General features: G+C 64.7%; 49 protein-coding genes and 1 pseudogene (2 of these 50 running past the window's edge). 22 read left to right on the top strand and 28 right to left on the bottom strand.

The genetic code is table 11. The features are described from left to right. The 5 genes from ACEWFR_RS10870 to ACEWFR_RS10850 all read right to left on the bottom strand — a co-directional run. Positions 1-1042, bottom strand: the 5' portion of a protein-coding gene (locus ACEWFR_RS10870) for an ABC transporter ATP-binding protein (protein WP_374061043.1). Its footprint begins 293 nt before the window's first position; the window shows 1042 of its 1335 coding nt (coding positions 1-1042); its start codon is at positions 1040-1042; its stop codon lies beyond the left edge, outside the window. Continuing rightward, a complete protein-coding gene (locus ACEWFR_RS10865) occupies positions 1035-2204 on the bottom strand; it encodes an ABC transporter ATP-binding protein (RefSeq protein WP_374061042.1) in 1170 nt (389 codons plus the stop codon). The genes ACEWFR_RS10870 and ACEWFR_RS10865 overlap by 8 nt, the downstream gene beginning before the upstream one ends. A gap of 2 nt (positions 2205-2206) precedes the next feature. Then, complete coding sequence (locus ACEWFR_RS10860) at positions 2207-3241, bottom strand: ABC transporter permease (RefSeq protein ID WP_374061041.1); 1035 nt, start codon at positions 3239-3241, stop codon at positions 2207-2209. A 2-nt stretch (positions 3242-3243) separates the two neighbouring features. Beyond that, complete coding sequence (locus ACEWFR_RS10855; protein WP_374061040.1) at positions 3244-4245, bottom strand: ABC transporter permease; 1002 nt, start codon at positions 4243-4245, stop codon at positions 3244-3246. 110 nt (positions 4246-4355) lie between these two features. Further along, a complete protein-coding gene (locus ACEWFR_RS10850) occupies positions 4356-5939 on the bottom strand; it encodes an ABC transporter substrate-binding protein (protein ID WP_374061039.1) in 1584 nt (527 codons plus the stop codon). 300 nt (positions 5940-6239) lie between these two features. On the opposite strand from ACEWFR_RS10850, the gene ACEWFR_RS10845 reads away from it, so the two are divergent. Both ACEWFR_RS10845 and polC read left to right on the top strand, forming a co-directional pair. Next, the gene (locus tag ACEWFR_RS10845; RefSeq protein WP_374061038.1) at positions 6240-6704 is read left to right on the top strand and encodes a PPC domain-containing DNA-binding protein; all 465 of its coding nucleotides are present in this window, start codon (positions 6240-6242) and stop codon (positions 6702-6704) included. Position 6705: 1 nt separating this feature from the next. Then, positions 6706-11850, top strand: a complete 5145-nt coding sequence (gene polC / locus ACEWFR_RS10840) for a DNA polymerase II large subunit (RefSeq protein WP_374061037.1) — start codon at positions 6706-6708, stop codon at positions 11848-11850. 354 nt (positions 11851-12204) lie between these two features. Here polC and ACEWFR_RS10835 read toward each other — a convergent pair whose 3' ends face one another. Further along, positions 12205-13116 (bottom strand): alpha/beta fold hydrolase, encoded by a 912-nt coding sequence (locus ACEWFR_RS10835; RefSeq protein WP_374061036.1) that lies wholly within the window; start codon positions 13114-13116, stop codon positions 12205-12207. A gap of 398 nt (positions 13117-13514) precedes the next feature. Between ACEWFR_RS10835 and ACEWFR_RS10830 the strand changes: the two genes are divergently transcribed. The 3 genes and pseudogenes from ACEWFR_RS10830 to ACEWFR_RS10820 all read left to right on the top strand — a co-directional run bounded on the left by ACEWFR_RS10830 (position 13515) and on the right by ACEWFR_RS10820 (position 15238). Then, a complete protein-coding gene (locus tag ACEWFR_RS10830; protein ID WP_374061035.1) occupies positions 13515-13853 on the top strand; it encodes a hypothetical protein in 339 nt (112 codons plus the stop codon). 105 nt (positions 13854-13958) lie between these two features. Further along, positions 13959-14251: pseudogene (locus ACEWFR_RS10825) on the top strand (hypothetical protein). Positions 14252-14329: 78 nt separating this feature from the next. After that, entirely contained in the window at positions 14330-15238 is a 909-nt protein-coding gene (locus ACEWFR_RS10820) for a ketopantoate reductase family protein (protein WP_374061034.1), read from the top strand. Positions 15239-15386: 148 nt separating this feature from the next. On the opposite strand, the gene ACEWFR_RS10815 is transcribed toward ACEWFR_RS10820, so the two are convergent. Both ACEWFR_RS10815 and ACEWFR_RS10810 read right to left on the bottom strand, forming a co-directional pair. Then, positions 15387-15749 carry a NifU family protein gene (locus tag ACEWFR_RS10815; RefSeq protein WP_273741752.1) on the bottom strand — a complete coding sequence of 121 codons (363 nt, stop codon included), beginning with the start codon at positions 15747-15749 and terminating at the stop codon, positions 15387-15389. Between the two features lie 81 nt (positions 15750-15830). Next, positions 15831-16148 (bottom strand): DUF5783 family protein, encoded by a 318-nt coding sequence (locus tag ACEWFR_RS10810; protein ID WP_374061033.1) that lies wholly within the window; start codon positions 16146-16148, stop codon positions 15831-15833. A gap of 258 nt (positions 16149-16406) precedes the next feature. On the opposite strand from ACEWFR_RS10810, the gene ACEWFR_RS10805 reads away from it, so the two are divergent. After that, positions 16407-16805: a hypothetical protein gene (locus ACEWFR_RS10805; protein WP_374061032.1), complete on the top strand. Its 399-nt coding sequence runs from the start codon at positions 16407-16409 to the stop codon at positions 16803-16805. A 19-nt stretch (positions 16806-16824) separates the two neighbouring features. Here ACEWFR_RS10805 and ACEWFR_RS10800 read toward each other — a convergent pair whose 3' ends face one another. From ACEWFR_RS10800 to ACEWFR_RS10790, 3 genes are all read right to left on the bottom strand, one after another. Then, positions 16825-17634: a hypothetical protein gene (locus ACEWFR_RS10800; protein ID WP_374061031.1), complete on the bottom strand. Its 810-nt coding sequence runs from the start codon at positions 17632-17634 to the stop codon at positions 16825-16827. Continuing rightward, entirely contained in the window at positions 17631-18557 is a 927-nt protein-coding gene (locus ACEWFR_RS10795) for a hypothetical protein (RefSeq protein WP_374061030.1), read from the bottom strand. Before ACEWFR_RS10795 ends, ACEWFR_RS10800 begins: the two co-directional genes overlap by 4 nt. 1383 nt (positions 18558-19940) lie before the next feature. Continuing rightward, positions 19941-21794 carry a histidine kinase N-terminal 7TM domain-containing protein gene (locus ACEWFR_RS10790; RefSeq protein ID WP_374061029.1) on the bottom strand — a complete coding sequence of 618 codons (1854 nt, stop codon included), beginning with the start codon at positions 21792-21794 and terminating at the stop codon, positions 19941-19943. Between the two features lie 394 nt (positions 21795-22188). Between ACEWFR_RS10790 and ACEWFR_RS10785 the strand changes: the two genes are divergently transcribed. Continuing rightward, a complete protein-coding gene (locus ACEWFR_RS10785; RefSeq protein WP_374061028.1) occupies positions 22189-22944 on the top strand; it encodes a PHP-associated domain-containing protein in 756 nt (251 codons plus the stop codon). A gap of 181 nt (positions 22945-23125) precedes the next feature. Here the strand turns inward: ACEWFR_RS10785 and ACEWFR_RS10780 are convergent, their stop codons facing one another. Together ACEWFR_RS10780 and ACEWFR_RS10775 are read right to left on the bottom strand one after the other, a co-directional pair. Beyond that, on the bottom strand, positions 23126-24001 hold the full coding sequence (locus tag ACEWFR_RS10780; protein ID WP_374061027.1) for an ABC transporter permease subunit: 876 nt from the start codon (positions 23999-24001) through the stop codon (positions 23126-23128). Further along, positions 23998-24981, bottom strand: a complete 984-nt coding sequence (locus ACEWFR_RS10775) for an ABC transporter ATP-binding protein (protein WP_374061142.1) — start codon at positions 24979-24981, stop codon at positions 23998-24000. The genes ACEWFR_RS10780 and ACEWFR_RS10775 overlap by 4 nt, the downstream gene beginning before the upstream one ends. A gap of 102 nt (positions 24982-25083) precedes the next feature. Between ACEWFR_RS10775 and ACEWFR_RS10770 the strand changes: the two genes are divergently transcribed. The 8 genes from ACEWFR_RS10770 (at position 25084) to sufU (ending at position 30590) form a co-directional block, all read left to right on the top strand. Beyond that, positions 25084-25425, top strand: a complete 342-nt coding sequence (locus tag ACEWFR_RS10770; RefSeq protein WP_374061026.1) for an ArsR/SmtB family transcription factor — start codon at positions 25084-25086, stop codon at positions 25423-25425. Between the two features lie 5 nt (positions 25426-25430). Beyond that, positions 25431-25754 (top strand): hypothetical protein, encoded by a 324-nt coding sequence (locus ACEWFR_RS10765; protein WP_098724965.1) that lies wholly within the window; start codon positions 25431-25433, stop codon positions 25752-25754. A gap of 171 nt (positions 25755-25925) precedes the next feature. Continuing rightward, complete coding sequence (locus ACEWFR_RS10760; RefSeq protein ID WP_374061025.1) at positions 25926-26285, top strand: hypothetical protein; 360 nt, start codon at positions 25926-25928, stop codon at positions 26283-26285. Positions 26286-26296: 11 nt separating this feature from the next. Continuing rightward, a complete protein-coding gene (locus tag ACEWFR_RS10755) occupies positions 26297-27157 on the top strand; it encodes a sensor domain-containing protein (RefSeq protein WP_374061024.1) in 861 nt (286 codons plus the stop codon). A 355-nt stretch (positions 27158-27512) separates the two neighbouring features. Further along, positions 27513-28760, top strand: a complete 1248-nt coding sequence (locus ACEWFR_RS10750; protein ID WP_374061023.1) for an aminotransferase class V-fold PLP-dependent enzyme — start codon at positions 27513-27515, stop codon at positions 28758-28760. Between the two features lie 106 nt (positions 28761-28866). Next, positions 28867-29319, top strand: coding sequence for a response regulator (locus ACEWFR_RS10745; RefSeq protein WP_374061022.1), 453 nt, complete (start codon positions 28867-28869; stop codon positions 29317-29319). Positions 29320-29402: 83 nt separating this feature from the next. Then, positions 29403-30035, top strand: a complete 633-nt coding sequence (locus ACEWFR_RS10740) for an HD domain-containing protein (protein ID WP_374061021.1) — start codon at positions 29403-29405, stop codon at positions 30033-30035. Between the two features lie 135 nt (positions 30036-30170). Further along, a complete protein-coding gene (sufU, locus tag ACEWFR_RS10735) occupies positions 30171-30590 on the top strand; it encodes a Fe-S cluster assembly sulfur transfer protein SufU (protein ID WP_374061020.1) in 420 nt (139 codons plus the stop codon). 149 nt (positions 30591-30739) lie between these two features. Here the strand turns inward: sufU and ACEWFR_RS10730 are convergent, their stop codons facing one another. Continuing rightward, entirely contained in the window at positions 30740-31510 is a 771-nt protein-coding gene (locus ACEWFR_RS10730; protein WP_374061019.1) for a sugar phosphate isomerase/epimerase family protein, read from the bottom strand. 229 nt (positions 31511-31739) lie between these two features. Between ACEWFR_RS10730 and ACEWFR_RS10725 the strand changes: the two genes are divergently transcribed. The 5 genes from ACEWFR_RS10725 to ACEWFR_RS10705 all read left to right on the top strand — a co-directional run bounded on the left by ACEWFR_RS10725 (position 31740) and on the right by ACEWFR_RS10705 (position 36213). Further along, positions 31740-32600 carry a hypothetical protein gene (locus ACEWFR_RS10725; protein WP_374061018.1) on the top strand — a complete coding sequence of 287 codons (861 nt, stop codon included), beginning with the start codon at positions 31740-31742 and terminating at the stop codon, positions 32598-32600. Next, positions 32597-34339 carry an ABC transporter ATP-binding protein gene (locus tag ACEWFR_RS10720; RefSeq protein WP_374061017.1) on the top strand — a complete coding sequence of 581 codons (1743 nt, stop codon included), beginning with the start codon at positions 32597-32599 and terminating at the stop codon, positions 34337-34339. The genes ACEWFR_RS10725 and ACEWFR_RS10720 overlap by 4 nt, the downstream gene beginning before the upstream one ends. Further along, entirely contained in the window at positions 34336-35145 is an 810-nt protein-coding gene (locus ACEWFR_RS10715; protein WP_374061016.1) for an energy-coupling factor transporter transmembrane protein EcfT, read from the top strand. Before ACEWFR_RS10720 ends, ACEWFR_RS10715 begins: the two co-directional genes overlap by 4 nt. A 173-nt stretch (positions 35146-35318) precedes the next feature. Next, complete coding sequence (locus ACEWFR_RS10710) at positions 35319-36074, top strand: 2-phosphosulfolactate phosphatase (protein ID WP_374061015.1); 756 nt, start codon at positions 35319-35321, stop codon at positions 36072-36074. After that, complete coding sequence (locus ACEWFR_RS10705; RefSeq protein ID WP_374061014.1) at positions 36067-36213, top strand: hypothetical protein; 147 nt, start codon at positions 36067-36069, stop codon at positions 36211-36213. Before ACEWFR_RS10710 ends, ACEWFR_RS10705 begins: the two co-directional genes overlap by 8 nt. 131 nt (positions 36214-36344) lie before the next feature. Here the strand turns inward: ACEWFR_RS10705 and ACEWFR_RS10700 are convergent, their stop codons facing one another. The 13 genes from ACEWFR_RS10700 to htpX all read right to left on the bottom strand — a co-directional run bounded on the left by ACEWFR_RS10700 (position 36345) and on the right by htpX (position 53479). Then, a complete protein-coding gene (locus ACEWFR_RS10700; RefSeq protein WP_374061013.1) occupies positions 36345-38195 on the bottom strand; it encodes an IucA/IucC family siderophore biosynthesis protein in 1851 nt (616 codons plus the stop codon). Positions 38196-38198: 3 nt separating this feature from the next. Beyond that, a complete protein-coding gene (locus ACEWFR_RS10695; RefSeq protein ID WP_374061012.1) occupies positions 38199-39701 on the bottom strand; it encodes a lysine N(6)-hydroxylase/L-ornithine N(5)-oxygenase family protein in 1503 nt (500 codons plus the stop codon). Beyond that, entirely contained in the window at positions 39698-40363 is a 666-nt protein-coding gene (locus ACEWFR_RS10690) for a GNAT family N-acetyltransferase (protein WP_374061011.1), read from the bottom strand. Before ACEWFR_RS10690 ends, ACEWFR_RS10695 begins: the two co-directional genes overlap by 4 nt. Beyond that, a complete protein-coding gene (locus ACEWFR_RS10685) occupies positions 40360-42270 on the bottom strand; it encodes an IucA/IucC family siderophore biosynthesis protein (RefSeq protein WP_374061010.1) in 1911 nt (636 codons plus the stop codon). The genes ACEWFR_RS10690 and ACEWFR_RS10685 overlap by 4 nt, the downstream gene beginning before the upstream one ends. Continuing rightward, positions 42267-43868, bottom strand: coding sequence for an aspartate aminotransferase family protein (locus tag ACEWFR_RS10680; RefSeq protein ID WP_374061009.1), 1602 nt, complete (start codon positions 43866-43868; stop codon positions 42267-42269). Before ACEWFR_RS10680 ends, ACEWFR_RS10685 begins: the two co-directional genes overlap by 4 nt. Beyond that, positions 43865-45238, bottom strand: coding sequence for a diaminobutyrate--2-oxoglutarate transaminase (locus tag ACEWFR_RS10675; RefSeq protein ID WP_374061008.1), 1374 nt, complete (start codon positions 45236-45238; stop codon positions 43865-43867). The genes ACEWFR_RS10680 and ACEWFR_RS10675 overlap by 4 nt, the downstream gene beginning before the upstream one ends. A gap of 505 nt (positions 45239-45743) precedes the next feature. Next, positions 45744-46775 carry a DNA repair and recombination protein RadA gene (gene radA, locus ACEWFR_RS10670; RefSeq protein WP_374061007.1) on the bottom strand — a complete coding sequence of 344 codons (1032 nt, stop codon included), beginning with the start codon at positions 46773-46775 and terminating at the stop codon, positions 45744-45746. Positions 46776-46930: 155 nt separating this feature from the next. After that, a complete protein-coding gene (locus tag ACEWFR_RS10665; protein ID WP_374061006.1) occupies positions 46931-48118 on the bottom strand; it encodes a PQQ-binding-like beta-propeller repeat protein in 1188 nt (395 codons plus the stop codon). A gap of 617 nt (positions 48119-48735) precedes the next feature. Further along, on the bottom strand, positions 48736-49341 hold the full coding sequence (locus tag ACEWFR_RS10660) for a hypothetical protein (RefSeq protein WP_374061005.1): 606 nt from the start codon (positions 49339-49341) through the stop codon (positions 48736-48738). A 97-nt stretch (positions 49342-49438) separates the two neighbouring features. Then, entirely contained in the window at positions 49439-50227 is a 789-nt protein-coding gene (locus tag ACEWFR_RS10655) for a hypothetical protein (protein ID WP_374061004.1), read from the bottom strand. A gap of 389 nt (positions 50228-50616) precedes the next feature. Continuing rightward, positions 50617-51639, bottom strand: a complete 1023-nt coding sequence (locus ACEWFR_RS10650) for a hypothetical protein (protein WP_374061003.1) — start codon at positions 51637-51639, stop codon at positions 50617-50619. Positions 51640-51977: 338 nt separating this feature from the next. Beyond that, on the bottom strand, positions 51978-52535 hold the full coding sequence (locus ACEWFR_RS10645) for a metal-dependent hydrolase (RefSeq protein WP_374061002.1): 558 nt from the start codon (positions 52533-52535) through the stop codon (positions 51978-51980). A 53-nt stretch (positions 52536-52588) separates the two neighbouring features. Continuing rightward, positions 52589-53479 carry a zinc metalloprotease HtpX gene (gene htpX / locus ACEWFR_RS10640; RefSeq protein WP_374061001.1) on the bottom strand — a complete coding sequence of 297 codons (891 nt, stop codon included), beginning with the start codon at positions 53477-53479 and terminating at the stop codon, positions 52589-52591. Positions 53480-53877: 398 nt separating this feature from the next. On the opposite strand from htpX, the gene ACEWFR_RS10635 reads away from it, so the two are divergent. Both ACEWFR_RS10635 and ACEWFR_RS10630 read left to right on the top strand, forming a co-directional pair. Continuing rightward, positions 53878-55002 carry a 60S ribosomal export protein NMD3 gene (locus tag ACEWFR_RS10635; RefSeq protein WP_374061000.1) on the top strand — a complete coding sequence of 375 codons (1125 nt, stop codon included), beginning with the start codon at positions 53878-53880 and terminating at the stop codon, positions 55000-55002. Then, entirely contained in the window at positions 54995-56185 is a 1191-nt protein-coding gene (locus ACEWFR_RS10630) for a class I SAM-dependent methyltransferase family protein (protein ID WP_374060999.1), read from the top strand. Before ACEWFR_RS10635 ends, ACEWFR_RS10630 begins: the two co-directional genes overlap by 8 nt. A 344-nt stretch (positions 56186-56529) precedes the next feature. Here the strand turns inward: ACEWFR_RS10630 and ACEWFR_RS10625 are convergent, their stop codons facing one another. Then, positions 56530-57102: the 3' end of a helicase C-terminal domain-containing protein gene (locus tag ACEWFR_RS10625; protein WP_374060998.1), read on the bottom strand. Its footprint extends 1293 nt past the window's final position; only the last 573 of its 1866 coding nucleotides appear in the window; its start codon lies beyond the right edge, outside the window; the stop codon is at positions 56530-56532.

The following is a 57102-nucleotide window of genomic DNA, read 5'->3' as shown; positions in this document are numbered from 1 at the left end:
GTTTGACCGCCCGCATGAACGCCCGCGTCCGTTCCCACTCCTCGCCGGTCCAGTCGTACTCGTCGGGCGCGATCAGGCGCGGACAGCGCGTGCGGAACCGGCAGCCCGAGGGCGGATCGACCGGACTCGGGACTTCACCCTCGAGCACGCCGCGCGCACCGTTTTCCCGCGGGTCAGGGACGGGAATCGACTCGAGCAACGCGCGGGTGTAGGGATGCTGGGGGTTCTCGAACAGTTCTTCTTTCTCCGCTAACTCGACGATGTGTCCGAGATACATCACCGCCACCCGGTCGGAGATGTGACGGATCACCGAGAGATCGTGGGCGATGAAGAGGTAGGTAAGGCCGAACTCCTCCTGGAGTTCTTCCATCGTGTTCAGCACCTGCGCCTGGATCGAAACGTCCAGCGACGAGACGGGTTCGTCGCAGACGACGAAATCGGGATCGACCGACAGCGCTCGCGCGAGATTGATGCGCTGGCGCTGCCCGCCGGAGAACGCGTGGGGAAACCGGTTGTAGTGGCGCGGATCGAGCCCCACCTTCTCGAGGAGGTCCTTCGCCCGCGCTTCTCGCCCCTCGTCGTCCAACATGTCGTGGGCCCTCATCGGCTCCTCGATGATCTGGCCGACCTTCATCCGCGGATCGAGCGAGGACTGGGGATCCTGGAAGATCATCTGCATATCCGAACGCGTCCGCCGGAGGTCCTCGCCGCCGAGGTCGGCCAGGTTCTCCCCCTTGAAGTAGATGTCTCCCTCCGTGGGCTCGAGCAGGCGCAGGACCGTCCGCCCGAGCGTGCTCTTGCCGCAGCCGGACTCACCGACGAGCCCGAGCGTCTCGCCGGGCTGGATCTCGAGGGAAACGTCGTCGACCGCCTCGACGGTCTCCCGGTCGACGCTGATCGGCGGAAACTGGCTCGGATCGAACTGCACGCCCGCGAGCAGCCCCGACTCCTGTGCGAAGTACTTCGAGACGCCCTCAAGTTCGAGCAGCGTCTCCTCTCCTTCGTAGCCGCTCTCCTCGTCCATTCGAATGCCGCTACTCATGGCCCTCACCTCCGCTCTCGTCGCTGGCCGGATTCGGTGCGATCGATTCCGGCTCGTCGACGTTTTCGGCCGCCGCCCGATCGGTCCCCGCCGCCCCCTCGAGCGGCGGGCTCTCGTCGTAGCCGACGTCGAAGACGTCGTGTTTCACGCAGGCCGCCCGATGCGGTTCGCCGTCGGCGTCGGCGACTCGCTTCGCGTCGGGATGAACTCGCTTGCACACCGCCCGCGCGTCGGGACAGCGCGGATGGAACCGACAGCCCGACGGCGGGTCGATCGCTTCCGGCATCACTCCCTCGATCGCCTCGAGCTCGTCGACGGTTCGATCGGGCCGGGGAATCGAGTTCAACAGGGCATCGGTGTATGGGTGTTTCGTGTCGTAGAATAGCTCGTCAACCGGCGCTTGCTCGACGATCTCGCCGAGGTACATGACGTTTACCCGGTCGCAGATCTCGGCGACGACGCCGAGATCGTGGGTGACCCAGAGGAAGCTCGTCCCGTACTTCGTCTGAAGCTCGTCGACGAGGTCGATGATCTGTCCCTCGACGGTGACATCTAGGGCCGTCGTCGGCTCGTCGGCGATGATGAGGCTCGGTTCGCAGGCCAACGCCATCGCGATCAGCACGCGCTGGCGCATCCCCCCGGAGAACTGGTGGGGGTACTCCTCGTACCGCTGCTCGGGATCGGGGATGCCGACCTCCCGGAGCATGTCGATCGCCACCGTTTTCGCCTCGCCTTCGGAGAGCCCGCGGTTGAGTTCGATGAACTCCCGCAGTTGGCCGCCGACGGTGAAGACGGGGTTGAGCGACTCCATCGGATCCTGGAAGATCACCGCGATCTCGTTGCCCCGGATTCGGGTCCGGATCTCCTCGTTCGAGAGCATGTCGTCGCGCTCTCGACGCTCCCCATCGGGCCCCTCTTCGAAGCCCACGATGGTCTCGCCCTTGTAGGTGATTTCGCCGCCGACGATCTCGCCGGGGTTTTCGACGAGCCGCAAGAGGCTCATCGAGGCGACCGATTTGCCGGCGCCGCTTTCTCCGACGAGGCCGACGATTTCGCCCTCGCGGATCTCGAAGGAGATACCGTCGACGGCGCGTACTGTACCGGTTTCCGTAAAGAACTGCGTCGTGAGATTCTCGACGCGAAGGAGTGGTTCCGTGCTCATTGTTAGTCTTCGATTCTGGGGTCGAGGGCGTCCTGCAGGCCGTCACCGAACAAGTTGAAGCCCATGATGGTGATCATGATCGCGATGCCGGGCCAGATCGAGAGCCAGACGTTCGAGTGCATGTAGCCGTGCGAGATGTTGAGCATCTGCCCCCAGTCGGGGGTCGGCGGCTGTGCGCCGTACCCCAGAAAGGAGAGGCCGGCGACGATGAGTATCGTCACGCCGATCTGGAGCGTCGCGTACACTAACACCGGCGCGAAGCTGTTCGGGACGACGTGTCGCATGATGATGTTGCGATCCTTCACGCCCGCCGCTCGAGCCGCTTCGATGTAGTCCATTTCGCGGATGCTCAACACCCGGCTCCGGATGATTCGGGCGAAGACGGGAATGAACGCGATTCCGACGCCGAGTACGGCATACCAGATGTTCGCACCGCCGACGAAGACGGTGAAGACGATGATGAGGATCAGCGGCGGGATCGCGTACACCGTCTCGACCAGCCGCATCAGGATGTCGTCGACCCGGCCGCCGTAGTAGCCGGCGACGGCACCGATGATCGTCCCGCCAGTCAGCCCGATGAACGTCGAGACGAGCCCGACGAACACCGACACCTGCGTCCCGTAGACGATTCTGGTGAAGTAGTCCCGGCCGGTGTGGTCGGTCCCCAGCGGGTGCTCGATGGTGCCGCCCGCCGGAAGCGGGTTCCACGACTGCTCGGCCAGCGGGAAGTACGGCGGCATGTGCTGTGTCCCCTCGCCCGGCGGCGGGATGTGCGTGGGGTGGTCGAAGATGGGCAGCAGCTGTGCGAACGTGTAATCCGACGCGACCCCGAAGGTGAGCCGCGAGAGGTTGCTGTCCACCACGGCGTACACCGCGACGAACAGCACGACCGTCACGATGTACAGTCCCCAGCGGGCCGTCGTGTCCCGTTTGATTCGCGCCACGGTATAGCGCCAGCCGACGCGGGCCTCGACCGACTCCTCGTCTTCCGACGCCGGTTCCCGGCCGCTCTCGTACTGTGATTCACTGACTGCCATGGTTACTCTCTCTCACCGTAGGTAACTCGCGGATCGACGTACGCGTACGAGATGTCGGTGATGATGACGCCGAGCACGAACAGGAAGCCGAGCAGCATCGTAATTCCCATCACGAGCTGGTAGTCGTTCGTCGAGATCGCGTTGATGAACAGTCGTCCCATGCCGTTGATGTTGAACACCGTCTCGACCAGTACCGCGCCGCCGAGTGCCGTCGACAGATTGAGGCCGACGATCGTGATGATCGGGAGCTGGGCGACCTGGAAAGCGTGCTTTCGCAGGATCGTCCGCTTGGGCACGCCGTACGCGCGAGCCAGTTTGACGTACTCGCCCTGCAGCGACTCGATCATCTGCGTGCGTTCGACGCGCATGATCGTCGCCATCTGCAACGTTCCCAGCGCGATCATCGGCAACAGCAGGTGTCTCGCCGACTCGTAGTACAGCTCGAGGTGACCGTCGATCCCCGGATAGGCACTGGGCGGTCGCCAGGGGTAGTAGAGCCCGCTCGAGGGGAGCCACCCCAGCTGGACCGCGAAGACGAGGATCAGGACGATCCCGATCCAGAACGAGGGGGTGCTGACGCCGACGAGCGCGGCGATCCGCGAGGCGTGATCGCTGGGTTCGTTGCGTCGGTTGGCGGCCACGATGCCGAGCGGAATCGCCGTCACCAGCGCGAACGCGTACGCCGAGAGGACCAACAGGAGCGTCGGTCCGACTCGTTCCATCATCAGCGCGGCGACCGGTCGCTGGTAGTGGATGCTCTGGCCGAGATCGCCCCGCAGGAGGCCGGCCATGTACGTCACGTACCGTTCGTGTAGCGGTCTGTCGAGCCCGTATCGCCGTTCGATCGTTCTGATCAGTTCCTCGCTGTGTTCTTGCCCCTGTAGCATGAGGCTGACCGGATCGCCCGGGCCGAGATTCGCGAGCAGGAACGTGATGACGGAGATCCCGATCAGGACGGGAATCGCCTGCAAGAGCCTGTGTATGGTGTACTTGAGTAGCTTCATTGGTCAGCGAGCCAGTCCGTTCGCTCGTCGATCTGTCCCGATTCGATGCCGCTGCCACTGAACCGGCGGGGATTCGTTCCCCGCCGACCCAGCTATCGCCGTCCGCCGGCTCACTCCATCGACACGTTCGTGTAGTCCGCGACGAGGGTCGGGTTTCTCGTCACCTCCGGGTGGGCCTGAAGGTCCTGAACGTAGTCGCGAGAGGCCATCGTGTTGTCCTGCGTGAACGCGGGCAGCGCGGGAAGCTGTTCGACGATTTCCCGGATGACGGGCTCGTAGAGGTCGTAGCGCGCCTCCTGATCGGCCGAGTTGCGCCCCTCGGCGATCGCGTCGTGGAAACCGTCGCTGCCCCCGTAGTAGTGGCCCTGATTCGTCCCCGCCTGACTCTCGTGGAAGAGCGGGTAGAGGTAGTAATCGGGGTCGGGGCCGCCGGTCCAGCCCAGCAGGTACATCTGGTAGTCGTCTGCGTTCCCGCTGGTGTACGTGTCGACGAGCGTCGCGAAGTCAAGCACCTGCACGTCGGCCCCGTAGCCGATCTCGTCCAGCCGAGTAGCGATTCGCTCGGCGAGTTGGGCCCGGATCCCCTCCGGCGTGATGATCGTCGGCGTGAAGTCATCGGGCGCGTGCTCGTCGAGCAGCGACTGGGCCTGATCGGGATCGTACGACGGCAACAGCTCCTGATACTCGTCTTCAGGGAACTCCCAGATTTCGTTGACGACCGGCGGAATCGGGCTGTACATCGGGGAGGTCACGTTCGCGCCGTTGGACTCGATGAAGTCCTGCATCGAGAACGAGTGGGCGATGGCCCGTCGCACCTCGGGGGTGGTTGTCGGCCCCTCGTTGCAGTTAAAGGCCATATACATGAACGTCGGACTCTCCGCCGAGTGCAGATTCACGCCGTCCTCGTTCTCGAGGACATCCCAGTCGTCGTTGGGGATGCCCGCGATGACGTCCGTGTTCGCCGACCGAATGTCGGAGACGCGACCCGCCGGGTCCTCGTGGGCCTCGAAGCGGATCTGCTCGAGGTTCGGCTCGAGGTCGTCCCAGTAGTCGTCCCACCGCTCGATCTCGACGTACTCGTTCTCCTGCAGTTCCGCGAAGGTGAACGGTCCGGAGCCGACCGGATCGCTGTTGAACGCGTCGCGGTCGTCGGTCCGGACGCTCTCGGGCACCACCGTCACGCCCATCGTCGCAAGTTCGAACGGCCCGTAGGGGTCCTCCCCGAGGTCGACCTGCAGCTGGTAGTCGTCGATGACCTCGGTGCTCTCGATCATGTCGTACTCCGAGGCGTTCTCCGTCTCCTCTTCGACCGGGGCGCTAAAGGAGTGGGCGACGTCCGACGCCGTCACGTCGTCGCCGTTGTGGAACTCGGCCGCCTCCTCGATCTCGAAGATGTATCGCGTCCCGTCGCGCTCGACGGTCGGTTCGCCCGTTGCGAGTTTCGGCTGCAACTCGAGGCCCTCGTTGTACTCGTAGAGCCCGTCGAAGACGAGCTGAATCACCTGAAAGCTGTACGCGTCGTTCGAGACGACGGGATCGAACTGCTCTTCGCGCGATTGCTCTTGCGTGAAGTGGAACTGGTCCCCACCACCGCTACCACCACCACCGATGCACCCTGCGATCGTTGCCGCGGAGACGGCGGCACCCGAAGCGAGGAGCCGCCGTCGCGTGAGGCCGGTCTGGTCTTGCACCATCTTGCTGAATGGTACCAACCCACCCATTTTAGTATCATCAGTCTAATGCGTCCAAATCGGTTGTTACTGGAAATAATACATACGATACCAGTTCTATAGACTACGATACCTGTACATTATTGCTCTGTAGTGTCCATCACTGCCGATTCTTTCCAGACACATAATCTATATAATTCTCCATTCTATACGGCTCCCCACCACTCGATTAATTTATACTATCCCGTACCTGTGAGTAACGGCCTCGGGTGTGGCCGGGCGCGACCGGTGCGTTTTTTCTCCCGGCCGTCACAGTAGTTGCGTATGAACTATCGCGCCGTCGAGACCACGGACGAGTACGTCGCCCGCCTCGAGACGGGTGCCGACTGGCGGGCCGAGATCGAGTCGCTCGCGGACGCGGTCGACGCCGACGCTGCCTGGTTTACCGCGCTCGGCGCGGTCCAGGACGCCGAGCTCTGGTTTTACGATCAGTCGGAGTGCGAGTACGACCCGATCGCGTTCGACGAGCCGCTCGAGGTCGCCAGCTGCGTCGGGAACGTCTCCCGGCTCGAGGTTTCCGAGTCACACTCGGAGGACAGCGAGACGGAGTCTCGCCAGTGGGAACGCTTCGCGCACACCCACGCGGTCCTCTCGGACGACGAGGGAACCGCCTACGCCGGCCACCTGAACGAGGCGACCGTCTGGGCCGGCGAGGTCCACATGCGCGTCTTCGCAGAGCCCCTCGAGCGCGAGTACGACGACACCACCGAACTCGACCTCTGGCTCTAAGATGCGCACCGAAGACGAACAGTACTTCCAGGGGCTCGAGGACCAGCTCGAGGATGCCATCGATGTCGCCGAGCGAGCCAAGGAACGGGGCGGTGATCCGAAACCCGAAGTCGAGATACCGGTTGCCAAGGACATGGCCGACCGCGTCGAGAACATCCTCGGGATCGACGGCGTCGCCGAGCGGGTCCGCGAACTCGAGGGCCAGATGAGCCGCGAGGAGGCCGCCCTCGAACTCGCAGAGGACTTCGCCGAGGGACGTGTCGGCGACTACGAGACGAACGCCGGCAAGATCGAGGGGGCGGTCCGCACCGCGGTCGCGCTCCTGACGGAGGGTGTCGTCGCCGCACCCATCGAGGGGATCGACAGGGTCGAGATTCTCACCAACGACGACGGGACGGAGTTCGTCAACGTCTACTACGCCGGTCCGATTCGCTCCGCGGGCGGAACGGCACAGGCCCTCTCGGTGCTCGTCGCCGACTACACGCGCGCACTCGTGGGCATCGAACAGTACGACGCCCGCCAGGAGGAGGTCGAACGCTACGCCGAGGAGCTGGGCCTCTACGACAAGGAGACGGGACTGCAGTACACCCCGAAGGACTCGGAGGCCAAATTCATCGCGAAGAACCTCCCGATCATGCTCGACGGGGAGGCCACCGGCGACGAGGAGGTCTCGGGCTTTCGCGACTTAGAGCGGGTCGACACCAACAGCGCCCGCGGCGGGATGTGTCTCGTCCTCGCCGAGGGAATCGCGCTGAAGGCGCCGAAGATCCAGCGCTACACCCGCAATCTCGAGGAGGTCGACTGGCCGTGGCTGCAGGACCTCATCGACGGCAATTACTACGAGGATGACGGTGAGGAATCCGACGCCGCGGACGACGAATCGGGCGAGGCCGACGAGGGCGCCGACGAGGAGTCGGCCGAGACCGACGCGAACGAACCGGACGACGGCGGCGACGCTCCCGGCGACGATGCCGAGGGGCCGCCGCGCGTCGAGACCTCCGAGAAGTTCCTCCGGGACCTGATCGCCGGTCGGCCCGTCTTCTCCCATCCGTGTGCGAAGGGCGGTTTTCGCCTCCGATACGGCCGGGCGCGCAACCACGGCTTCGCAACCGCTGGTGTCCACCCCGCCGCGATGCACCTCGTCGACGACTTCCTCGCGACGGGAACCCAGATCAAGACCGAACGTCCCGGGAAGGCCGCCGGCGTCGTCCCCGTCGACTCGCTGGAGGGGCCGACGGTCAAACTCGCCAACGGCGACGTCCGGCGGATCGACGACCCCGAGGACGCACTCGAGATCAGAAACGGCGTCGAGGCGATCCTCGATCTCGGCGAGTATCTGGTCAACTACGGCGAGTTCGTCGAGAACAACCACCCGCTCGCCCCCGCTTCCTACACCTACGAGTGGTGGATCCAGGACCTCGCAGCCGCCGGCGCGGACGTACAGGCCCTCGAGGACGACCCCCGAATCGACCTCGAGTTCCCCGACGCCGAGGAAGCGCTGGAGTGGGCCGTCGAGTACGACGCGCCGCTTCATCCCGAGTACACCCTCCTCTGGCACGACATCTCGGTCGACGCCTTCCGGACGCTCGCCGCGGCCGTCGCGGACGGACGGATCGAGGGCGACGCCGACGGTGACGACAGCGTGCTCGTTCTCGAGTACACGGAGTCCGTCCGGGAAGCGCTCGAGACGATCGTCATCGAGCACCGCCAGCGCCCGGACGAGGACCGCCTCGAGATCGACGGCTGGCGGCCGTTCGTCCGCACGCTGGGCTGTGAGCCGCGACGGGCGGTCGCCGACGGATCCGCACTCGAGTCCGAATCCGGGACCGACGCGCAGGAGCCGACCGTCGACCTCGAGCGAACGTGGTCCGACGACGACCTCTCGGAGCGGGCGCGAACGTGGGGCCACGAGACCGAGGGTGACAACGCCATCGAGGCGGTCAACGAAGTCGCTCCCTTCCGTGTCCGCGAGCGGGCCCCGACCCGGATCGGCAACCGGATGGGTCGGCCGGAGAAATCCGAGAGCCGCGATCTGAGTCCGGCGGTCCACACCCTGTTCCCGATCGGCGAGGCCGGCGGCACGCAGCGCAACGTCGCCGACGCCGCCAAACACGCCGAGACGATGTCGGACACCCCCGGCGTCGTCGACGTCCAGATCGGTCGCCAGCGCTGTGAGTCCTGTGGGACGGAGACGTTCAAGAACCGCTGTCCGGACTGTAACACCCGCACGACGCCGGACTACCGCTGTTACGACTGCGACGTTCAGGTCGACCCCGACGAGGCTGGCCGTGTCGAGTGTCCCCGCTGCGAGCGCCAGGCGACCTGTGTGGATACCCGCGAGATAGACATCCACGAGGAGTACCGCGACGCCCTCGAGTCGGTTGGCGAGCGCGAGAACGCCTTCGAGATCCTCAAAGGCGTCAAGGGGCTCTCCTCGCAGACCAAGGTCCCCGAACCGATCGAGAAGGGGATTTTGCGCGCGAAACACGACGTCTCCACGTTCAAGGACGGCACCGTCCGCTACGACATGACCGACCTGCCGGTGACGTCTGTCCGCGCGAGCGAACTCGACGTCGACGTCGGCCAGCTACAGGCGCTGGACTACGAGGAGGACATCCACGGCGAACCGCTTACCCACGAGGACCAGCTGGTCGAACTCCGCGTACAGGACATCGTCCTCTCGGACGGCGCAGCCGAGCATATGTTGCAGACCGCCGACTTCATCGACGACCTGCTCGAGCAGTACTACGGCCTCGAGCCCTACTACGAGTTCGAGGACCGCCAGGACCTCGTGGGGGAACTCGTCTTCGGGATGGCACCCCACACCTCCGCGGCAACTGTCGGGAGGGTGATAGGATTCACGAGCGCTGCCGTCGGATACGCTCATCCGTACTTTCACGCCGCGAAACGGCGGAATTGTTTCCATCCAGAGACGAAGCTCTGGTATCAGGACGAATCAGACGAGTGGCATCATGACTCGATCGATACGCTCGTCGAACAGCGACTGACGGATCCCGACGAAGACGATATCGGAACACTCGTCCAAGATGTTGAAGGGCTCACTGTTCCCTCAGTCACTGCCGATGGAACGCCCACTGAACGGCCTGTAGAGGCACTGTCGAAGCACCCTGCACCTGACCATCTCGTCCGGGTCGAAACACGAAGCGGTCGAACGCTACAGGTAACTCCTGATCATACGTTCCGCCGATGGACTCCATCGGGGTTAGAGTCAGTAGATGCCCGTACGGTTTCAGTTGGCGATGAGCTCCCTGCCCCGAAATCGATCGAATTCGACGGCACGACGAAATCGATCGACCTGTTGGAAGCGTTCATCGATGCAGACGCAGTCCCGAACGAATCACTCGCCATTCGAGGACTCGGCCCCGACCAGATTAAGGAACTACTCGACGATGCAACCCCAGAGCAAGCGTACCTCAAACCAGTCGCGGAGCGACTGGACCTCTCTCAATCGACAGTCTATAACTGGGTACATCGTGACAGTGTCCCGGTCGGCCCACTCCGTTCGCTATTCAACGATGCGGAACTCCTCGAACGCATTCCGGACGATGTGACACTCGGTATGAAACGGGATACCGCGACCGTCCAACGACACTTCGAAATCGACGAATCCGTCGCGACAGTGCTCGGATACTACACTGCTGAAGGATTCACTCGTCGGGAAGATGGCTCGTTCTATCAGATGACGATCTGTATTCCCGATGAGGCACCTCGGGACGAGATTATCCAGACGTTCAGTGACCGTTTGTCGATCGACGCATTCGAAGAAAACGAGTGGAAAGTGACAGTCTCGAGTCGCCTCGTTTCGACGCTGTTCGCGGACGTGCTCGAACTCGGGTCAATCGCAGAGGAGAAACGGATCCCCAATTGTATTCTCGATAGTCCTCGTTCACACCTGCGAGCGTTTCTGGCAGCGTATTTCAGTGGTGACGGAAGCACATCTAGCGAGCGAATCAATATCCGTGCACACACAGTAAGCGATGACCTCGCAACTGACCTCGTCGCGGCGCTGAAACGATTCGGGATCGCTACGAAAACGTATCGCGAAACACGCCGCCCGTCCACTGGAGCAGTCGCTGAGTTTTATAGTGACAAGGAAGACGTTCCTGAATTCGAGTCGCAGGTCCTGAAGATATCTTCCGAGAACGCTGTGCGGTTCGCCGAGCGGATCGGGTTCCATCTGGATCGGAAACAACAGACGTTAGATAGCGTGCTCGAGACGACGGAACACCGTTCACAGCGTCTCTTTGCTGACGGCGGTGAGATATGGCTCGATGAAGTCGTTTCCGTCGAAATCGTTGAGAGTGATATCGAGCACACGTATTGTCTCACTGTTGAAGGGACGAATACGCTCGTCGCAAACGACATCTTTGTCGGTCAGTGCGATGGCGACGAAGATTGCGTAATGCTGCTACTTGACGGTCTGCTTAACTTTAGCAAATCCTTCCTCCCCGACCAGCGCGGCGGGAAGATGGACGCACCTCTCGTCATGTCCTCGAGGATCGATCCTTCCGAGATCGACGACGAGGCCCACAACATGGACGTCGTCAGGCAGTACCCTCGAGACTTCTATCTCGCCACACTCGAGCAGGCAGACCCGGAGGACGTCGACGTCGAGATCGCCGAGGACACGCTGGGTACTGACACGGAGTACACCGGCTTCGACCACACTCACGACACCACCAACATCGCGATGGGTCCCGACCTCTCGGCGTACAAGACGCTGGGCTCGATGATGGACAAGATGGACGCCCAACTCGAGCTCTCGCGCAAGCTCGCGGCCGTCGACGAAACCGACGTCGCCGAGCGGGTCATCGAGTACCACTTCCTGCCGGACCTCATCGGCAACCTGCGCGCGTTCTCCCGGCAGGAAACTCGCTGTCTCGACTGCGGCGAGAAGTTCCGCCGGATGCCCCTGACCGGCGACTGCCGGGAGTGTGGCGGCCGCGTCAACCTCACCGTCCACAAGGGCTCGGTGAACAAGTACATGCAGACGGCCATCCAGGTCGCCGACGAGTACGACTGCCGGCCCTACACGAAACAGCGCCTCGAGGTGCTCGAGAAGGCCCTCGAGAGCGTCTTCGAGAATGACAAAAATAAGCAGAGCGGGATCGAGGATTTCATGTAGGACCTTTTGCCCTGCGGTCTGCCGCGACGGCGAACGCCGTCGCGGCGTCCCTCGGCAAAAGCTCCATCAAAAGCACTCCTCCTTCCCCTTCACTTCGTTTCGGGTCAGTCGTCGGCCCGCTCGCTCGGCCGATCTCACGGCCTCCGGCCGTTCGACTTCTCGCGGCGCTACGCGCCGCGCACGGCTTCGCTCGCGGTCGGTGTCTGGGCGACGGCCTGCCCTCCCCCGTTGAGCGGAAGCTTCGCTTCCGCGATGCTCGGAAGAGCTTGCTCTTCCGTAGGGTCGTACGGCTCTCGCGTTGCTCGAGCCGTACTCCCGGCCAGATAGTGAATGAAAAGTGGAGAAGAGACGGCCTTAATCGCTGCTGACACGAGTGACGCCGGGCATTCCCGCCTTGGTGTACTGCGGGGTCGACACCCGCTGTGGGTCCGGCAGCCAGTCTCGAAGGCGCTCGTTGAACCGATCGGGTCGCTCTCGCGGCGTCCAGTGACCGCAGTCCTCGATCACGTCGAGTTCGGCGTCCGGAATCAGCTTCGCCGCTCGTTCCGACCACTCGAGGGGGACCAGCGGATCATCCTCACCGTGGACGAGCAGCGTTGGCACTGACAGCGACTCGAGGTCATCGACGAAGTTCGTCGCGACGCGGCCGCTGAAGGAGAGTTCGTTGTTCTGGAACGCAGTAAACGCCTGTATCGAGCCTGGTTCCATCAGTTTCTGCCTGACGTCGTCGACGAAGGGCTCGGGTAGTGCGTCGGCGTCCGCGACGAGCGAAGCGAGAACTCTGCGAACGCTTCGCGTACTCGTACTGGCGGCGATTTTCCCGAACTCGGTCATCCCAGGGATCTGCGAGAGGAACTTCCACTGGAGGGCGCTGGAGAGTCGGCCACCGAGCCCGTAGCTATCGACGAGCGCGAGGCGCTCGACGCGGTCGGGGTTGTCGAGCGCGTAGCCGAGCGCGACGCCGCCGCCCATCGAGATCCCGGCGAGCGAGACGCGCTCGAAGGGGAGCGTCTCGAGGAAGCCCTCGAGGATATCGACGTACGTTTCGACGGTGTGCTCGACGTCCCCGGAACTGTTCCCGTACTCCGGCCAGTCGAGCGCGTAGACGCGGTAATCGTCCGCGAGGGCGTCGATCGCGTGTCGCCACGAGACGGTTGCATCGTCGATCCCTGCGCCGTGGCAGAGGACGACGGGCGGGCCGCTCGTCCCCGCGCGCCGGTAGGCGATCCGACAGTCACCGATCGTCGCGACGCCGGTCCCGCTCATGTTCGGATCACGGTATCCGTTTCAGGGCCTGCGACCGTATGAGGGACCGGATTGCACCTGATGGGTGCGTCCGCCGACCGCAGCGGATTCGGAGCGACTGGCCGTCCGGGGCTTCCGTCGTCGAGTAATGCGATCGTGCCCGACGTTTTCCTCGATCTGCGCGACTCGAGGTCGTGTGAGCCGACGGCAACGCCACCGTCACGAGAATCAGATGTGAGACAAACTATCATACTCCGTGTCTCTATTCGCACAGTGTATATTGTTTTCTATTACCGTGGATACAACTCACATGATCAGCTGTGATCTCGGCGTCCCGATATCGTCCGTTTCACTTCCTCGAGCGGCCGCTCGCACAATGCGCGCTGTGACTTTATCGCCGTCGCCGGCAAGCATCGTTTATGGTCGAAACTGGCGAGACACCAACGAAGGAAGGCGACGAGGAGGCCCTCGAGGAGGTACGGGAACTCGACTTCGGGCAGACGGTCTACGACGAGGACGGCAACGAAATCGGCCACATTCGGGGCTTCGAACGGAGCGGCTTCTTCGTCACCACCCGCGAGGGTGCCGAGGCAATGAGCGTCGGACACGCCCGGTCGGGACAGTCGTTCGGCGAGGCGGAACTCATGTGGCGCTGCATGGAGTGTGGTGAGATGGGCGATATCGAGGGCGGGCTCCCCGACGAGTGTCCGAACTGCGGCACCGAACGCGAGGACCTGATGTACTGGACCGAGGACTGAATCGTCGGGAGCGTCGATGAGGCGATTGTAGTCGCCCCATCTCATTCTATATTGCATATAGAGATTTATCACTGCTCACAGTGCATGTCCGTGTGGGTATTTAGCATGGCGGAAGACCGAGCACGACTGGGGTTCGGAACGACGGTCTACGCCGATGATGGGACGGAAATCGGTCGAATTCGCGGGCTCGACGAGAACGGAGTCTCCATCACGCTTCGAGAGGGAATCGAGGGACTGAGCGTCGAACACGTTCACTCGGGCCAGACATTCAGTGAGGCCGAACTCAGTGGCGCTGCTGGGAGTGTGGCGAACTGGGACGGCTCGACCGCGACGTGCCCGACGAGTGTCCGAACTGCGGTGCCGACCGCAAGGACCTGTCCTACTGGACGGAGGACTGAGCGCGGCTTCTGGAACTGCGAGCCCAGACCGACCATCGGACGATAACCGTTTTCACCCCGCTCGTTCCACCTCGAGTCATGGATATTGTCGTCTTCGGGGCCGGCAGCCTCGGCAGCCTCGTCGGCGGACTGCTCGCGCGCGAACATGACGTGACCCTCGTCGCGCGCGAGGACCACGCTCGCGCCGTCCGCGAGTCGGGACTGCGACTCGAGGGCGCGATCAACGGCGGTCCCTCCCGTGTTTTCCCCGTTGCGACGACCGACGGGGCCGGCCTCGAGGCCGACCTCGCCGTGGTGACTGTCAAATCCTTCGACACCGCATCAGCCGCCGAAACGCTCGCGACGGGCGCTTTCGACGCGATACTCTCGCTGCAAAACGGCATGGGAAACGAAGCGACGCTCACGGCGCGACTCGAGGCCCCTGTACTCGCCGGGACGGCAACCTACGGCGCGATCCTTCGGGAGCCGGGCGTCGTCGAGTGCACGGGCCGGGGCGACGTCGTTCTGGGCGCTCGAGCCGGCGAGTCCTCGGCACTCGCGGACCGGGTCGGCGAGGCCTTCGTCGCGGCCGGCCTCGAGACGACTGTCGCTGAGGACATGCCCCGTCGTCTGTGGGAAAAGCTCGCGGTCAACGCCGGGATCAATGCCGTCACGGCGCTGGCGGACGTCGACAACGGAGCCATCCTCGAGGCGCCGGCCGACGACCTCGCCCGGGCGGCCGCTCGCGAGACGGCGCGGGTCGCCCGCTCTCGCGATGCCGACCTGTCGAACCGCTCGGCACTGGCTGCACTCGAGTCCGTCGCGACCGATACGGCTGCGAACACGTCTTCGATGCGCCAGGATATCCTGAGCGAGCGGCGCACCGAAATCGATGCGATCAACGGCTACGTCGTCGATTGCGCTGCTCAGGCCGGGCTCGAGGTGCCGATGAACCGGACGCTCACGACGCTGGTTCGAACGTGGGAAGGCGGGCGCGACCTTCGGTGAGCCGTCATCGGTTGCACGCACCGATCGCCGCGGAAGTCGGCGTCGGCCGGCGTGCGAACGAGCCATCGACCGCGATTCCGAGACCGTCCGGTAGCTCTCGCCGTTGAAAATAGCAAAATACCAGTTCGAATCCGCGCGGGCAGACGGGTTAGAACGGTGCTTCCGGCCCTTCGTCGACCTCGCCGTCGTCGTCGACGGTCTCGCCGGGGAAGGACGGACTCATGCCGCCCATCTCCTCTTCGCCCCCGTCCATACCGGTGGAGGCGTTGACTTTCTCGATCTCGGGGATCTCCTTGACCATCCGGCTCTTGATCGCCTGAATCGTCATCGGCGAGATTCCGCAGCCACTGCAAGCGCCACCGAGGGCGATGCTGACTTCGCCGCTCTCGCGATCGATATCCTGAATCGCTGCGCTGCCGCCGTGCATCTGGATCTGCGGGAAGTTCCGTCGCAGGAAGTTCGTCACGCGGTCCTCGAGGTCGTCCCCGTCGTTCTGGGTCTCGGTGCTCATAGAAACTCCTTGGGTATCAGCCCCCCTAAACCTTCCGTCCTTCATGTTCGGCTGCCGGCGTCGGTGACGGCTGTACCTCCGTCAGACGAGGCCAAAGACGCGCTGTAGTTCGGTTTCGATCTCTTCGACGTGGGCCTCGAGCACGGTTTCAAAGCGCTCCTCCTCGACGAGCACGTCGGAGAGTCGTCCGTGAGGATCGTCAGGGAGTTCGATACGGAACTCGCCGTCCCCTTCATAGAACGGTTCGCTCTCGTTCAACACCTGTTGGTCGATCGCGTGGACGAGCTGGGAGTCGTAGCGGTCGTTCATCCGGTTGAATGCGTTCTTGTACGCCTGCTGAAGTTCGGGGAAGTAGTTGGCGTACTTGTCCTCGAACTTCTCGGGATCGAAATCGGCCATATCCGAACCGAGGGGAGGTGACGACAAAAGTCGGACGATCATCCCCTCCGAAGGCGGTTCGTCGCCCTGGGGTCGTCCCCGGCTCACTGCGCTGCTCGAATCGGTTCATGAGAGAGGCGACAACTCGAGCCGTCGTCGACCCGTCGGAATCCAGCAATAGGTCCGTATACCAATCAGCTTACACTGTAGGGGAGCCCTATATAGGAGCCGGCTTGCGCAAGCGGAACGGACACCCCCGTTCTCGGCGACTCCGAGACTATGGTCACTGACCAGGACCCTATTCCTCCCGAGGCGTTGCCACCGAGGTGGGGTCTGGCGGAACTCTGTGACGATCAGTTCGTCTACCGGCACAGCCGGCCACCGATCGAACTGATCGCGGATTGCACCCTCGCCGATGGATCCCATCCGGGACTCGGCCTCTGCCGGTGCTGGGAGCTTCGCTACCGGTACTTTCTCACCGATCGCACGATCTGCCGATCGATCGGCCGCGTCTCGACCCGTGAGGCCGCCGTCGACGGCCTGCTCGAGTGCATGCGCAGTATCCACGAAACCGTCACGGCGGCCGACGATGCGGTCGCGGTCGGACAGGTGCTCGAGCGCGTCTCCCTCGCCGGTCTCATCCCGGACGGGCTCTCTCGGTCGTCAGCGTCGCCGTGACACCTCGCAGTTCCCGCGCCTAAACACGCCGTGTCAGCTGCGAGCGCACCGTCCGCTGACACCCCTCGCAGATGCCGTACAGTCGCGTTACGGTCGACAGCAGCGGATACCGAACGGAGAGATCCGAATAAACCGATGTGACTACCGATCGGTACCGAGTTCCGCCCGGCCCGTAGCGATTTGTCGACTCGCTAAACTGTGCTTGCCGCCGGTCGATGCGCGCCTCGAGTCGGTCCCGGTACTCCTCGAGTCGCTCGTGTTTCGCCTGCAACGCATCGAAGTCACACTGCAGGAGCGATTCGTCGGCTGTTTCCCGCAGCCAGTCGACGATCTCGTCGATCTCCTCGATCGCCGCCTCGAGCGCGGAGCGCTCGCGCTGGAGGAGTTCCTGCAACGACTCGATCTCGCGTTGTCTGGTCGAAATCGCCTCGCGGACGGCAGATTTGAGCGCCGGCGTCCAGTCGCTTTCCGCCACGAGTGCAACGGCGATATCTTCGGTCAACTCCGCCGCGACCGTTTCGACGAGCGATTCGTCGGCTTCGAGGTCGGCGACGCTGTGCGGGCGGACCGTTTCGGCGAACGCCTCGCGGACGGTAACACAGCGACTGATCGGCGTCGACGGGGTCGATCCCTGCGGCGGGGGCGCTTGCGTCACCGTCGTCGATAACGCGGTTGCCGTCTGCTGGGGCTGGACCGATCCGAGCTGCTCCGCTGGAACAGCTCGAACGCGCTGTGCGAACGTTTCGAACGCCGTTCCGCGGTCACGGACCGCGTCTCGTTCCTCGTCGACGCACTCGAGCGCCCGGTGGACGGCCGTCGATCCCGTCACGGGTCACCTCGCGTACAGACGAGTCCACCCGTCGCCGCCTCGCCGTTCGTCAGGACGAACTGCCAGTCGCCGTCGCCGAGTGCGGTGACGTTCGTCACGCCGAGTTCGGCGGTCGGTGTTGCCGTCCGACGTAGGATATCGATCCCGATCGGCAGCGTCGGAAACCGCCGCTCGCCGCACTCGATGGCGTATCCCCGCAGGGAGACGGTCCAGGCGTCGCCGGTCGCGTCGCTTGAGTCGCGCGTAACGCCGTACGCCCGGATCAGCGACAGCGAGTCCAGAAACTCGAGGCTCGTCGCGACCGGATCGTCTGCCGAGTCGACCGGCGAGAGGTTCGCCGCTGCCGCCTGCAGTACCCGCGTTCGTTCGACCGCATCGAGGTGACACTCGAGCTCCGACGCCATCGTCTCGAGCAACACCAGACAGAGCGTGTCCCGGTCGGTCGTCGCTTCGGCCGCGGCTAGATACGTCTCCATGATCGCGCGCTCGGCGTCGTCGTGGTCGCGGGCCGAAAGGGCCTCGAAGACGGCACCGGAGACGTCGTGGCAGAAGCTGATCAGCGGGGAATCGTCCCGGCCTCGCTTTGCTCGACCGTTCTGCGACTGTCCCCCCGCGTTCGCGACTCGTCGGTTCGATTGCCGCCGATCACCGTTCGCGGTGGAACTCTCGTTCGCGTCCGCCGCTCGAGCCTGACAGACGATCGGATCGTAAAACGGGAGCCGCGGATCGTACCGCCTGAGCGCGGCGCGATACTGTTCGGTCGCTTGCGCGGCGTCCGCTGCGTCCGGGCGGGTCGCGAACCGCTGGCCGGCGACCGGGACGGGCCGTTCGCCGGAGCGGGCACAGACGACGTAGTACGCTCCGTCGTCGCTGGCCAGTCGTTCGATGTGCTGGCGAATTTCTCTGAGTGTCGTTCCGACCATGGGTTCCTCCACTGGTCCGTCGTGGACTGCGGATCACTGTTTGCGAACCGACACGCTCGACGGCCGAGCAGTTGCCGCCGGACGGATCGTCTCCGCGGTATCGCAGACGGACGCGTCATTCTTTAGGCCAACCTAAAACATAATAAGCCCATCGGAGTTTCGACGTTTCTTCGTCCGCCACTGTGGACTACCGTTTGAGCGAATACTCTCGATTCGATATAGCACTATGGCGTTCACCTTTTAAAATGTAGGACGGAACTACACGAAGAAGGCGTCTTCCAGTTGCTGAATTCGTTCCCATCGCGGTCGGTGTGGATGGATTCATCGGTTACCGTCGCTAGCCGCTTTCTCGTCGCCGTGATCGTTCATCGGCGTTCCATCGACCAAACCGGACTGTGCTCCGTTTCACCCTCGATCCGAGTCGGCGACTCGGAGACGAACCGTCTGTTTCGCTGTCCACACGGCGAACCAGCAGGCCGCGTCAATCTCGAGTATCGTCGATCGCTAGCGGTTGGAACGTGTGATACGGCACCGCTCGACGGTGATTCTGCTATAGTAGCCACTGCAAGTCATTGCACGCCTGCTCGACCGACAGCTGTCTGATCAGTGTGTAAATCGTTTCAGCGGCTACTATAGCCCGACTGCGCGGGATCGCGTCACCTCAGCGCGGGGCCGAACGACGGTACCGAATCAGCGTATTTAGGACCATAACTGCTGTTCACCGCTATTGTGGGGTCACTGCAGACCGTGCCTCGCGTCGAACGCGTAGGCGCGATGATAGTGGTGTGCAGACTCTCGGTCGAGCCTGCGATAGTGCCGACCGAGATCAATTACCCCCGTTTTTGACTGCTCGTATGGGTCCGCATGGATACCCGCACGGCATCCCCCTCGAGTCGATCAGCGCTGGGACCGCGCTCTCGAACCCAAACCCTGGGACTGGTCGAGAATCCGACTACGGTAAATCTCTCGCCGGGAGGAGGACCGATCGCTTGCTGCTCAAACGACGAACTGGTTCAGCGTGAAATCGTCACTCACCGGACGGCACTCGTTTCGTTTAACGGGCCGTTCCGGAGCCCGGTCACTGATTCCCGTTGGGGAGACGTCCCAACCGATCGATACGCCCGATCGCGACTGGGATTCGGTTACGAATCACGCGTCAATCGGCCGCTTAGATGTGTTTCGAACTGTGTTGTACCGATCCTCCCGTCCACCCGTTCTCGTGTAATATATATCTTATATCGCTATATCGAATTGCCCGAGCGGCTGTAACCGCGACCGAACGCAACGGGCAGTCGCTGCGCCGCCGATCCGTCGGGTACGAGCGACTCGTTCTCGTCCTATCGATGGGGCCGACGAGCAGTTCCTCGACCAGCGTCGGATCGCTCACTCGACATCGAACACCTCGAACCGCGCGCCGCCCTGCGATGAGTCGACAACGGCGAGCGACCAGCCGTGGGCTTCGACGATCGTGCGGACGATCGCGAGTCCGTATCCGGAACCGGAGCCGGTACTGACGCCGAAACGGAGGACGTACTCCCGCCGCTCGAACGGAATCCCCGGTCCGTCGTCCTCGACGTAGAAGCCGACTCGATCGGGCAGCGGGCTCGTGGTGTCCGGTCTCTCGGTCGCTCGGGGAGCGTCGTCCGCTTCGAGCGTCCCGACGCGGACTGTCGTCACGCCGTTCCCCGTTGCGTCCCCGCGCTGACTACTCGTCGAACCGCGTTCGATACCGTCGTCGACCTGAGATCGACTGCTTGCGGAGCCGTGCTCCACACAGTTCTGAAACAGGTTTTCGAACGCCTGCTGGAGCCGACGCGGATCGGCTCTCACCGTGCGCGTCGATTCGACGACGAGGGTGAGATCGTAGGTGTCCACGACGTTCCACGCGGCCTCGGCGACGGTCTCGAGGTCGCACTCGATGGGCGATTCGACGTCAGTGCTCTCCCTGGCGAGTTCGGGGAGCGCTGCCGAGAACTCTCGGAGGCGGTCGTGGACCGTTTCGAGCTCGTCGAGCAACTGTTCGAGTTCCGGATCCGTCCCCTCGAGGTCCGCGCGAACGAGTTGCAACAGGCTCTCGCCGGTGGCTAGCGGGGTCGCGAGATCGTGGGAGACGACGCTCGCGAGCCGTTCGAGCTGTTCGTTTTTCAGCTCCAGTTTCGCCGTCTGCGTCTCGAGCGCGTCGTTCTTGGCGGCGAGTGCGTCCCGCTGGTTCAGGTGTACAGTGATATCGGTCAGCGAGACGATGGCCCCTTGAGAGTCGGCCGCTCGCTCCGGAGCGATGGCTCGACACTGCGCGAGGAACCGCCGCGTCTCGCCGTCGACCGGTATCGAGCACGAGATGGTGGCCTCGAGGGGGAGGTGAAACGGTTCACCGTCGGAGAGTTCAGCGGGAAGGACGGCTTCGGCAGCCACTCCCTCGAGCGGTCGATCCGCGCCGAGGACCGATTGTGCGCTGGCGTTGGCCTCGAGGATCCGATCGTCCGGGCTGATCACGAGAACGGGATCGTCGAGCGTTTGGAACACGCGCTCGTGGGCGATCGGGACGAACGTCGTCAGGTCCGTCCGCAAGACGAGGGCCGCGAGCGGGATCCCGACGAGCGTGAACGCGAGCGGCGTCGGATCGATTTCGGGGACCGGCCTGACACCGATGTGGTAGGCACCGTTGACGAGCCACGGTGTGAGCGCACATGTCAGAAGGACGGCTGATTGGCGTCTGTAGAGCCGGTTGTTCGTGAGCGCCGCATCGACTAGCAGCCCCGTTCCGATCAGTAACAGCGTATACGAGTAGGCGACGTTGACGGCGTGCCAGGGGCCGGGCTCCGTCTCGAGGAACGGCCGGCCGCCGACCTCGATGAGCGAAATCGAACTGTAAAACAGCGAGTGATGCCGTGCAGTGAAGACGAATCCGAGCGTCAGTACGGGAACGACTGACAGTAACGCGATGCGTCGTCCGGAACCCCATTCGCTTCGGTCGGTGTATCGAAGAGCGAATACGAGCCAGGTGATCGGCGCGAAGACCACGCTCACGTACGATAGTTGGGTGAATCGCAGTTGCCAGTGCACCGTTTCCGACATGAGCGCTCCGACGTGGGTGGCCGACCAGACCGCCATCGTGAGCATGAACAGGCCGAACGCGAAGGCCGGGCGACCCGACTCGTTCCGGACGAGCAACCAGACGGCAACGCTCGTGCCGACGATCGCCGATAACAGAACCGAGAACGTCACGTAACTGTACATGTTCCCCCCTGTGACGTGACAGGGTGAGTGCGTATACCAACGTATCGGTTCCTCGGGTCAGCTACCGTTCGTCTCGCCGTCCTCTTCCGCAGTCGGCTATTGGGAGACCACTACGCACCGACATGTCGATTACGGCGATTCCGTGGCCGGTACTCGCCGAGAGAGAATGTATGGTCGCCGAGAGGGTCGATCGCGTTCGTCTCTCGGGACGACCGTAACTGGGGACGGTTCTCTCGAAGTATTCCACGATTACCGTCGTTGACCCCAGTATACTGCGTTCTGAGCGGTGTCGACCGGCGAACTGCGATCCGGATGCGACCGGTAGCATAGTCTTTAAGCGCGACAACAAGCTATTGGTGGTAGCGACTCCGATACCCTGACTCTGGAACCCTCTATGACCACGCAGATTCCGTTCGCGATCGACTTTCACGTCCACTCCGACGACTCCTACGACGGGCACGAACCGATCGAACTCATCCTGGAGCACGCCGCGGATATCGGACTCGACGGGGTGGTCATCACCGACCACGATGAGATCGATGAATCGCGGCGCGCCGCCGACCTCGCGCCCGAGTACGGACTGATTGGAATCCCCGGCGTCGAAGTTTCGACGCGACACGGCCACCTGCTGGCGATCGGCGTCGAGAAACGCCCCGATCCGGGGCAGCCGTTCATGGAGACCGTCGAGACTGTCCGCGACCTGGGCGGGGTGGCGATCGTCCCCCATCCCTTCCAGCGCAGTCGCCACGGCGTCCGGAAACGACACATCGACGACGCCGACGCGATCGAGACCTACAACTCGATGGTCTTTACGGGCTACCGCAACCGGCGGGCCCGCACGTTTGCCAGCCGTCGGGACTATCCACAGATCGGTGCCAGCGACGCTCACTACCTCCCCAACGTGGGTAAAGCCTTCACCGAAGTCATCGTGACACCCGACACGGCGGCCACGACGAAGGTGGATATCGACGGCGACGAACTCATCGAAGCCATCCTCGAGGGGCGGACCCAGATCCGCGGCAAGCGCACACCGATTCGCAAGAGTGCCGTCCAGTACGGGAAGGGTGCGGTGCGAAAGACGGCGTACATGTTCACCTCGCGTACGCCACTGTTGCCGACGGTGCCGGCCTCGATGGACAGATCGACCTGAATCGACGGACGGTCCGCTTGACCGTTGTAGCACGTCCGTAGCATTGCGAGCGTCTGCTCACGCTGGCAACAGGGGGTGTCACGTTCTCTTCAGCCGACTCGGACGGACTCCGTTCTGTCAGTTCCGGCGCACCCACGACCCGATAGACGGGTGCGCCGGGACATGGGGACAGCAGCCCGTCTCAGAGATCGGTTCGCTCGAACCGGTAGTAGCCGATCGCGACGGGGACGGCCAGCCAGAACAGCAGGACGACGACGCCGAACCACTCCTGCAGATAGAACGGCGCGTCGCCAGGGTAGCGTTCGGCCGGCGTCATTCCGTAGGCCTCCATCGACTGGAGTCCGTACTGGAACTGGAAGGGAAAGATCGACCCCTCGACGACCTGGTTGGCCAGGTTCGTGTACGCGAAGATCGGATTGAACTGATCGAGCACCAGATACCACGTCTCGGCTTCGACGGGCGGCCCCTCGTCGTAGAGGAGGTGGTAGGGCCCGGCGGTGAGCAGTTCCCACAGCGCGACGAACACCATGTAGAGTCCGACGACGATGGCCATCGACTTGCCCCGCGTGGAGACGGCCGCGGAGACGCCGACAGCCAGACCGACGAACGTAATTCCGAACAGCAGCGAAATAGCAGCGAAACCCAGCCAGTCGACGAACGGGACCGAGCCGAAGAAGGCGGCGCCGAGGACGAGCGAGACGAGGAACGCGAGCGCGACGGCGAGTCCGACGACGGCCGTGCGACCGAGCAGTTTCCCGAAGAGGACGTCGGTCCGGTTCGGCGGCAGCCCCAGCAGGAGCTTGATGCTTCCCGACCGTCGCTCGCCGACGACGGCCATGTAGCCGGCGATCAGCGCCGCGACCGGGAGGATCACCTGCAGCGGCGTGCCGAGGAAGCTGAGCACCTCGGCCGCAGTGACGTCGTCGACCGTGTACCAGATCGCGACGTAGCCGATGACGACGAGCCCGACGAGCAGGCCGATCAGCGACCAGAGAAGTTTCGACCGGCCGGCGTCGTCGAACTCCTTGCGGGCGACGGTGGAAACGTGCGAGCTCATCGTGGCACCTCCGTCTCGAGCGCAGCCCCATCGCCCGTCCCGGAGCGCGCGTCAGTCCCAGTTTCGCTCCCTGAACCGTTCGTCAGCGCCGTGAACAGTGACTCGAGCGAGACCTCCTCGATCCGCAGATCCTCGATCGTCGCGCCGGCGTCGGCCAGCGCGGTTACGACGCCGGCCTTCGCGCTCGGATCGGTGATCGTACACTCGAGGGTGCGCCCGGACGCGGTGACGTCGGTGAGGCCTCGAACGTCGGCGGCCACCGCCCGCAACTCGGCGGCGGGGCTCGAGAGCGCGAGCGTCATCGTCGCGCCGCCGCCGATCTCATCACGGAGCCCTTCGATCGTGTCGACGGCGACGAGTTCCCCTTCGTTCAACACGCCGATTCGGTCACAGACCGCTTCGACGTGCTCTAAGATGTGGCTCGAGAAGAAAACGGTCGTCCCCCGTTCGGCCTCGCTGCGGACGAGTTCCTGCATCTCGCGGATCCCGTGGGGGTCGAGCCCGCTCGAGGGCTCGTCCATGATCAGGAGGTCGGGGTCGCCGACCAGCGCCATGCCGGTCGCGAGCCGCTGGCGCATCCCCTTCGAGTAGTCGCCGGCCGATCGTTGGGCGTCCTCGGCCGAAAGGCCGACCCGCTCGAGGATTTCGTCCGGATCGTCGCCGGCGGCTTTCGTCTTGCTGGCGAACTCGATGTGGCGCCGACCCGAGAGGCGCGGATAGATGTCGAACCCCTCGGGGAGGACGCCCACGCGGGGACTGATCTCGTCGGCCTCGGTCTGTGCGTCGTAGCCCAGCACCGTCGCCGACCCCGCCGTCGGGCGTGCAAAATCCAGTAGCATGTTGATCGTCGTCGACTTCCCCGCCCCGTTCGGGCCCAGGAAGCCGAAGACCTCGCCGTCGTCGACGGTGAGATCGAGGTCGTCGACGGCGGTGAGGTCGCCGTACTCCTTCGTCAAGCCTGACGTCTCGATCGCGGTCATCTCGGTGGCCACTACATGGTGGCGGTACATAATGCACCAATCACGATTTCACGGTCAGAAACTGTGGGATCTTTTATATCATCCGTTCGTACGAACAGTCGAATGACCGACGATGAGGAGCGAGAACTGCTCGCGTTGCTCGACGACGAGTACGCGCGCCGCATCCTCATCGCGGCCAGCGAGGAACCGATGTCCGTCGAGCGCCTCACCGACCACTGTGACGCGTCGCCGCCGACGATCTACCGGCGGATCGATCGGCTCACAGCGGCGGGCTACCTCGACGAATACCAGGAGCTCGATCCCGATGGACACCACTACAAGACCTACAGCACGCGACTCGAGCGCGTCGCGATCGAGATCGCCGAGGGCTCGATGGAGCTGGACGTGTACCGCCGCGAGGAAGACCCGGCTGACCGGTTCACCCGGTTGTTCGAGGATCTATAATCGCCATGTTCGGACCCGTGCTTCAGACGATCGAGGGCGAGGGCGGTGCAGTGACGATCGCGATCGCCGTCTTCGTCGGACAGGCGGTCGCGTTCGTGATCGCCTGCTGGATCGCAAAGCGGTCCTACGACGGCTATCGCGACGCCCGTCGGCCGTCGCTGCTCTGGCTCGCGCTCGGTATCGCGCTACTGGCCGCGGTGCCGACGGTCGTCCGATTCCTGCTCCCGACGCTGCTCGGCGCGTCGTCACTGACGACGACCGTCCTCGCGACCGCGAGCGAAATCGTCGGACTCACCGCGATCCTCTACACCGTCTACGGTCGACCGTGACACGATCGCATCGATCGAACCGAACACGTCGAGTCCACCGATCACGGGGGGTACGACGGCACCGATTACGCCGGGTACGACGGCACCGATTACGCCGCGTACGCCAACGACGACACAGATGAGAACCGTTCCGTTCGACGCCACGCACGCCGACCGTCCGAGGTGGGATCGATGAGCGCGAGCAGCGCTGCGTTCCTCGAGGCCGACCGCGTCGTCACACTTCTCCTCGAGACGGCGGCGCTGGGCCTCGACGAGACGACGACGATTTTCTTCGTCGGGCTGGCGAGCGCCGCGCTCGGCTCGGTCGTCACGTGGACGGCGTATCGGGGCTACGCCCGCAACGACAGTCAACCGATGCTGTTTCTGGCCGTTGGGGTCGCCTTCCTCACCGCCATCCCGTTCGTGCTCGCACACCTGATCGACTGGACCACCGACGCGACCGACGCGACGGTGTTACTCGTCGTCACCGTCTGTCACCTGCTTGGACTGCTTGCGATCGTTCGCTCGTTCAAGAGACCCGATTCGAGATGAGAGCCACACCCATGTCTTCCCCACGATCCACGGTCGGAACCGCACTCGAGCGCATTCGAACCTGGTGTCGCTGGTTCTTCGGCGTCGCCACTCGGAGGCAAACCTACGCCAACGTCGCGTATCTCTTCCTCGCGTTTCCCCTCGGTATCGGCTACTTCACGGTCCTCGTCACCGGCTTCGCGATACCGCTCGGGCTCTCGTTCGCGCTGGTCGATATCGCCAGAACGGAACCGGGTGCACTCCCCATCGTCGCGATCCCGTTGGTGCTCGTCATGGTGTGTATCGGACTTCCGAGCGCGCTCTGTGTCCTGTTCGCCTCGATCGAGTTGAGCGCGCTCGAGCGACTCCTCGCCGGACGATTCCTCGATGCGGAGATTCCGACGGCCGAACCCGCCACAACCGTCCGCGAGCGGGCGCGCCGGCTCGTCTTCGATCGCGGGACGTGGAAAGGGACTGGCTACCTGTTCAGCAAGTTCGTGCTCGGGACCGTCTCGTTCGTTTTCCTCACCCTCGGAATCACGTTCACGTACGCGCTGGTCGCCGCACCGCTTCATTACCGGAACGAGACGGTCGGCATCCACATCGGCGATCCGATCGAGTTCGTTCCGGAGTTCACGTACCAACACGACGGCTGGGCCATCGATATCTCCCCGATCACGCTCTCGATCGCCGACGGCGAATTGCTCTCGCTGTACGTCGACTCGCTGGCGGCGGCGCTGGCCGTCTCGGCGGTCGGCGTCCTCGTCGGACTCGTCGTCTTGCACCTGCTCAATGCCGTCGCGTGGCTCTTCGCGCGATACACGGAACTCCTATTACGGAACACACAGCCGTCGATCTTCAGCGAACCGCCGGGACGGGATAGGAGTCGCTGACACAATTGACACGCAGACCCCATCGCTATTATCTCCTCGTCGACACCAACATAGTTTGGGGATACCGATTTCCGGAAAGCACTCCAAGCAATTACTGCGGCAGGGCACCCACCAGGGTACCCCCCCACTCCCCCCTGCCGTTCACCTCCCAACCCCGTCTCCACCCCGCCTCCCCCACTCCACCTCCCCGTTCCGTCAGCACTGTCAGATCGGCACGTCACCCCTGAAATTCGGGTCCGAGCCAGCGCTCGGTCCGGTCCGAACAGGCAATACAGACCGGATCGCAGCGATACCGGAAATACCAGCCACGGCCGGACCGAAGGAGTGTTTTGTGTGTAGTCCGTCCTAGTCACCAATGAGTCAACAGAACCTCGAGTCGCTCGACGTCGAGGCGATCCGGGAGGAGTTCCCGATCCTCCAGCGGAAGTTCGACGACCAGCAGGTCGTCTATCTCGACAACGCGGCGACGACCCAGACCCCCGATCCGGTCGTCGACGCGATGAGCGACTACTACCGCGAGTCCAACGCCAACGTCCACCGCGGGATCCACCATCTGAGCCAGGAGGCCTCGATTTGCTACGAGGAGGCCCACGACCGCGTCGCCGACTTCATCGGCGCGAGTGGCGGCCGCGAGGAAGTGATCTTCACGAAGCACACGACCGAAGCCGAGAACCTGGTCGCCTACTCGTGGGGTCTGAACGAACTCGGCCCCGGCGACGAGATCGTGCTGACGGAGATGGAACACCACGCCTCGCTGGTCACGTGGCAACAGATCGGCAAGCGCACCGGCGCCGACGTCAAGTACATCCGAATCACGGACGATGGCACCCTCGACATGGACCACGCCCGCGAGCTCATTACGGACGACACCGCGATGCTTTCGGCGGTCCACGTCTCGAACACGCTCGGCACCGTCAACCCCGTCTCCGAGCTGGTGGATATTGCCCACGACCACGACGCGCTGGCCTTCATCGACGGCGCACAAGCCGTCCCCAACCGACCCGTCGACGTCGAGGCTATCGACGCCGACTTCTACGCGTTCTCGGGCCACAAGATGGCCGGGCCCACCGGTATCGGCGTCCTCTACGGCAAAAAAGAGCTCCTCGAGGCGATGGAGCCCTACCTCTACGGCGGCGGCATGATCCGCAAGGTCACCTTCGAGGACTCCACCTGGGACGACCTCCCCTGGAAGTTCGAACCCGGCACGCCGCCCATCGCCGAGGCCGTCGGCCTCGTCGCTGCGATCGACTGGCTCGAGGAACTCGGCATGGAGCGCATCGAGGCCCACGAGGAGGAACTCGCCCGCTACGCCTACGACCAACTCGCGGCGGAGCCGGGCGTGGAGATCTACGGCCCCGAACCCGGCCCGGAGCGCGGCGGCCTCGTCGGCTTCAACCTCGAGAGCGTCCACGCCCACGATCTGGCCTCGATCATGAACGACCACGCGGTTGCGATCCGCGCCGGCGACCACTGTACCCAGCCGCTGCACGACAAGTTGGGGGTCGCGGCGTCCGCTCGAGCCTCGTTCTACGTCTACAACACGAGGGACGAAGTCGACAAGCTGGTCGCTGCAATCGATGATGCGCGTCAGCTGTTCGCGTGAACGGATACCGACTACCGAGGGCGACGCTGTGACAGCAGACAACGGAATAGACTGTTCAATACAGAGATCCTCGATGTTTTACCGGCGCACACGAAACGTGAGATAGATGGCCACGGAAGGGGAGCAGTTGGACGATCCGATCGATATCCTGTTAGTCGAGCCGAATCCCGGCGATAGTCGTCTCTTCGAAGAAAATTTCAGGGACGCAAAGCTCCTGAACACCGTTCACACCGTCGGCGACGGGCAGTCGGCACTCGATTTCCTCCACCAGCGCGGCGAGTACGCGAGCGAACCGCAGCCTGATATCGTCCTGCTCGAGCCGCAGCTACCCGGAAAGAGCGGAATCGATGTCCTCTCGGAACTGAAAAACGAACCGGAGCTGAACGACATCTCGGTCGTCGTGCTCACGAGTTCGGACGCCGGAGAGCGAATCGTCCAGTCCCACGGGCTCGAGGCGGACACCTACATTCAGAAACCGATCGAACCCGAGGACTTCGTCGAGTTCGTGCAATCGGTCGAGGACTTCTGGTTCGCGATCGTCGAGAAGCAATCGCAGTAACCGCGGTATCGAATCCGTCTCGACCGCTCACGTAATCGCTCGAGGGCGGCGCTTATTACTCCACCGTCGAAACGAGAGTGACGATGCTCGAGGCAGTCAGGGACCGTGCGCGGCCGTACTTCGCGGACGCGCCGCCGGCCCACGACTGGCACCACGTCCGGCGGGTCGAGGCGCTCGCCGAAACGCTCGTTGAACGGCATCCGAAATCGGTCGACGAACGCGTGGTCCGACTCGCCGTCGTCCTCCACGACATCGGTCGAGTGCGGGAGGACTGCGGCGAGATCGACGATCACGCGGCGTGGGGCGCACGGGAAGCCGGAGCGATCCTGCGCGAACTCGGCGCGGAGGCAGGCGTAATCGAGCGCGTTCAGCACTGTATCCGCGCCCACCGGTACTCGAACGACATCGAACCCGAAACGCTCGAAGCGAAACTCGTCGCCGACGCGGACAACCTCGACGCGCTCGGCGCGGTCGGCATCGCCCGTGTGTTCGCCTACGGCGCCGAAATCGGGGACCCGATCCACGATCCCGCCCGGCCGGTTGAGGAGGACGACACCGAGGCCGGCGCGACCCAGTACAACCACTTCCACAAGAAGATTCTCGATCTGCCCGCACGGATGTACACCGACGTTGGCCGGGACCTCGCCGTCGACCGCGCGGCGTTCGTTCGGGCGTTCCTCGAGCGCTTCGACGGCGAGGTGGCGGGCGACGCGTGACGAGTACGGAATCCGAGCGCCGGTTCGATGCGTGGGAGTGCCCGACGATAGCACAGAACCCGTTGAAACCGGACCGGAGCGGCCGTTTCGCCCCCGGAACCCTTTTACAACTCACTGGCCTATCCGTATCCAACGATGGGACTGGGCTCCGATATGTACCGACAGCAGATCCTCGACCACTACAAGAACCCCCGCAACTACGGGAAACTCGAGGATCCGACGTTCACCCACGTCGGCGAGAACCCGATGTGCGGCGACGAGATCCGGATGGACGTCACGCTCGAGGACGACGACGAGACGATCAAGCGGGTCGCCTTCTCCGGCGACGGCTGTGCGATCAGTCAGGCTTCCGCCAGCATGCTCTCGGGCGAACTCGCCGGCAAGAGCCTCGAGGAACTACACGAGATGGATCGCGACGACGTGATCGACATGCTCGGCGTCGACATCTCCCCGATGCGGGTCAAGTGCGCAGTGCTGGCCGAGAAGGTCGCACAGGACGGCGCGGAGATCTATCAGGGCGAACTCGACGTCGACAAGACGACGACCGAGGAGTAACGCGGGTTTCGGTCGGGAGACGTTTTTTCTGTCGCGTAGTGGGCAGGGACGCGCCGATCCGAGACGGTTAGGGCAGTTTCCCGTTCCGGTTTCCGTTTCGGCTCCGCCACTCCGAACGACCGCGGGAGTCGGGGCGGCGGTGACGGCCGTCAGAGCGATCGATCGATGTCAGCGCGGGATTTCATCTCGAGGACGTTGTACGGCGCGCCGATATCGGCACCGACGGATCGAAACGAGGGAAGCGGGTCGTGGGCGTCCGTCTCCCCGTCGTTGTCGTGGAGGTGAACGAGGTGGATCCGGTCGCCGAACCGATCGACGAACCGCTCGTACGCGATGCCGCTGGCCTTCGCGTGGCCGACGTCGAGGGTGACCCGGAGCGCGTCCGGGCCGACGTCGACGGCCTCGAGAACGGACGCCAGCCGGTCGGGAGTCGCAGTGAAGCGTCGGATATCGGGCTTCGTTCGCTGATTTTCCAGACAGAGCGGGACGTCCACCGTTTCGGCGTGGCGAGCGCACGCCCGAATCGTCTCGACCGCCTGTGATCGGACGTGATCGCGGACGCGGTCCGGATACCGCAGCCGTGCGCTACCGCCGTGCGTGACGACGCCGACGGCGTCGATGGCGGCGGCGAAGTCGAGCGCGTCGACCGTCGCCTCCACGACCGCAGACCGGAGCCGTTCGTTGACGTTGCCGGGTGCGGCGTCGAGATGGGGCGCGTGAACCGAGTACGTCACGCCGTACTCGTCGGCGACCTCCCGGAGCGTCGCCGGGGTGGGTCCGTCCTCGCGCACGTCCAGATAGCCGGCGCGGAGTTCGATGTGATCCAGACCGCGATCGGTCAGAAACTCGACGAACGATTCGACGGGCGCGTCGAACCGAACGTCCATCGCGGCACCGAACCGGGGCGTCGGCTCAGCCATCGGCCTCCGTCCGCCCGCGAAGAGCGATCGGCGTCTCGGATCGTCCGTCGCCGTCGACGAGTCGGTCCATCGTCTCGAGGGAGGAGCGATCGAAACGTAAGCGCGACTATGAGTGATATATATCGTACATACTCGTTCCCCGAACTATTGGGCGGACCCGTCGCCACAGTCAGGAACGTATCACTATTATAATCGTTCAAATGCGAACGCGAACGCCACTCAATCGCATATGAGTACATCGACAGCGAGGGGGAGCCGATTCGAGATCGGGAAACACGACATGATGGTGTTCATACTCGTGATGTCGCTCACGGGGCTACAGAACGCCGTCACGGAGATCCTACCGGAGTTCTCGCTCGGGCCGCTCGAGTTAGGGGTCGGCGAGTTCGTCTTCATTCCGATCGTGCTGGTGCTCCTGTTTCGCACCTACTGGGCGGCGCTGGCCGTTCCGGTCGGCGAGATCGTGTTCGGCGAAATCCTGCTTGGCGAGTTCGACGGACTAGGGGCGATGGAGGGGCTCCTGTTGATCCCGGTCTGTTACTACTTCGCCGCGAAACTCCTGCAGGATCCGGAAAACACCCGCCAGTTGGCGATCGTCGTCTTCCTTGCGGAGGCCTTAGAGGAGTTCTTCGCGACGTTCATCGACATCGGGAAGGTGTACGTCGGCGTCGAGGAACTGGAAGCGGTTCCCGGCCTCCCGGAGAGCATTATCGTGCTCGAGGGGGTCGACTTCGTCACGCAAATGGTGATCACGGGTATCGTCTTCGGCGTCATCCCGGCGCTGTACCTGTACCCGAAACTCCACGGGAACGTCGAGCCGCTGCTGGGCATGGAGCCGTTCGAGGGCGAGCGCGGCGCGCCGATGCGTAGCGGGTTCTCGATCACCGCGCTGGTGGCGGTGGTCGTCGCCTTCCCGCTGGCGTTCGCAGCCGAAGCCGGAAGCGAGGTCGGCGGGGCGGTCAACGTAATCTGGGAACCCGAGTTCCTCGAGACGTACGGTCAGACCTTCATCGCGGTACCCATCGTCGCCTCAGCGATCGTCGCAGCGTTCGTCTGGTATCGAGCGACCCGGTCCGTGGGAGACCGATGACGGCGACGAACGACGCCGGAATCGTCGTCGACGACCTCTCGTTTCGCTACCCGGGGACCGACGACGACGTGTTGTCGGGTGCCGACCTCGAGATCGAATCCGGGGAGTTCGTCGCCGTCGTCGGCGGGAACGGCTCCGGAAAGACGACGCTGTGCAAGTCTTTCAACGGGATCGTCCCGCACTTCTACGAAGGGGAGTTCGGCGGAGCGGTCACGGTCGCCGAGCTCGACGTGGCGGGGAGTTCGGTGTCGGAGCTGTCCCGACACGTCGGCTACGTGTTCCAGGAGTTCGACAATCAGCTGGTCAGTCCGACGGTGTTCGAGGAGGTGGCGTTCGCACCCCTGAACTACGGCCACGAGGATTACCGCGAACGAGTCCACCGGACGCTCGATACCCTCGATCTCGACGGGCTCGGGGACCGGTTCGTCTGGGAGCTGTCGGGCGGCCAGAAACACCTCGTGGCGCTGGCCGCGTCGCTCTCGCTGGATCCGGAGATCCTCGTCGTCGACGAGCCGGCCGCACAGCTCGATCCGGCCACCGCCCGCGAGACCTACGATCACCTCGCCCGGCTCAACGAGGACCGCGGGAAGACGGTCGTCGCGATCGAACACCAGACGGAGTTTATCGCCGAGTACTGCGATCAGGTGATCCTCGTCGAAGACGGCACCGTCAGCTGGAAGCTGCCGGTCGAGGGGGCGTTGAACAGGCTCGAGGACCTGCGGGCGCAGGACGTCCACCCGCCGCAGGTGACCCGGATCGCCGAACGCGTCTTCGACGGCGGCGAGCGGTTTCCGGTGACGCTGGACGACGGCGTGGCCCGATTCGAGCGACGGGTCTCCGAGACGACGGTTCGGATCGACGGTGCCGTCGCGGGCGCGACGACGGCCGATAGCCGCGCCGATCCCGTCGTCTCGTTCGACGGCGTCTCCCACGCCTACCAGACGCTTCGAAGCGGGACCCGGGAGGTCCTCGACGAGCTCTCGCTCGAGCTGTATCCAGACGAACGGGTCGCCCTCGTCGGGAGCAACGGCGCGGGAAAGTCGACGCTCCTCCGGATGATCACCGGCCTCGAGACGCCCGACGCCGGGTCCGTGACCGTCGACGGCGTCGACACCGGCTCGGTGCTTCCGGAACGCCTCGCGGACGACGTCGTCTACGTCCACCAGAACCCCGAGGAGATGTTCATCGGCGACTCGGTGCGGGCGGACGTCGCCCACTATCTCGAGGACAGGGAGTACGCAAACGTGACCGAGCGCGTCGACGACGTGATCGACTTCCTCGATCTCGGCGCGTTGGAGGACCGTGACGGCCGCCTCCTCAGCGTCGGCCAGCAGCGGCGCGCCTCGCTGGCGATCGGACTGGCGACGGAGCCCTCGATCGTCCTGCTCGACGAGCCGACCGGCAGCCTCGACCTCGCGAGTCGCGAGGAGGTCGGTCGGACGATCGAGCGGGCCGGGGACCGCGTCGAAACGGTCGTCATCGCGACCCACGACCTCGAGCTCGCGGCGGCGTGGGCGACCCGCGTGGTCGTCCTCGACGGCGGCGACGTCATCGCGGACGGCCCGCCCGCAGCCGTCTTCGCGGATCTCGCGGTTCTCGAGCGGGCGAACCTCCGACCGCCGCAGGTCGTCCGCCTGGGCGAGGAACTCGGGCTCGAGCCCGTCCCGTTGACCGTCGAGGCGTTCGCCGAGCGCCTCGGTGACGCCGCGCCGGCGCCGATCGAGGAGGGGTCGCAGTGACCGCCCTGGACGGACTCCGGGACGCCGCGTCGATCGACGCGATCAAGACCGATCTGCTCCGGACGGCCTACGAGAACGAGGGGTCGTTCCTCCACCGCCTCGACCCGCGGGTCTTGCTCCTGTGGTACTTCGTCTTCCTGTTCGTTCCCTGGCTGTTCTACGATACCGGCGTGTTACTGGGGCTTCTCGCGTTCGTCTCGATACTCGCGGTCCTCTCGCGCGTGAGCCTCTTTCTCGTCGGGCTGATGGCGTTCAGCGTGGCCTCGACGCTCGCGTCGTACGCCGTCGTGACCGCGGTTACCGGCGATCCGGTCGCCGCGGTCCGGGCGTTGATCCCCTTCACGCTGAAGCTGACCATCATCTCGGTCTCGAGCCTGGCCGTCTTCTCGAGCATGGGCCCGAAGACGCTCGCACACGGGCTGCGCAGTCTCGGAATCCCGCGGCAGTTCACCTTTCTCATCACCTACGGCTACCGAATGCTGCCGGTGCTGTTCGAGGAGTACCACGACCTCGTAAACTCGTATCGGCTGCGGAGTGCGCCGCCGGAGTCGCCCGGATGGCTCCGCTGGCGACACTACGCCTACCTGTTGAAGCTCTCGATGCGAGCGTTCTACCCGATGATCTTCAACGTCGCCAAACGCAGTCGGGTCACCGTCGAGGCCATGGAGACGCGGGGGTTCTCACACTCGCTCCACGACGAAGCGAGCAAGGAACTCCAGCTGGCGAACCTCCGGATCCGGCCGCTCGACGTGGTCTTTTTCGGCGGGTCGGTGACCGTCGTGGCCGCGCTCGCGTTGGTGTTGTAGGCCGCCGACCGATTTCAGTTTGCCGGGCGGTCGGTACGACCGACCGATACGAAAACGGACCACCTGAGTCACGCAGTGGCGGCGACGCTCGGATATAGAGCGGTATGTACCGGATGGATCGGCTGTATACCACTCTTAGTTACCCTATTCTCCCCGGAAGCGGAGGCGTTCGTATGAGCACAGCGATGGACGAGACGCTCGAATCGAAACTGCTCGAGACGATCATCCCCTCGCGGGCGCGGATCCCCGACGATCCGGCTCCGGGAAACTACGTCGTCATCGACGTCGCCCAGTTTTCGACCACCGTGCCCGAACTGTTCGCCAACGGCGCGGAGTACGTCTATATCACCGAAGAGCGGGGTAACGAACCCGAGTTCAAGAGCGATCATCCGCGGGCGAAGATCGGCGGCGGCTCCGGGCCGAACTACGAGGGAGAGGAAGGGTACGACTTCTTCAACTCGCCGAGTTTCGTTCAGGACGTCGACGTAGCCGGTCGGCCGACGGCGATGACGTCGACCAACGGCGGGAACGCCGTGACCGATCTCCGGCGGGCGGGCGGCGACGACGTCGAGATCTACGTCGGCGGCCTGACCAACGGCAAGGCCGTCGCGGACCACCTCCGCGAGAGCGACCGCGAGACGTTCCTCGTCGCCGCCGGCTCGAGGGGGAAACCGTCGCCGGAGGACACCGTCGGCGCGCTGTTCATCGCCCATCACCTGCACGGGAGACCGCTCACCGACGAGCGGCGCGCGGCCTACCGCGAGGTCGTGCAGTTCGGGAAGGGGCCGAAGTACGAGGACAAACCCCGGATCAAGCGGACGGACCTCTACGAGTACACCCTCGCGTTCGACAGTCGAAACGCCGTCCCGAAACTCGAGGGACAGCGACTCGTCGACGTCACGACCGCCGGCGGCGACCGCGATGACTGACCAGCGGCGCGGGCGTCGGGGAAGGAGCGGCGACGGCGTCGAGCACGCGGCGCGCGTTCTCGCGTCGCGGACTCACTCGCACTCGTCGCTGGCGGGCGACGACCCGGGAGCGAAGCGCGGCGACTACAGTCGCCACTGAACGCCACTGCATACCCGAACGCACGATAGTAGCGCGAGTCGCAGGATTAGGCGAGCGAGAACCGCGAGCGGTGCGATCGGTGTGTGAATCGGTTCAGTTGAGACGACAGCCGATCGGTACCCGCTCTCGGATCACCGCTCCGGCCCGACCTCGGAGAGCGGATTCGGCACGGTGCCGTGTTCGACCGCGTGGGGTCGCTCGGGGCGGTCGCCGTAGCCGATGTCGAGTATCCGGTTGCGGTTCAGCGTCAGCTTCGGGACCGTCGGCTCGAGCAGGTCGAACAGCTCGAATCGCTCCTCGAGGTCGGGGAAGCGCGCCTGATAATCCTCGATCGCAGTCCGGACCTGTCCCCAGAAGCGGTCCTCCGCGTAGTCGTGGTGGCGGACCAGCAGGTCCGCGAGGTAGCGGTAGACGCCGACGAACAGGCCGTAGACGACGAACAGTCGCAGCTCTTCGGGCGGCACGGACAGCAACACGTCATCGAGGTCGTCGGGCAGTCCCTGCAGCTCCTCGAGCGGCGCCTCGGCCACGTTGACGTCGTCGACGAAGTCCTTGATGGCGAGCCGGGACGGCCGGTCGTCCTCGAGGACGAGGATCGTGTTCTCCCCGTGGGGCGAGAACGCGGTTCCGTACCGGTAGAGGTAGTGCAGCAGCGGCGGGAGCATCGTGGCGAACAGTTCGTCGAGCCACTCGGAGAGCTCGAGGTCGGAACGCTCGACCAGCTTCGAGATCACTGGCTCGCCGTCTTCGACGTGTAACAGTGCGGAGAGGGTCATCGCCCGCTCGCCGTCGTCGATGAGGTCCGTGACGCTCTCGCGCCAGACGCAGCCCAGCAGTTCGTTGTACTGGTAGGCCGGGCCCTCGAGCGCGTCGAACGTCGGGTGATCGAAGTTCACGCCCGCGATTTCGCCCGGCAGGACGACCTCGCAGTCGTCGCGCAGGAACGGGTCCGAGTCGCGAACGTCCTTCACGTACTCCGTGACGAGCGGGGCGGCCTCGGTGCGCTCGCCGGGGAGACCGCGCCAGACGAGCGTGTTGGTGATCATCATCGGGAGCTTCACGTTGTGTTTGCCCGGCTCGTCGGCGTTGACGAACGTCCGGACCGACTGCATGGGCAGGTACTCGTCCGGTCCCGCCCCCAGCGGCACGATGTCGTCCGTCGCGAGCTGTTTGCCGAACATGGGGACGATCGCGTTCTCCCACTGCCAGTCGTGAACCGGCACGAAGAGATAGTCGTCGGGGTCGAGCCCGCGCTCCTCGAGTTCCGCGCGGAACTCCTCGGCGTGACTCCCGAGTTCCGACTCGAGCAGCGCCTCGTGCTCGAGGCCCTCGACGCTGACGAACTCGGCCGCCTCCCGGGAGACGGCACACCACGAGAGTCGAATCGGCTCGGCGCGCTCGGGCGCGTAGTCCCGGTAGTCGTCGTACCCCCAGCCGACCCGGCCCTTGTTGAAGGTGAGCCACGGGTGGCCGGTCATCTCGCCCTCGATTTCGGCGTAGGACATGTCGAGCACGGACTGCTCGGCGTCGGCCGAATCGATGTGGGCGTCCGCGAGCAGCGTGTTGGTGTACTCGCGGACGAGGTGACTGGCCGTGATGGAGTCCATCTCGATCGTCGGCTCGAGGTCGACGACGAACTGGAGCGGGTCGTCGGCGGGCTCGAAGCCCTCGCCCGCGTCGCGTTCGATCGAGTCGACGCGAACGCTGACGGAGTCCCAGAACCGCTCGACGGCGTCGAAGCGGTAGCGAGTCCCCTCGAGATCGATCTCGTAGGTGGTCCACTCGCCGCCCGGCGCGTCACCGGATCGATCGTCGTCGACCGGTTCGGGTTCGATGATGTCCTCGTAGGTGAACTCCCGCAGGATCTTTGCGAGCAACTCCCGCCCCGCGTCGTTCCAGCGGTCTTCTGTCAGCACGTCGTCTAGCGTGTCGATTCCGTCGAGTCCGTACTCCGTCTCCGTCGTGTGTCGTGCGTTTTGCATGGATTACTCCGTGGTGAGTGACGGCGATTGCGCGGTGCCGGTCCGAACCGGCGCGTGGTCGGCGAACGATTCGACGTCGAAATTCTGGAAGACGGTGTCCCGATCGACGGGGTACACCTCGCGGCCGACGAGCCGATCGATGATCACCGCGTTCCGGTAACAGCCCAGCCCGAGATCCGGCGCGCCGACGCCGTGGGTGTGCACCTCGGCGTTCTGGACGAACACGCGGCCGTCGTCGTCCGGACTCCCGAACGCTCCCTCGAGCCGATAGTCCTCGCTCACGCGGAAGCGGCCCCGATCGTCGAACGAGATCCGGTCGGCGATCGGCTCGAGGAACGTCGGGGTCGGCCGCTGGTACCCCGTCCCGAAGATCACGGCGTCCGTCTCGAGCGCGAACGCCGTCTCCTGCTGGCGCTGCTCACACTCGAGCCAGTAGCTGCCGTCGAGGCGCTCGATATCGGCGACTTCGGTCGTCGCGAGCATGCCGAAGTCGGGCTCGCGGTCGCCGATGGAACGCTCGTAGAGGGCGTCGTAGATCCGCTCGCTGGTCTCGGGGTCGATCCCCTTGTACAGGAGGTCCTGGTCGGCCAGCAGGTCGTCCTTGCGCGACTGCGGCAGGTCGTAGAAGTACCGCGTGTACTCGGGCGTGAAGTGCTGGAGGCCGAGCTTCGAGTACTCCATCGGGAAGAAGCCGTCCGACCGGGTGAGCCAGTCGAGTCGGTAGTCGTGGACGGACTGGCGCTCGAGCAGGTCTAACACGACCTCGGCGGCGCTCTGCCCGGATCCGACGACGGTGATCGCGTCGGCCGCGAGGGCGTCGTCGCGGCGCTCGAGGTAGTCGGCGGTGTGGAACAGCGGCTCGTCCCCACCGGCGTGGTCGCGGGCGAACTCCGGCAGTGCGGGCCGGGAGCCGACGCCCATGACGAGGTCGTCGGCGCGGTAGCGATAACGCTGCCCCGTCTCGGGGTTGATAGCCTCGACGACGAACGTCCCCGGGTCCACCGTGCCATCGGAATCGTTACTCGCGGGCTCGTACTCGACGCTCGTCACCTCCCGCCCGAACCGCGTCGTCGGAACGGTCTCGGCGACCCAGCGCAGGTACTCGTCGTACTCGCGGCGGGGAAGCTGGAACGTCTCGTAGAAGTAGAACTCGTAGATGCGGTCGCGCTCGCGGACGTAGTTGAGGAAGCTGTAGGGGTTGGTGGGGTCGGCCATCGTCACCAGATCCGCGAGGAACGGTACCTCGAGCGTGACCCCCTCGATCAGCATCCCCTCGTGCCAGGCGAACTCGGGCTCGCGCTCGAGGAAGACCGCATCGAGCTCGAGGTCGGGGTCGGCCCCGTCGAGTAGCGCCGCGAGCCCGAGGTTGAACGGGCCGAGGCCGACGCCGAGCACGTCGTAGTGACCGCGATCGATGACGGGATCGGATTCGTCACCGCCGTCGACGATGGTATCCGCGTCGTCGCTGTTGCCGTCGACGGTACTGGGCTCGTCGCCCTCAGTCATCGTCGCTCACCTGCGGCGATCGCGTCCGCTTCGTCCGCGGTCGCGGTCGGCGGCCAGACCTCGCGTTCGAACCGCTCGCGCGTGCAGACGACGAAGCTCGCCGTCTTTTCTTCCTCTTCGAACTCGAACTCGCGGCGGAACTCGAAGCCGCACCGTCCGGCGAGTCCGAGGACCGCTTCGTTGCGGGCGTCGGGCTCACCGACGACGCGATCGGTCTCGGGGTGGCTGAACTGGAAGGCCAGCATCGCCCGGAGCAAGGGGGCCGCGTACCCCTCGCCGACGTACTCGATCGGACCGAGCAGGAGGTGGATCCCTTGGTCGGCCGGTTTGGCGTCGTAGTACGCCGCCAGATCGTCTTCGGCGGCCCAGTAGCGCTCCCAGTAGCTCATCGGCACGTGATCCAGACAGCCGACGTACAGCGTCTGGTGGTCGTCCGCGAGTTTCTCGCGAAGCGTCTCGCGGAACGCCGGCAGCGGTTCGTCGAGATCCCAGTAGGGTTTGACGTGGGCCGAACCGAACCACGCGTGCAGGCGGCCGAGGTCGCGCTCGAGCGAGACCGGCCGGAAGCCGATGTGGCGGTCGATCGTCTCGTCGTAGTACTCGAAATCGTAGTCCGAGACGACCGTTGCGTGCGGTCCGCGATCGGGGGCGCGGGCCGTCATCGGTTCACCTCCGCTCCGGTCGACTGCGCCGGGCCGGTGGGCCCGGTCGCATCCAAGGCGTCGACGAGCGGGTTCCGCACGTCGGCGTAGACCGACTGCTCGTCGAGCGAGGGGGCCTCGAGTTCGTCCAGCCCGCGGAAGCGAGTCAGCAGGTTCGCCTTGCAGGGGACGGTCGCCGATTCGAGCAGCGGGTCCAGGATCGACGTGCCGGGACGGTCGAACTCCCGGAGCGACTCGAGTTCGTCGCGGAGGACGGTGAGCAGTCGCTCCTCGTCGATCAGCCCCGCGGTTCCGAAGGCGTTGATCACGCCGAGGGCGTTGTTGAGCACGACGTAGTAGCGGATCCGCTCGTCGGCGACCGCGTCCGGACAGATCGAGTTTGCCCGCTCGCCGATGCCCGGATACACGGCCTCGAGCCGGTCGTACGCGTTCTCGGGGAAGTAGTAGCCCTGGTTGTCCCGGTAGCGGAACTCGTCGGGGTAGCCCGCCTCGTCCAGCGCGAGCACGCTGTTTTGCTGGTGGGCCTCGAGCCCGATCCCGCGCTCGAGGTAGAGCCACAGGAGCGGCCGGACCGAGATCGCGAGATAGCGGCGGAACCACTCCTCGCTGACGGCGGCGGGGTCGCGGCCCTCGCGCTCGGCGATCGAGCCGACGATGCGACCCAGGCGGGAGGTCCCGTCGCCGATCGCGTCCTGACAGAGCGCTACGACGGGCGTCGTCCGCCGGGCGTCCTCGCCCCGAAACGGGTTCTCCCGGAGGACGACCTCGAAGCCGGATTCGTCGCCCTCGACGCCCAGCGCGTCCGGATCGACCGTCAGGTAGGCCGGATCCTGAATCACGTCGAACCCGGGGAACCGCTCGCGCAGGTCGTCGCCGAGTTCGGTCGCCAACAGGTCCGAAATCGCGACCCCGCGCTCGAGTTCGGGTCGCTTGTTCGTCCGCAACGAGTTGGTGATCTCGACGGCGAGCGATCCCTTGACCATGAACGGCGACTCGGGCGCGTACAGCGTCCGCACGGACGTCGTCGGGTGGAACTCGCGGCCCAGCGAGCCGAGCGACTCGAGTTTGCCCGCCGAGATAAGGTCCTGCACCTCGGGGCGCTCGAGCAGCCGATCGGCCTGCCACGGGTGAACCGGCAGGAGAACGTCATCGTCGTCGTTCGCGAAGTGGCCCTCGAGGGCCGACTGATCGACGATCGGATCGTCGCGTAGTGCCTCGCGAACCCACTCCGCGGCGGAGCCAGCGCGAGCGGACTCGCTCTCGACGATGTCGGGATCGGCACGAACGTAGTGTAGCTGGAACGAGCCCTCGAGTTCGGGCGCGTAGCGCTCGGCGTCGCGTTCCATCCCCCGGCGGCTCTTCGGCGTTGGATGTCGGAGGTGGCCGAAGACGAGCGATTGTTCGGCCTCGCGGAAGGTGAACTTCGCACCGTACAACGACTCTTCGTCGTCCGCGCGGGCGTCGACGTACCGCTCGATGTTCCGGCAGGAGCGGACGATCCGCTCGACCAGATCGTCGCGATTCCCGTCCGCGCCGCGCTCGATCTCGAGTTCCTTCGTGACGAGCGTCGCGAGCGTGGTGTAATCCAGTTCGACCGGATCGCCGTCGCTCCCGGCCCGAAAGTAGGCTGGCAGGTCGAACAGGTGGCGGCCGGTCGGGGAGCGGTAGTCCACGGAAGCGAACAGGTCGATCCCCTGATTCGGAAGCGAGCAGGATAACACGAGTCCGGTTGTCGGAGCGCAGTCGCCGGGGACGGGCGCGTCCGCGGCCGCGACGAACTCGCCGGCACCGGTCTCGTGACAGTAGCAGTTCAGGAAGCTGTGCACCGTCGCGTCGCGTGCGACCCGCGTCGGATCGACGCGACGCTCGTCGGTCGTCGCCGTCGGCGTCGTGGGTTGTGGAGTCATGCGGAATCACCAGGCTCGCGTTCGAGGGCCTCACCGCGGTCGATAACCGCCTCGAGGGCCTCTCGGAGGTCCGAGAGCGTCGTTCGGGGATTCAAAAGGGTGACCTTCAGCGCGGCAGTGCCGTCGACTTCCGTCCGAGCGAGGACGACCTCGCCGTCGGCCAGCAACTCGTCGCGGATCGCGCGATTGACGCGATCGACGGCGGTCGATGCGTCGGAATCGGCCCGCTCGGACGGTCGGCTCGATCGCTCGAGGCGATCCGGCCGATACCGGAAGACGACCGCGCTCAGTTCGGGCTCGCAGCACAGTTCCAGCGCCGATTCGGCCCGGATCTCGGCGGCGACCGCGTCGGCCAGCTCGCAGACGTACTCGACGCAGTCGGCCACGCCGGTCCGGCCCAGCGCGTTGAACGTCACGAACGGCTTCAGCGCGTCGAACCGGCGGGTCGTTCGCGTCGACTTCGAGACGAGGTTCGGGACACCCGCCGCGTCGTCCCGTTCGGGGTTGAGATAGGACGCGTTGCGCTCGAGGAACCGATAGCGGTCGCCGTCGCGTAACAGGAAGGCCCCGCAGCCGATCGGCTGGTAGAACAGCTTGTGGAAGTCGACGGCGATCGAGTCGGCGCGATCGATCCCCGCGAGTTTCGGCCGGAGGCGGTCGCTGATCGCACACGCCCCGCCGTAGGCGGCGTCGACGTGGAACCACAGGTCGCGCTCGGCGGCGCGATCCGCCAGCGCCTCGAGCGGGTCGATGCTCCCGAAGTCCGTCGTGCCGGCGGTGCCGACGATCGCGAACGGGTGGCGGCCCTCGGCCTCGAGGCGCTCGAGGGTCGAATCCAGCGCCTCGAGGTCGATCCGGCGGTCGCCGTCGGTCGAAACGGAGACGACCGCGTCCTCGCCGAGACCGAGGTGGTGAGCGGCCTGCTCGGCCGTGAAATGGGCGGCGTCCGAACAGAGCAGGCGGAGATCGGACGCCGCCGACGGAAGCCCCGCGGTCTGGACGGTCCGGTCGAATCGCGTCTCGCAGTACCAGTCGCGAGCCAGCAGCAGGCCGAGGACGTTCGACTCCGTGCCACCGCCCGTGAAGACGCCGTCCGCGCCGGCCGGATAGTCGAACAGGTCACAGCAGGCATCGACCACGCGCTCCTCGAGGACGGACGCCGCGGGGGCCTGGTCGAACGAGTCCATCGACTGGTTCGTCCCCGACACCAGGAGTTCGGCGGCCAACGCCGGGATCGCCGGCGGACAGTGGAGGTGGGCGACACAGCCCGGATCGTGAACGCGAGCCGAATCGGCGAGCACCTCGTCGCCGACCGTCTCGAGGATCGCCTCGAGCGATTCGCCCTCGTCGGGGAAGACGGCCAGCTCGTCTATCCGCTCGCGGAGCGTCTCGTGATCGGTTCCCGCGTAGGGACCCTCCGCCGTCGCGAACGACTCGAGGAGCTGTTCGCGCGCCCGGTCGATCGCGTCCACGTACGCGGCGTTTCCGTCCGGATCGCCGAGGAAGGCGCTCGAGGCATCCGGCGGCGTCGGCTCCTCGGGCGGCGTCGGCCCGTCGGTTTCCGAACGGTACTGACCCGCCAATTCGTTGCCAGTCATGCCGGTGCCTCCGCCCGCGTTCGATCGTCCGCAACGACCGACCGAACGCTCTCGTGAACGATTTCGCCGATGTCGTCGATCCGCGACGCCGAAATCGTCAGCGGCGGGAGGAACCGGACGACGCTCCCGTGGCGGCCGCCGGTCTCGACGACGAGCCCGCGGTCGAACGCCGCCGACTGGACGGCCGAGGCGAGGTCGCCGTCCGCGGGGGAGTGGCCGAGCGAGTCGGACTCGCCCTCGGGATCGACGAGTTCCATCCCGAGCAGCAGGCCGCGTCCGCGGACGTCGCCGACCGCATCAAACGTCGCGGCCGTTTCCTCGAGCTGGCTCCGCAGCCGATCGCCCATCGCCGCCGCGCGATCCGCGAGGTCGTGCTCGAGGACGTGTTCGATCGTCGCGGTCCCGGCGGCCATCGCCAGCTGGTTCCCGCGGAACGTGCCGGCGTGCGCGCCGGGCTCCCAGACGTCCAGCGACTCGTCGTAGACGACGACCGACAGGGGGAGGCCGCCGCCGACGGCCTTCGAGAGCGTCAGCACGTCCGGGACGATATCGGCGTGCTCGAACGCGTACAGTTCGCCGGTGCGGCCGAGCCCGGTCTGTATCTCGTCGACGATCAGCGGAATGTCGCGCTCTCGGGTGACGCGGCGCATCTCGCGGAGCCACTCACCAGGTGCCGGCACCGCGCCGCCCTCGCCCTGTACCGGCTCGAGGATCATCCCCGCGGGGTCGACGATCCCGTTTGCGGGATCGGAGAGGGTGCGTTCGACGTACTCGGCGCTCGTCCGCCAGCAGTCCTCGCCGCCGAGTCCGAACGGGCAGCGGTAGGCGTGGGGGTAGGGCAGATGGTGGACGTCGGACGCGACCCCGGCGACCGATTCCCTCGGCGCCGTGTCGCCCATCAGCTCGAGGGCTCCCCGGGTCATCCCGTGGTAGGCCCCCTGAAACGCCAGCATTGATCGGTTGCCCGTCGCCGTCTTGGCGAGTTTCAGCGCGGCCTCGACGGCGTCCGTGCCGGCGGGGCTGCAGAATTGTACCTTCGCGGTCTCGGCGAACTCGTCGGGGAGGCTCTCGAGCAAGCGATCGACGAACCGTTCCTTGACCGGGGTCGTCAGATCCAACGTGTGAATCGGCCGGTCGCGCTCGAGCAGTTCTTCCATCCGCTTGACGACGGCCGGGTGATTGTGCCCGAGCGCGAGCGTTCCCGCCCCCGCCAGACAGTCCACGTACTCGTTGCCGTCGACGTCCTCCAAGATCGCCCCCTGAGCGCGTTCGATCGCGAGCGGCAACGAGCGGGGATAGGTTCGCGCATTCGACTCGCGGTGCGCCTGCTGTGCGAGGAGGCGCTCGGCCGACGACCCGCCGTCGATCACGACCGCACACCTCTCTCCAGCGACCGGTCATCGAGCGACACCAGTGGTAATTGTTCCTTCAGCATACGGATTTTAGGCCAACCTAAACCTTGAAAAGCGTACCGGTTTTTAGGCCAACCTAAAGTTTATACCCGGAAAGCTGAGAGGAACGAATTCAGCGTACAGCGCGGCTGTGCGATGAACTCAGTCGCATAATCGGGAGACGCATCGATCAGTGGTCGATCGCGAGGCAACAGACTGGCGCCGTTCGGTCGTTCGGGGTTACAGGCGACAATACACAGAGGACCGACGGCAGAAGGGGAGCAATCGAACTGTTCGCGGCGGCACTGACGGGGCGCGAGAATGGGGTTTATTTAAGAAATCGATAGCATGAGAGACGGCCTCACAGCGTACGGGACGGTCACGCGGTGTGAATTCGTCTCTGAACGAGGCAATTCGCGTTCGGACGAACGACGATTTTAATCCACGAAAACAAAAGCTGAAGCCGGTACCGGATGCTCGCGTTCTACTCGGGCTTCAGGCCGCCGTCCTGAACGCGCATGACAGCCTCGCCGTCGGCGAGGTTCGGCGCGTCGACCAGTCGGACGATCCGCTTGTCGCCCTTGGACTTGCGGAGGTAGATCCGGAAGGTAGACTTGTGGCCGAGGATGTTGCCACCGATGGGCTGGGTCGGGTCGCCGAAGAACGAGTCGGGATTCGACGCAACCTGGTTCGTGACGATGACGGCGCAGTTGTAGAGGTTGCCGACCTTGTCGATGTCGTGAAGGTGCTTGTTGAGCTTCTGCTGGCGGTTCGCGAGTTCACCGCGGCCGACGTACTCCGCGCGGAAGTGAGCGGTCAGCGAGTCGATACAGAGCAGCCGGACGGGGTACTCCGAATCCTCGTGTTCGCTGGCGAGTTCCTTTGCCTTCTCGGCGAGCAGCATCTGGTGGTTGGAGTTGAACGCCTTCGCGACGTGGATCTTCTCGAGGACGTCCTCGATGAGTTCGTCGACCGCCGCCTCGTCGTCGGCCGTTCCCTCGATCTCGCGGTCCTCGAGCGTCGCGTTGATGGCTTCGTCCGGTAGTCCGCGGACCATGTCGTCGATCCGCTCGGGACGGAACGTGTCCTCGCTGTCTACGAAGATCGCACAGCCGTGGAGGCCGCCGACCTCCTTCGGAAGCTGGACGTTGACGGCCATCTGGTGTGTGACCTGGGACTTGCCGGCACCGAACTCGCCGTAGACTTCGGTGATCGACTGAGTCTCGATCCCGCCGCCGAGCAGGTCGTCGACCTCGTCGTTGTGCCAGCTCAGTTTACCGATCTCGTTTCGTCGCTCGAGCACCGTCGAGCCGGTTTCGAAGCCGCCGATGTCGGCGGCGTCGCGGGCTGCACTGACGATGTCCGCGGCGGTGGACTCACCGACGTCGGCCGAGTTCGATAGCTCCGACGGCGCGGCGACGGCAAGACTCTGATAGGAGTCGAACCCTGAATCATGAAGTTTGTCCGCGGTTGCCGGTCCAACGCCGGGAAGTTCCTCGAGATCTGCTTCGGGCATACTCCCTCGTTGTGCCGGACCCATCATAAACCCTCGTTAACAGGAGAGTGGAAGTGAAAGTGAGGGAGGGCGACGAGGTGGTTCGACACGAAAGCGACGGGTTTAGAAGAAAAGGCGCGCGCCGGCGGAGCCGAACGACGAACTGCGACCGCGGTTCAAAACCCGGGTTCGTCTGCGTCCCACTCGAGGCTGTAGAGTTGCCCGTCGTCACAGCCGACGTACAACCGGCCGGGAGCGACCGCAGGCGTCCCGGTCACGGCGTCGTCGAGCGCGACATGCCAGCGGGGCTCGGAGTCGTCGACGTTGATCCCGTAGAGGGAGCCGCTGGCGTCGCCGACGCAGAGGATGTCCCCGACGACGACGGGGCACGAACGGATGGGGCCGTCGAGTTCGACTCCCTTCCGCGAGAACAGCCAGCCGCGCAGTTTGCGCCGGCCGACGGTCGTGTCGGTGACGTGGACGTAGCCGTCCGCGGCCCCGACGAATGTCGTCTCCGCGTCCGTGAGCACGGTCGGGGAAGTGGTGAACCCGTCTCGGATCTCGTACGTGAACCACGACTGCCCGGTCGCGGCGTCCAGCGCGAGCATCGTCCCGGCATCGTCGGCGACGTACACCCGACTCTCGGCGACCGTCGGTCCGGCCGCGACCGCTCCACCGATCGGCGCCGTCCAGACTTCGTCGCCCGTTTCGACTGCGAGCGCGAGCACCGTCCCGTCCGCAGTCCCGGTGAACACCCGCTCGTCCGTCCACCGCTGCTCCGGCTCTCGCATCCGTTCGTCCTCGAGTAGGGCCGGATCATCCGGCTCCGAGAGCGGGTTCCGCGGCGATCGACGCCGATCCACGTCCCGCCCGTCGGCGATCGCCGGACGGCCGACCACCGCCGAGTCGGTTTCGTGGGTCCACAGCTCTGTCCCAGTCTCGGCTGCGAGTGCGGACAGCCCGGCCGCGTGACCGGCGTAGAGCCGGCCGTCGGAGAGCGCGAGCGCGGTCTCGAGCGGGCCCGGTAACTCGGACCGCCACTCTTCCTCGCCAGTGGCAGGATCGAGCGCGGAGATGGTCCCGTCGGCCGTTCCCACGAAGAGTCGATCGCGGGTGACGACCGGTGTCGCGTCGGTCGCTGCCGCCGTCTCGAACACCCAGCGACGGCGACCCGTCGCCCGCTCGAGCGCATAGTAGTTCTCGCCGGTCGTTCCGACGTAGACGGTGTCGCGATCGAGCACCGGCGAGCCCGGCGACCCGGTGAGATCGGCCGTCCACGCCTCCGCGGGGTAAGACGGCCCCTCGAGATCGCGCCGGAGCCCCGAGTTGTGCGGATCCCCCTTGTACTGGTTCCAGTCGGTCACTGCATGCGGATACCGACCGAACCGCTATAACAGTGGGTGGATGCACTGGCGTTGTCCGGGAGGACGCGAGATCAGTAGAGCCCAAGGACTTACCGTGACGAGCATCTGCGAACGAAGTGAGCAGTTCACCGCCGAAGCGGGCGAAGCCCGCGAAGGCGGCCTTTTTAGCGTAGATTTTTGCAAGTGGTTCGAGTGAGCGAAGCGAACGAGGTCGTTCAAAACGGCTCCGCCGTTTTGTGATGCGAGAAATCTCCGACTTCTCGGTAACCCGCAGCAAAAAACCCGAAGCAAAAAGGGACGTATACAACTGGATTGGACGGCCGTTTTACAGCCCGTTCAAATAACGAAACTAACGGAGTATTCCAGTACCGAGCCGACGGCTCGTCGGTGAGAGAGGGGAGCGACAGGAAGAGAAAGCAACTGGTGTATGGCGCAGTTGTGATGATGTGGCTTCCTGTCGCGTACCTCTGTCTACCCGGGGAACTGCAATACCGGTGACTCCTACACAGTTTGGAAGTCCGTCGAACGGAGCGACGAAAACCAAATCACGAAGCGACAGTAAAACGGACGACACCGCCAGTGAACGGCCGGTACAGGTCGTTATGGGTCCGCTCCGCTCATTCCCAGGGATGCGTTCCGCCTTCGCTGGGCCAGAGCGGATACCAGTACTCCTTCTCGCGCTCGATCTCGAGTTCCCCGTCTAACGCCGACTCGAGGGTAAACTCCGCGCTCGAGTCGCGCTCTCGACCGTCGCGCGGGACGAAGGGATAGAAGCGCCCGCGACGGAAGGAGTAGATCCAGTAGGCGGTCCCGTCGCGGTCTTCGTACGCAAACACCGCCGCCAACAGCCGCGAACCGTAGCCGTGCTCGATGAACGTGTCCGCGGCGAAGTGCATGCTCGTGATCAGATCCTCAGGATCATCGTCCGCGAAGACGACCCAGTGGTAGCCGTGGTCGTCCGCCGTAACCGAGAACTCGGTGCCCGTTTCCTCCTGCCCGGCCTCGAGGATCGCTTCGACCTCGTCGACGGCGTCCCGGAAGTCGCTCGAGTCGACGCCGGAGAAACAGAGCGCGCCGACGTCCAGCGACTCGTAGCCCAGATCGGCCTGCATCGTGAGGTAGGCGGTGCTCATTCCGAAGAGGTCGTCGGGGTCGGCGTCGCGTCCGGCGTCGGCCTCGGCGCGCGAGCCGAGGATGGCGCGGAGTCCGTCCAGTAGTCCCATAGGTCACCGTTCGAAGGCAAACGGATAGAAAGCATCGTTCGACGGGTCCGTGCGAATCGAGTGGCGGTGCGACTGCGGAGAGGCGAACCGGCCGCCGTCACCCGCAATCGCTCCGATCGGCGAACGCGGTACCGCCCCCGCCACCGATCCGCGAGCGCACCGTCCGCTCGACCTTCCAGGCCAGCGCGGATAGGACCGCCGCGGGACCGAGCAAAAACAATCCCATTCCGCTGATCTCGGCCATGTAGAAGGCGTGGCTGTAGAGGACGTACGGAACGACGAGGGCGAACGGAACCAGGGGTGTAAGCGCTCCGCTACGAAGTACTGCCAGCAGGGGGACGGCGGCGGCCGCGGTCGCGAGGAGACCGACGAACAGCGCCGCCGCCGGTCCGCCGAAGAGAAAGCCGAGTATCGCCGCCGGCAGGCCGACGAGCCCCATCGCCGAACCGACCGCGATACGACGCCCGGACTCGGGTCGCGGAAGCGGCGGCAGGTTCCGGAGGCGCCCGGCCCACAGCCGGTACCCGCGGCGGATCGCGAACTCGAGGACGCCGGCAAATACCACGAGGCCGACCGTGATACCGGTGAATACCGACATCACGTACATCTCGAGCAGGTTCGGATCACCTGCTCCCTGCAGGTCGGCGACGGCGACGATCGAAAACAGGACGAGTAGTCCGCCCGCGGGCGCGAGCAATCGGGTGTGGGCGCTCAGCAGCGCCGGGACTGCGCCGTGAACGAACGCGAGTAGTACGAAGACGCCGAGCCAGGGAGTCGCTTCGACCGCCGTGTACGCGAGAGACTCGAACAACACCAGCAGTGCGGCGGCGTGGCACACACCGCCGAGGAGAGCCACCGCGAGCGAGTAGCGGTTCGGGCGGGTCATACGGCTTGAACACCACCGCAGTCGACCGCTGGAAATCCGCTGCCGCTCGGTCTCGGGACGACAATCGAGTCCCGTCCCGGCCCGCACGGTGGGCCGGTGTGTCGATGACTCCCGACGATGCTCGACCGGGCGGTGCGCAGCAGCGGAGTCCTATCGGAGGGCATATCGTTCGTCTGCAAACGAATTCACCTAGATCATCAGATGATCCACCCATTAGTATAATTCTTTCCATCATCGGAAATTTCGATCACTCCGTGGGGGCGATCGAACCCGGCTCACCGAGGCGGTCGGTCCGAACCGGTCGAGGGTTGAGGAGGAAGCGACGCAGCCTATTTCAGTGTCGCCCGCCGGATCCCGTGTCGGGTCTGGACTAGCACTTCACCTGCGCGTCAGCACCCGACGTCCGGATCGTTTAAGCGATCGTCCGAGGAATAGAAATCAAGAACGATCGCTTTGCCGTTGTGATTATCGTCGCTACCGTCGTTCCCGTAGTTCGCGCGCCCCGAATCGACTCGGTCGGCGACATACATCGGATACTCACTCGTGAACAGCTCACGCATCGCGTCCTTTCCGTTCTCGTAGGAGATGACGTCGTGGGCCATCTTCGTCGGATCCCAGGCGCCGTCTTCGTGAGCCTGTATCGACACGACGCCATCCTCGAGTTCCCAGCACCGAACGTGCATCCGCCCGAGCGGTCCGTAGCCGTCGATCACGTTCGTGTATCCGCAGTACTCCCCATGGGGCTCGTTATCGGGACCGGACCAGATCTCTCGATCCTTATCGTAGACGTATCGCTGGCTCTCCTGGAGGGTATTTCCGCCGATCCCCCAGACCTCCTCGAGATCGTTCCAGCCGTTGCTTTCGAACGTGTCCTCGATGTCGGTAATATCCAGCCCCTTGGTGACAACGTTGATTGGCGCCTTCCGCACGTATTCGACAGATTTCAGCGGATTGTACCTGTGCGCCTTCTTGAACGTCCATTCGGCCCGTCCGCACAGGTGGTTCCCACCGCCGCTGTGTGCCTGCGTACTGATTCCGTCGTCGGCGCCGTTGTCGCGACGGCCGTACAGCGCCGCTTCCCACTCCTCCGCCGAGGCGAGATACGTTTCCCAATCCGATTTGAGCGTTTCCGATCCTCGAGTCGGGGCGTCTTCGAGCCGGATCGCGTCCCGATCGAACGTGCGCTCGACGGTGAATTTCGGCGGCCGCATGTCGAACCGCGTCCGGAGATCCTTGCTCTTGTAGGTCATCTCGACCGTGACCGCCTCCGGTTTGTACTCGACCTTCGCTTTTTTCGTTCCGGTGATCTTGAAGTTCTCGACCGATTCTCTCGCTGAGGTGTCCGTTGAAGCCGAACTCGCAGTAACCGTCGGAAGGCAACCGAGGCCGACAACCGCACTAGTAGATTTCACGAATTTCCGCCTCGTATTATTGAATTTCATTCAGTCATGTAGATAAGATCTATTGTATTAAGTTTTGTTAATTGATCTAAGTATTATTATTTTCGGAACTAGCGTCGGCCGGCGATGTCAGCAGGCCGATCAGAGGGGCAACTCCGATCCGAACGCCCCGTAGACGTCCTCGACGGAGGCCAGCCCGGCCGCGACGAACCGAATCGATTCGACCGGCGGGCTCCGGTAATCAGCGCGAGTGCAACACGATCACCGGTCCCGCGCCGTCGGTTTCAGCGGGCCGTCGCTCGAAGAATCGCGCTCGAGTCGCGGTCAGTTCCGCGTTCGATCGTGCGGCGTCAGTCGATCCCCCACCGCGTCTCGTACGGATACCGCTCGGCGCGGTACAGGCCGACGTGGAGGACGACCGCGGTGAGAATCAGACCGAGGTTCACCGGGGTCGAATCGTACGCGACGATATTCACGATCACGTCGCCCCGGTACAGCGGCCAGAGCGGTGCGACCGCCGCGTCCGGTTTCGCGGAGAGCAGATCGACGAGGACGTGACTGATGCCGCCGGCCCAGAACGCGCCGGTCGTGAACACGAACGTCGTCGACGGCGTGATCGAGTCGCTGTGGATCAGTCGGGTCGCGTTCAGAAACGGCATCAGCACGCGCGCGGCGACGGCGCCGAAAACGGCGCCGACGACCAGCATAAACGGGATCGTGTGGGTGATTCCGTGATGCTGGAGCAACGGATGCGAGAAGTACTCCCGGAGGTAGATGTCGACGTCGGGGAGCACGGACGTCACCTGCGTCAACACGGTGAACGTGACCGCCGGACGACGACCCCACAGGAACCACGCGGGCACCGCGAACAGCAGCGCCGTCGCGGCGTGACCGATCGGTTCGACCATGTCCGCGGCATCCGTTCGCGGCCCCGTAAGTAATCACCCGGATACGACGGGGTTCACAGCGTCTGCATCTCGCGCTTGAGGTCCCGAAGCTGTTCGACGCGGCGCTCGGTCGGCGGGTGCGTCGAGAAGAGGCGACCGACGATGCCGGACTTGATCGGGATGATGAAGAAGGCGTTCATCTCGGCCTCCTCGCGCATGTCGTCTTTCGGGACCTTGTCCATCTCGCCGGAAATCTTCAGGAGCGCCGAGGCGAGCGCCGACGGGTTCCCGGTGATGGCAGCCGCGCCGCGGTCGGCGGCGTACTCGCGATACCGGGAGAGCGCCCGAATGAGCAGGTAGCTGATGATCCAGACGACCAGCGAGACGAGGATCGCGACGACGATGCCGCCGCCGCCCTCCCGGCCGCCGCCGCGGCCGTGGCCGCCGCCAAAAAAGGCCCCCCAGCGGACGATCATGAACGCGATGGTTGAGAGGAAGGAGGCGATGGTCATCACCATCATGTCGCGGTTCTTGACGTGGGCGAGTTCGTGCGCGAGGACGCCGTCGAGCTCCTCCTGATCGAGCGTGTCCATGATCCCCGTCGTCACGCAGACTGCAGCGTTTTTCTGGTTGCGCCCGGTCGCGAAGGCGTTCGGAACCGTGGAGTCGACGACCGCTACCTTCGGTTTGGGGAGGTCAGCCTGCTGGGAGAGCCGTTCGATCGAGGCGTGGAGCTGCGGATACTCGTCGGCCGAGACCGTCTTCGCGCCCATGCTCTTGAGCGTGAGCGTGTCGCTGAAGTAGTACTGAACGAGCGAAAAGCTCGCGAACAGCAACGCGAACAGCCACAGCCCACCACCGATATAGAGGGCGAGCGCGCCAGCGAAGACGATGTACAACGCGAACAGCAGGAACATCGTCACGAACATCCGCGCACGCAGTCCCCAGTCCGCCTGCCAGTTCATACCCGAAATGAGGGGCTCCGACGAAATAAGTGCCCTGTCAAGACGCTCGAGAATGGACGCGATAGTGTTACCGTAGCCGATATCGGACCTGTCAAATCGAAACAATACGTTCAGCATTTCTGACCGATCAGTGATTGTAGCAGTCGACCCGCCCAACCCCTTCGTTTCGGCTGGAGACCGCGTGACGTGGTACTGTCTGACAACAGAGAACTGAGACAGTGTCTGACGAGCGTCTGACGGATTCGATTCGGCACCCCCTTCGTTTCGAGTCGAACGACCTGAACGTCGGGAAACGAACTCGGTCGTGGACCGCAAGCGAACTGTGTGGGCCTCCTCGAGCGACCGCGGCGAAATATCAGAACGCGTCCCTTAACTCCGTGAGCACCCAAACGGAGCCAATGAGTGAGTCGCGTGCGTTCTGTCCCCGGTGCGGGGACGCGGTGCCCGAGCGGTCGGCGAGCGACGCGAATAGCCCGTTGCGGCCCGGCGCGGAGGTCGAACTCTGCGATTCGTGTTACTTCGAGGACTTCGACTTCGTGGACGCGCCGAACCGGATCGACGTTCGCGTCTGCGCCCGCTGTGGTGCGGTCTACCGGGGGAACCGATGGGTCGACGTCGGCGCGGACGACTACACCGACATCGCCATCGAGGAGGTCAGCGAGGCGCTGGGCGTCCACGTCGACGTCGAGGACGTCGCCTGGCAGATCGACCCCGAACAGGTCGACCAGAACACGATCCGGATGCACTGTTACTTCACGGGCGTGGTGCGCGGAACGCCGGTGGACGAACAGGTGACCGTCCCGGTCAAAATCGCCCGCCAGACCTGTACCCGCTGCGGGCGGATCGCCGGCGACTACTACGCCAGCATCGTCCAGATCCGCGCCGAGGACCGTACCCCGACGACCGAGGAGATCGAACGGGCGAAAGCGATCGCGAACGCGATCGTCGCCGACATGGAGGCGACGGGCGACCGCAACGCCTTCGTCACGGAGACGAGCGAGACTGACGACGGACTGAATATCAGGGTCTCGACCAACAAGATCGGCAAGAAGATCTCGAACAAGATGATCGAGGAGTTCGGCGGCACCGTCAACGACGCCGAAACCCTCGTCACGGAGGACGAGGACGGCAACGAGGTCTATCGAGTTACCTTCGCCGTCCGCCTGCCGCCGTACACGCCCGGCGACGTCATCGACCTCGCCGCGGACGACGGCGGTCCCGTGCTCGTCCGCAGCGCCCGCGGTAACCTCAAGGGCGTCCGTGTGACGACCGGCGAGCGCTACGAGGCGAGCTACGAGGAGGGGAACTCGCCCGACGCGCGCAGGCTCGGTTCGCTCGAGGACGCGGACGAAGCGACGGTCGTCACCGTCGAAGACGACAACGCCGTGCAGGTGCTCGACCCCGAGACGTTTCAGGCCACGACCGTCGCGCGACCGGACTACTTCGACGCCGAAGCCGAGACCGTCCCTGTGCTGAAGAGTCGGGCCGGATTGCACATTCTGCCAGACGAGAGCGATGACTGAGGACGCAGACGGCGTGGATGGGAACAACCGGACTGCGGACGGGGAGTCCCGGCCCCTCGAGCCCGCGGCCGACGACGTCCTCGAGCGAGCGGAGGTGGACGCACCACTGGCTGTGATCGTCGAGAAGCCCCGCGCGGAGACGGCCATCGAGTCGCTGCGCGCCGAGGGGGTCTACGACGACTCGAGGCGCGTGCGCGAAAATGAGTCTGAGCGGGTTGCGCTCCCGATCACGGAGCCGCCGACCGAAACGCAGGTGATCGAGGTGGTCCGCCAACTCGAGCCAGAGCCCCGAAATCCCGACCTGGAGGACCTGCTGGCCGAGCGGGGCTGGAGCGACGCCGACCTTGAGTCCGTCCCGGGCTCGTGGGCGGTGATCGGCTCAGTGATCCTCGTGACGGTACCCGAGGATTGCCCCGACGAGGAAGCGCTGGGTGAGGCCTTGCTCGAGTTACACGGCGAGGCCGACAGCGTGCTGGCCGACGAGGGGATCGAAAACGACGGAACGGCCGGCACCTACCGCGAGCCCCGAACCAGACTGATCGCGGGCGACGACGATACAGAGACGATCCACGCTGAACACGGAACCCGATACGGACTCGATCCGGCAAAAGTGATGTTCTCGCCCGGAAACCAGGCCGAGCGCGCCCGCATGGGCGAACTCGGGAGCGAGGACGAGCACGTCTTCGACATGTTCGCCGGCATCGGCTACTTCACACTGCCGCTGGCCCGCGGTGGCTCGCGGGTGACTGCCACCGAGATCAACCCGACCGCCTTTCGCTACCTGCTCGAGAACGCCGTGCTCAACGACGTCGGCGACCGGGTCGACGCCTACATGACCGACTGTCGCGACCTCGCGAGCGAGATCGATGCCGATCGCGTCATCATGGGCTACTACGGGAGTTCGGACGGCTCGGACGCCGACGGAAACGAGGAGGTAGACCACGGAACGCGAACCGACGAGGCTCACGACTTCCTCCCCGATGCCCTCGAGGCGCTCGTCCCCGGCGGCGTCGTCCACTACCACGAGGCGACCCCAGAGTCACGGCTCTGGGATCGCCCGCTCGAGCGCCTCGCGGCGGCCGCCGACGAGGCCGGACGCGAGCTAGCGGTGCTCGAGAAACGGCGGGTGAAGAGTCACAGTGCGGGCGTCGACCATGTCGTCGTCGACGCGCGGTTCGAGTAGCGTCTCGGACGACTCGCGTTGCAACGCGATCCACGTCGGCCGGCCGACTTCGGTCGTGACATTGATAGTTGCGGGCCGTCTGACATCGACTATGAATAGGAATCAGATCATCGCGCTCGTCTTCGCGTTCCTCATGATGTCCTCGATGGTGGCGTGGGGCGCAACGGCCCTCTTTTAGGGACGGCCGGTCGAACGGACGTGGAGACGCTCGAGGTGCTCGCACGGACACCGAACTACCGCCCCGATCATCAGAGCTTCGCCGCCCCGATCATCAGAGCTTTGCCGTCCCGATCATCAGAGCCACCGCTCGCGAGACAGTCGTTGCTACTTCCGCGTGAAGAGTCTTACTCGCCCGTGTCCCAGACGTCCGCTAACGGACTCGAGCGGGACGATTTCCGCGACCGTCGCGACTGCGACGATTGTCGATCGGTCTCGTTGCCACGCTGGGTATCCGTCGTCCCGCTTTGTCCCGTTCGCGAGGATCCGTCAGCGACAGTGGTTCCGTCACTCGACGCCGTCCCGCTGAGCGCCGCCTGCGGCTCGAACGTCGGGAGATCGGGGCGCGTCATGCGATCGACCTGCGCTTCGAACCACTCCGGCATGTCCGTCCGGGCGCGCTCGAAGCAGTCCACCAGACTCGAGTCCGCCAGATACGTCGCCCCGTAATCGTCGGGCGCGCGAACGACCCGGCCACAGGCCTGAATGACGGTCCGGAGCGTCGTCCGGTAGTACCATGCCCACTGCCCCTCCTCGAGGCGGTGGGCGACCCGCGAGTCGCCGGTGTTGAGGAAGGGTGCCTTACAGAGGACCTGCCAGCGACAGAGGTCGCCCTTGAGATCCAGCGCCTCCTCCATCTTCACCGAGAGGAAGACATCTGGCTCGTCGCTGGCCTTCCAGGCCTCGAGTTCGGCGTCGCG

Source organism: Natrinema sp. H-ect4 (genome assembly GCF_041894845.1).
Classification (GTDB): domain Archaea; phylum Halobacteriota; class Halobacteria; order Halobacteriales; family Natrialbaceae; genus Natrinema.
This window is presented reverse-complemented; position numbering and strand designations above follow the sequence as displayed.

What these genes read in the sequence shown, in the direction of transcription:
- ACEWFR_RS10865 (WP_374061042.1), bottom strand. Translation starts at nt 2,204, where the DNA reads ATGAGCACGGAACCACTCCTTCGCGTCGAGAATCTCACGACGCAGTTC.
- ACEWFR_RS10860 (WP_374061041.1), bottom strand. Translation starts at nt 3,241, where the DNA reads ATGGCAGTCAGTGAATCACAGTACGAGAGCGGCCGGGAACCGGCGTCG.
- ACEWFR_RS10855 (WP_374061040.1), bottom strand. Translation starts at nt 4,245, where the DNA reads ATGAAGCTACTCAAGTACACCATACACAGGCTCTTGCAGGCGATTCCC.
- ACEWFR_RS10850 (WP_374061039.1), bottom strand. Translation starts at nt 5,939, where the DNA reads ATGGTGCAAGACCAGACCGGCCTCACGCGACGGCGGCTCCTCGCTTCG.
- ACEWFR_RS10845 (WP_374061038.1), top strand. Translation starts at nt 6,240, where the DNA reads ATGAACTATCGCGCCGTCGAGACCACGGACGAGTACGTCGCCCGCCTC.
- polC (WP_374061037.1), top strand. Translation starts at nt 6,706, where the DNA reads ATGCGCACCGAAGACGAACAGTACTTCCAGGGGCTCGAGGACCAGCTC.
- ACEWFR_RS10835 (WP_374061036.1), bottom strand. Translation starts at nt 13,116, where the DNA reads ATGAGCGGGACCGGCGTCGCGACGATCGGTGACTGTCGGATCGCCTAC.
- ACEWFR_RS10830 (WP_374061035.1), top strand. Translation starts at nt 13,515, where the DNA reads ATGGTCGAAACTGGCGAGACACCAACGAAGGAAGGCGACGAGGAGGCC.
- ACEWFR_RS10820 (WP_374061034.1), top strand. Translation starts at nt 14,330, where the DNA reads ATGGATATTGTCGTCTTCGGGGCCGGCAGCCTCGGCAGCCTCGTCGGC.
- ACEWFR_RS10815 (WP_273741752.1), bottom strand. Translation starts at nt 15,749, where the DNA reads ATGAGCACCGAGACCCAGAACGACGGGGACGACCTCGAGGACCGCGTG.
- ACEWFR_RS10810 (WP_374061033.1), bottom strand. Translation starts at nt 16,148, where the DNA reads ATGGCCGATTTCGATCCCGAGAAGTTCGAGGACAAGTACGCCAACTAC.
- ACEWFR_RS10805 (WP_374061032.1), top strand. Translation starts at nt 16,407, where the DNA reads ATGGTCACTGACCAGGACCCTATTCCTCCCGAGGCGTTGCCACCGAGG.
- ACEWFR_RS10795 (WP_374061030.1), bottom strand. Translation starts at nt 18,557, where the DNA reads ATGGTCGGAACGACACTCAGAGAAATTCGCCAGCACATCGAACGACTG.
- ACEWFR_RS10790 (WP_374061029.1), bottom strand. Translation starts at nt 21,794, where the DNA reads ATGTACAGTTACGTGACGTTCTCGGTTCTGTTATCGGCGATCGTCGGC.
- ACEWFR_RS10785 (WP_374061028.1), top strand. Translation starts at nt 22,189, where the DNA reads ATGACCACGCAGATTCCGTTCGCGATCGACTTTCACGTCCACTCCGAC.
- ACEWFR_RS10780 (WP_374061027.1), bottom strand. Translation starts at nt 24,001, where the DNA reads ATGAGCTCGCACGTTTCCACCGTCGCCCGCAAGGAGTTCGACGACGCC.
- ACEWFR_RS10775 (WP_374061142.1), bottom strand. Translation starts at nt 24,981, where the DNA reads ATGACCGCGATCGAGACGTCAGGCTTGACGAAGGAGTACGGCGACCTC.
- ACEWFR_RS10770 (WP_374061026.1), top strand. Translation starts at nt 25,084, where the DNA reads ATGACCGACGATGAGGAGCGAGAACTGCTCGCGTTGCTCGACGACGAG.
- ACEWFR_RS10765 (WP_098724965.1), top strand. Translation starts at nt 25,431, where the DNA reads ATGTTCGGACCCGTGCTTCAGACGATCGAGGGCGAGGGCGGTGCAGTG.
- ACEWFR_RS10760 (WP_374061025.1), top strand. Translation starts at nt 25,926, where the DNA reads ATGAGCGCGAGCAGCGCTGCGTTCCTCGAGGCCGACCGCGTCGTCACA.
- ACEWFR_RS10755 (WP_374061024.1), top strand. Translation starts at nt 26,297, where the DNA reads ATGTCTTCCCCACGATCCACGGTCGGAACCGCACTCGAGCGCATTCGA.
- ACEWFR_RS10750 (WP_374061023.1), top strand. Translation starts at nt 27,513, where the DNA reads ATGAGTCAACAGAACCTCGAGTCGCTCGACGTCGAGGCGATCCGGGAG.
- ACEWFR_RS10745 (WP_374061022.1), top strand. Translation starts at nt 28,867, where the DNA reads ATGGCCACGGAAGGGGAGCAGTTGGACGATCCGATCGATATCCTGTTA.
- ACEWFR_RS10740 (WP_374061021.1), top strand. Translation starts at nt 29,403, where the DNA reads ATGCTCGAGGCAGTCAGGGACCGTGCGCGGCCGTACTTCGCGGACGCG.
- sufU (WP_374061020.1), top strand. Translation starts at nt 30,171, where the DNA reads ATGGGACTGGGCTCCGATATGTACCGACAGCAGATCCTCGACCACTAC.
- ACEWFR_RS10730 (WP_374061019.1), bottom strand. Translation starts at nt 31,510, where the DNA reads ATGGCTGAGCCGACGCCCCGGTTCGGTGCCGCGATGGACGTTCGGTTC.
- ACEWFR_RS10725 (WP_374061018.1), top strand. Translation starts at nt 31,740, where the DNA reads ATGAGTACATCGACAGCGAGGGGGAGCCGATTCGAGATCGGGAAACAC.
- ACEWFR_RS10720 (WP_374061017.1), top strand. Translation starts at nt 32,597, where the DNA reads ATGACGGCGACGAACGACGCCGGAATCGTCGTCGACGACCTCTCGTTT.
- ACEWFR_RS10710 (WP_374061015.1), top strand. Translation starts at nt 35,319, where the DNA reads ATGAGCACAGCGATGGACGAGACGCTCGAATCGAAACTGCTCGAGACG.
- ACEWFR_RS10705 (WP_374061014.1), top strand. Translation starts at nt 36,067, where the DNA reads ATGACTGACCAGCGGCGCGGGCGTCGGGGAAGGAGCGGCGACGGCGTC.
- ACEWFR_RS10700 (WP_374061013.1), bottom strand. Translation starts at nt 38,195, where the DNA reads ATGCAAAACGCACGACACACGACGGAGACGGAGTACGGACTCGACGGA.
- ACEWFR_RS10695 (WP_374061012.1), bottom strand. Translation starts at nt 39,701, where the DNA reads ATGACTGAGGGCGACGAGCCCAGTACCGTCGACGGCAACAGCGACGAC.
- ACEWFR_RS10690 (WP_374061011.1), bottom strand. Translation starts at nt 40,363, where the DNA reads ATGACGGCCCGCGCCCCCGATCGCGGACCGCACGCAACGGTCGTCTCG.
- ACEWFR_RS10685 (WP_374061010.1), bottom strand. Translation starts at nt 42,270, where the DNA reads ATGACTCCACAACCCACGACGCCGACGGCGACGACCGACGAGCGTCGC.
- ACEWFR_RS10680 (WP_374061009.1), bottom strand. Translation starts at nt 43,868, where the DNA reads ATGACTGGCAACGAATTGGCGGGTCAGTACCGTTCGGAAACCGACGGG.
- radA (WP_374061007.1), bottom strand. Translation starts at nt 46,775, where the DNA reads ATGCCCGAAGCAGATCTCGAGGAACTTCCCGGCGTTGGACCGGCAACC.
- ACEWFR_RS10660 (WP_374061005.1), bottom strand. Translation starts at nt 49,341, where the DNA reads ATGGGACTACTGGACGGACTCCGCGCCATCCTCGGCTCGCGCGCCGAG.
- ACEWFR_RS10655 (WP_374061004.1), bottom strand. Translation starts at nt 50,227, where the DNA reads ATGACCCGCCCGAACCGCTACTCGCTCGCGGTGGCTCTCCTCGGCGGT.
- ACEWFR_RS10645 (WP_374061002.1), bottom strand. Translation starts at nt 52,535, where the DNA reads ATGGTCGAACCGATCGGTCACGCCGCGACGGCGCTGCTGTTCGCGGTG.
- htpX (WP_374061001.1), bottom strand. Translation starts at nt 53,479, where the DNA reads ATGAACTGGCAGGCGGACTGGGGACTGCGTGCGCGGATGTTCGTGACG.
- ACEWFR_RS10635 (WP_374061000.1), top strand. Translation starts at nt 53,878, where the DNA reads ATGAGTGAGTCGCGTGCGTTCTGTCCCCGGTGCGGGGACGCGGTGCCC.
- ACEWFR_RS10630 (WP_374060999.1), top strand. Translation starts at nt 54,995, where the DNA reads ATGACTGAGGACGCAGACGGCGTGGATGGGAACAACCGGACTGCGGAC.